The sequence below is a fragment of the Alkalicoccobacillus porphyridii genome (assembly GCF_007293315.1).
Lineage (GTDB): Bacteria > Bacillota > Bacilli > Bacillales > Bacillaceae_D > Alkalicoccobacillus > Alkalicoccobacillus porphyridii.
In genome coordinates, this window is record NZ_VLXZ01000020.1 from 1 (window position 1) to 41,946 (window position 41,946).

Sequence of the window (41,946 nt, forward strand, 5' to 3'; positions counted from 1 at the left end):
GCTCTGGCTCTTGGTATTGCTCTGGTTCCTCTTGGTATGCGGGGCTTCTTTCTGGGTATCGGGCTCTGGCTCTTGGTCGGGGGCTCGGGCTTCTTGGTGTGCAGGGCTTCTTTCTGAGTATCGTGCTCTGGGTCTTGGTATTGCTCTGGTTCCTCTTGATATGCAGGGCTTCTTTCTGGGTATCGTGCTCCGGGTCTTGGTATTGCTCTGGTTCCTCTTGGTATGCCGGGCTTCTTTCTGGGTATCGGGCTTTGGGTCTTGGTATTGCTCTGGTTCCTCTTGGAGGCGGGGATTCTTTCTGAGTATTGTGCTCTGGGTCTTGGTATTGCTCTGGTTCCTCTTGGTATGCCGGGCTTCTTTCTGGGTATCGGGATCTGGCTCATGGTAGGATGCTCGTTCCTCTTGCTATGTCGATCTTCTTTCTGGGTATCGTGATCTGGCTCATGGTAGGATGCTCGTTCCTCTTGCTATGTCGATCTTCTTTCTGGGTATCGTGCTCTGGCTCATGGTAGGATGCTCGTTCCTCTTGCTATGCCGAGTTTCTTTCTGGGTATCGTGCTCCGGTTCTTGGTATTGCGCTCATTCTTCTTGATATGCCGGGCTTCTTTCTGGGTATCGTGCTCCGGCTCTTGGTGAGAGGCTCGTTCTTCTTGCTATGCGGGGCTTCTTTCTGAGTAAGGATCTAACGGAAAAATATGAGGCAGTTCTTCTGAGTAAATTTATTTTCTTCTTAGTGTTGATGCCGTCCTTCTTGCTAAGCAGACTTTCTTCTTGGTTATTCAACTAGAGTTCTGAGTGATTCAATCAAACCTCTTGGTAAAGAGGTTTCCTTCTTAGTAAGTAATCAATTGCTCTTGTTAAATACCGCCTCTTCCTTGCTAAATTTCTCCATATTTATTTTTTTACGAGCAGGAATTTACGTGCTGTGAAACGAATAATACCTAGACAAAGGAGTGAGAAATCATGACGATTGTTAAACGTAGGACAGAGCCACTGCGAATGGCTCAGCTGGAGGCGTTAATAAGACGACTACCTTATGCACATGAACAAATTCCACAGATTCAAGAGGAATTAGCAAAACAGCGAGTCGGATATCAAGGTGAGAAGTCACTGCACTACTACTTTAGCTTCCTCTCCACCGAGCAAATGTATCTACTTCATGACGTCCGCCTGCTTGGCACAAATGGGTACCACTTTCAAATGGATACACTTCTTCTGACCCCGGGTTTCATAGCCATTATTGAGATCAAAAATTACACAGGCACCATCTATTTTGACCCAGACACCCATCAAGTTACCCGCTCTACCTCCCATTCAAATGATGAACTTCTCCCTAACCCGCTCCTTCAGCTTAACATTCAGAAAGCGCAGCTAAAAGGTTGGTTAGCCCAACAAGAGTGGCCACTAGTTCCAATCCTTCAACTTGTTGTCTTTAGTGACCCTTCCACGAAAATTATCTCGACCCCAAAAAACGCACACCTATTAAAAAAAGTCTCCACTGCACCAGCCTTCCTATCAAAAATTAGAGAGCTGCAGACCCTCTATTCTAAAACTTATGTATTGAACTCTGAGTTAAAACAATTGGCTGATGCACTAGCAGAACATCACACACCGTTACAATCAAATATTCTCAAGGAATTTAATATTAAAAGGAACTCTATTATTTCCGGAGTATTTTGCCCTTCTTGTCATAAACCTACATTGGTCCGCGGAGTAATTATCGGCAAATGGTTCTGCCCGGAGTGTCAGGTCTCCTCAAAGCACGCTCACATAAACGCGCTTGAAGACTATTTTCTATTACTCAACAAGAATGTTTCTAGTCTGGAAATTCATCAGTTTCTCCACACCGCCACAAGGCAGCAAGCCTATGATCTCTTGAAGCCCTTTTCTCTTAGTCCCCTAGGCGGCGCATTCCGTTCAAGGCGCTATGAACTGCGCTATCCCTTGCCGTTAGGAATTACTGGGGATTAGTTTATCGCATTGTATAGGTATTGGTAATGGCTCTGTCCTTCTTTGTAATCACCTCATACTTCTTGGTATCGACCCTCGCTTCTTGGTAAATCCGACATCCTTCTTTGTAATTACTTCATGCTTCTTGGTATCGCTCCTTGCTTCTTGGTAAACCCGCCGTACTTCTTGATTATCGAACTATTTCTCTTGGTACCGCTCCTTACTTCTTGGTAAGTCCACCTTTCTTCTTTGTAATCACCACATACTACTTGGTATCATCCTCACTTCTTGGTAAACCCACCGTCCTTCTTGATTATCACCCCATTTCTCTTGGTACCGCTTCTTGCTTCTTGGTAAATCCTCCGTCCTTCTTTGTGTCACTTCATACTTCTTGGTATCTCCCCTCGCTTCTTGATAAACCCACCACCCTTCTGGATTATCACCCCATTTCTCTTGATACCGCTCCTTGCTTCTTGGTAAGTCCTCCGTCCTTCTTTGTCTTCATCTCATTCTTCTTGGTACCGCTCCTCGCTTCTTGATAGACCCGCCATCCTTCTTAATAATGACCACGTCTTTCTTAGTATCGCACCTCGCACCCACTCCACAAAAAAACCACTAGCATCATATGGATGCTAGTGGTTCAGATAGGCTACTTATTACGTGTTAGAAGATTCACTTGGGACGAGGCCTGATTTTTCGCCATCAGCTGGAGCTTTTTCTTGTTCTCCGTCCTCTTTATCTTCTTCTTTTTCTTCATCGGCACCTTGTTCTGGTGCTTCTTTTTCAGCATTTTCTGATTCTTTGACTGCTTGTTCTAGTGATTGTCCAAATACTTCTTCTGGGTTCAGTGCGACGCCTTCGTTGTCACGGATTTCAAAGTGAACGTGTACGCCTGCTGCTTCGTTGTACAGGTTACGGCCAGCTTCACCTAGTTTGTCACCTTGTGATACAGTGTCACCTTCTTCTACAGCAAGTGATGCTAAGCTGCTATAGTGTGTTTTTACACCATCGTCGTGTGTGATTTCAACAACATTTCCAAGGGTAGAATCCTGTTGGGCTTTTGTTACTTTTCCACTTAGAGCGGCAACGACGTCAAAGCCTTCTTCTGTTTGTGCACCGAAATCCACACCTTTGTTCATACGATACGTATTGCTGAAATACACAAGGGATGCTTGTTGCTCTTCAGCGGTTGCGGATTCGTCGTAGAAATGTCCGATAATCTCTGCTTCTGCTTCATCTAATGTTGGTTTGACAATAACTTCACTTGATGATTGAACGGGTACCGCTTCTTCATCTCTCGGGTCATAGCCTGTTTCGAATTGATCACCTGGTTGTTCTTGGGTGCCTTGATCTTGGAGATCAGATCCTAGGTCTTGACCTTGAAAATAGAATACGGAGCTTAGAATGGCTGCTGCGGCTGCTAGATAGACAGCTGGTAATACCCAGCGTTTGCGTAATAAACGTTGTGCTTGAGTCCATTTTGTTTCATTTTTAGAAGATCGATTGTTATCTTCTTTCATTTCTCATCACCTCAGCAACCATTCTGAACAGATTACTAGAAATATATACATTCCCTTTGAAAAAATTTTTTATGATTCTTTTCACAACAACGGTTAAGCGATTCTAGTAATCAACAGAGTTATTCACAGATCCACAGACTTTTCCACATAAAGTGGTTTTTATCCACAAAAAAAGAGACCGTCTACTCATTTTTCTTGAGCATACTGGCCTCAACCTGTGGATTACTTTATTTTTGCTGTGACGATTTCTGCAAAGTGATCGATTGCATCTAATTCAATTCCCTGATAATAGTGCTGCACAATGGCATCATACGTTTTTCCTTCCTTCGCCATACCGTTTGCACCATATTGACTCATGCCTACTCCATGGCCCCAGCCTTTTGTTTTGACAGTGACCCTTCCATTTTGTCGGCTCCATTCAAAGTCTGACGAGTCTAAGCCAAGAAATTCTCTAATGTCTCGTCCTGAAAACGTTTCTCCGCCAACGGTAACTGAAGCAACACGTTCACCATTTGTCCGTTCTACATTCGTTTCCATGGAACCGTCTTCTGGCAGTGTAATTCCTAGCTTCTGCTCTATTTCCGCTTCACTAAACTCTTTTTCCGCTGTGAATCTTGGAGAACTTTCATCCCATGGGCTTTCTACACTGCGCAGATATGGGATCGCATTTTTATAGTAATCCTCGGAATTTTCCGTGAAGCCATTACTTGTGGAAAAGTAAGATACCGAAATAGGTGCGTCGTTATAGGTCATGACTTGTCCGGAGGTTTCTGCGACAGCTTCCTGCACTCGTTTATAATTGGCATCAAAGTCTTGTCCCCATTTTTGGCGTAACTCTTCTACATCTTGATAAACCTGATGAGTGACAGTATCAGAAACTAAAGCACCATTTTCAAGACTGACTTTTTCTGCATGAATCATCTGATTAATGATATATGTTCTTGCAGCTAATGCTTGTGCTTTTAACGCTTCCATCTCAAATGACGGAGACATCTCGGATGAGACTACACCTGTTACGTACTCTTCAAGCGGAACGTTTTCTATTACACTTTGTTGACTTCTGTACACACTTACTTCTAAGTCAGACAATTCATCACTCCCGTCCTCTTTTGCCAAGTCTTCTTTTGATGGCTGTTTTTCTGCCGAGACAGGAAAAGTTGACTCTCCATCTGAAAAAAATGCGACCATAACTGATGGAATAATTAGTACAGCTACAAACAGTAAGACAATCACCCAGACAATTCGTTTCATAGCAGTCCTCCAATACCAATCTAACACTACTCTTAACTGTATGCTTATCATAGGCCAAGTAGAACGTATAAGAAAAAGCCATTCACGCTAATGAATGACTTTTTTTGACCAAAAACTGCTGTCACCTTTTATCATTTCCTAGGCAATAAACTAGTTTGTGGACGTATTTAGACTTAATGATGCTGCTGTTTCGAGTGAAGCTGCTGCTTCCTCGACATTTTCTTCTACTTGTTGGATGCGTTCAACGTCCGCACCTAGTGCAAAGAGCTTGCCAGCTAGATCAACATAACCGCGGTCGATGTGCTTCAGCTCTGTTACACGAGTAATTCCTTCTGAGACAAGACCAGCAATGACTAGAGCGGCTCCAGCACGAAGATCAGTAGACGCTACTTCTGCACCCTGCAAATTATTAGGACCTGTAATAATGGCAGAACGACCTTCAATCTTAATATTACTGTTCATACGACGGAATTCCTCTACATGCATAAAGCGGTTTTCAAAAACCGTCTCGGTAATAACACTTGTACCTTCAGCTTGTAAAAGAAGAGCCATCATTTGCGCCTGCATATCCGTAGGGAAACCTGGATGAGGCATTGTTTTTAAGTCAACAGCTTTAAGCTTTTCAGGCCCAACAATACGTAGGCCATTCGATACTTCTGTAATACCTACGCCCATTTCTTCCATTTTGGCGATAAGTGGACGAAGATGCTCAGCCACTGCTCCTTCAACAATCACGTCTCCTTGCGTAATCGCAGCTGCTACCATAAAGGTACCTGCTTCAATACGATCAGGGATCACGGTATGATCTGCAGCAGTAATTTTGTCCACACCTTCAATACGAATGACACCTGTGCCAGCACCACGTACTTTAGCACCCATCGCATTTAAGTAGTTAGCTAAGCAGACAATCTCTGGTTCTTCTGCTACATTCTCAAGAATCGTTGTTCCTTCAGCTAGTACAGCCGCCATCATGATGTTCTCTGTTGCGCCAACACTCGGGAAGTCGAGGTAAATCTTAGCACCTTGAAGACGCCCATCGATGCTTGCTTCGATAAAGCCATTACCAATTTCTACTGATGCACCCATGGCTTCAAAGCCTTTGAGATGCTGATCGATCGGACGTGAGCCAATTGCACATCCACCTGGAAGGGCAATACGAGCCTTACCTATACGAGCCAAAAGTGGGCCCATTACAAGGAAGGATGCTCTCATTTTTCGAACATATTCAAATGGTGCTTCTGTTTTTAATTCTTTAGTCGCATCGACCACAAACTGTCCGTTCTCATAACTTACTTCAGCATTTAAATTCTTTAGTACTTCTTTCATTGTATATACATCAGCGAGTGCCGGTACCTCATGAATTGTGCTAGTACCTTCTTCAGCTAAAATAGATGCAGCAATAACAGGTAATACAGCGTTCTTTGCGCCTTCTACCTTGACGGATCCGCGCAACTTGTTACCGCCGCGGACGATAATTTTCTCCAACATAGTCCCCTCCGCGTCAAGTTTATTCTCTTCTATATCATCAATATTCAGTCGTAATAATAGGCGTTCCTATTGTCACAGTTGTCCCTGTGCCCAAAGCTGAATCAGCTCTTAATGCAATCTGGACATTCATCGGTTTGCCAGCGGTTATCATTTGGTCCTTCCACACAGTAGTATATGCGGAAACCGAGACAAACGTTTCTTCTGTTATAAACTCTACCTCTTCGGCATCAAGAGTCTTCATATAGGAATGGGCCTTTTCCAAAAGTGAATCACTTTTAAGTATTGGTGCATCAGATGTGCTTTTCACCTGTGTGTAAAGCGATGCCGTGTCCATAGTAAATAGCAACATTCGATTTTGTAGTTTGTCTGCCAACTCATAACGACGCCAATCAGAGGCCTCATTGCCTGTCAGTTTGTACGTGTACGTGAGCGTATGGGAGTCATTTTCAGGATATGCCATAATGCGCAACGACTCCTGTACTCCATTAGCAGGTTGTAATTGATATTCAGCTGTCCATTCAGTTGCACTAGTGTCCAGATACGTTTGGTTCCAGCCCTCAAGCTGAAGACCCAAATTATGTACATGCTGGTGGAACGATTTAGATGATTCTATTGTTCCTTGTACGTCTCTTGCAAGCACCTGCCACTCCTCCACATCAAGCTCTTCGGAGTGTACTAGTCCAAGGATCGTCTCAATTGGTTGAATGACCCGTTCAGCCTGCATACCGTCCTGTTTTGTATAAACAAACACAATCAAAGACATAATAAGTAAGCTCAACAGAACCTTCATCCATCCCATTTATACCCGCTCCTTTTACAAACTGTTCTTACTTACAGTTTGACCACAGGAGAGCTCGGCATACATGGAAGTTAGAGTCACTAATCGACAGCTTTCTACCACAAATATTGAAGAAGTCTTGAGGCTTGAAGATACTCCAGAAAGAAGCGGCTGACCAAATACGCTAACGCAAGAGCTGTCAGCAATCTAAGCATTATTGCCTGAGGACCTTTAGGTTCTCTGACAAATAAGTCAAACCGAAAGCTCGCAAGCGCCCACCAGCATAATCCTAAACTAAATAGATTTACTAGTATTTGAATCAGTGCGTCTTGCCCGAATCCATCTGTCACCCATAAAACTCCCTTTCTTACAATTCATAACCATTGTAAGATTATTTGCCGTATTTCAATTTACAAACTTGTTATAGTTCAATTGGACGATGAAGCAATCCACACTCAACTATAACGGATCTTAATTAAAAAAGCTATAACAAATCGATGTAGAAAATAAAAAAAAGTTCGTAAAAGTTGACAATTAAAGACACAATTCGATTAACCCACATAAATGAGTCTTTTTGCCCTGTATTTTCTTTACCCCCCTGATCTCATAAATAATCCTCTATTTTTTAATTTAGAGAAAAAGACCTGAGACATCTGTCATCAAGCCTTTTTCACCGCTTTACTTTATATAGCCTTGGTCACGTGCAAGAATTCTAGCAATTTTAGGGGCATGCCAGAGAAGTGGTAGCATTAAAATAGACACTGGAACTGCAGCTACAACCACAAATGATTGCAATGCACCGATCCCCCCGCCACCAATGTTAATTAAGATCGTAGCAATGGCGGCCATAATTACAGCCCAAAAAACACGAACTAATTTAGGTGGATTGCCGACTCCGGTTACACTCATTGATAAGGAATAAGACATGGAATCGACGGTGGTCACTACAAATAAAATGGTTAGTAGCAGAAATATAAATGGCATGATGGTCCCAAGCGGCATTTGATGCGCGATCGCAATGATTGCTGCTGGCAGCCCATTTTCAAATAATGGTTCACTAATGGATCCTGGATTGTTCAGCTCGTAGTGGATGCCACTCCCTCCAAGTACGGTAAACCAGAGATTTGTAATAATTGGTGTGAGGATTGCAACGACTAGAAAAATTTCTCTGATTGTGCGCCCTTGTGATACTCTTGCTACAAGCAGCGCTACAAGTGGACCGAATCCTATAAACCATCCAAAGAAAAATAATGTCCACGAACCGAGCCACTCGTTATCTCCTCTAAACGTGCTCATGCGGATGAACTCAGTCAGGTAGACCCCAGATGATGAAATAAACGCATCCACAATAAAAAGACCTGGTCCAAAGATTAACAAGAATATAGCAATGATCAGTGCGGTATTAATGTTTAGGCGGCTGAGCCACTGGATTCCTTTATCAATACCGGTGACCGTGGAAATTAAAACAACCGAGGTCAAGGCAACAATAATTAGAATCTGTGTCGTAAATGTATTCGGCCATCCAAAAAGCGCATTTACCCCGTAGCTTACTTGAAGCCCAAGAAAACCAATCGGGCCGATCGTTCCCGCTGCTGCTCCAATCACACAAACGACATCAGCCACTGTTCCCCACGCACTATGCCTTATTTTTTCACCGAAAATTGGGTACAGCAGCGTTCTTGGTTTCAGTGGCATTCCTTTATGGTGGTGAGCATACATAATCACAATGACACTAATTGCCCCATATACCGACCACGCCGTAAAGCCCCAAGACAAAAAGCTTTGTGCTAGGGCAGAGCTGACCGCTGCCTCACTTCCACCTTCAATGCCTTGGAACACAGGAGGCGTGTCAATAAAATAATACATCGGCTCCGCGGCAGCCCAGAATACTCCCCCAGCCCCAAGTCCAGTGGTAACGATAATCGCTAAATATCTAAAAAAGCTCATTTCGGGTTTTTTCAGCTTCCCCAACACGGCATTCCCACTTGATGAAAAAGCAATGTAGGCCCCCACTAGAAAAGTGGCAATCAGCAGAACCTGCCAATACGGGCCAAAATATCGAATGGCATAATCAAAGCCAAGATCAACATATGTAGACGTCCATTTTACATTTACTAATGAAAGCAGGACAAACAAGACCAGAATTCCTCCACTTATTAAAAAAACCGGCCAATTCAGTATTTCTTTTAACTTACTCCAATCCTTGCGACTCATTTATTTCCTCCAGTTAAATCAGTTATAAGCAACAATCGTACCACATAAGTAGGGAGTGAATATTGTGAATTCTTTTTTACTTTTTTAAAGGTATAGATTTTTATTTATTGAATTGATGTAGAAGAGGTGATGTTAGTTTGACCATAATGAATCGAAGTATGCCCATTCGACTGCACCAATTAAAGGCGTTAAAGAACAGATTACCTAGTGGGTGGTCGAGTAAAATGAAGGAGGATCTCACCTTATATGAAGCCGGATATCGCGGAGAGCGTAATCTTGAGTATCACTTGAATTTTTTAGAAGACCGAGACTTTGTTTTTGTGCATGATTTGCGACTCAGAGCAAGCAATGGCCATTATTTTCAGGTAGACACGCTAGTGGTGACTTCTCGCTTTTTTGTTATTGTAGAGGTGAAAAATTTAGTAGGAAGGATTGAGTTTCATGACGAGCTTAAGCAAATGGTACGTCGCTCAAATGGAGAGGATATTCTAATGCCCAACCCCTTGCATCAGGTTCGACGTCAACAAGCTCAATTGTCGGACTGGCTACTTGAACGAGATCTTCCCCTTATGCCATGTGAACAGCTTATCGTTTTTGCAAATCCCTCCACCATTATTCACTCCACAGAAGCCGGCAAAAAATCATTATCAAAAGTCGTTTATGCCGAGGGAGTCGTGCCCCGGCTTGAGAAGCTGAAATCTCACTTTAGTAAAGGCAGGTCCTATTTTGACAAATCGTCACTCGCCAAACTAGTGGATACGTTAAAGGCAAATCATGCCCCCTCTCTCTTCCCCATCCTCAGTACCTACCAACTCAACTACTCTAATTTACAAAAAGGTGTTTTTTGTCCAGACTGTCGCGCTCCAAGAATGAATCGTCAAGGCCGAAGCGGAAGCTGGCATTGCAAAAGCTGCGGCTGTAAATCTAAAGATGCACATATTAGAGCCTTAGAGGATTATTATCTATTAGTGAAGCCTACGATTACGAATGCGGAGGTGAGGGAGTTTTTGGGGGTTGAGTCGAAAGATGTTGCGAAGCGATTTTTGAGCAAACTAGATATTAAAAGTACCCATAAAAACCGCTATTGCTATTACCATTTAACCTTTCCTCTTCGATTAAAAAAAATTTGATTAATGGAGGAGTTGGCGTATAGTATTCATTACTTTGCTATGACGATCTAGCTCTAACAATAGGGAATGTGGTTTTATTAAGCGACTTACTTTTCCATCGGGCGATCTCTCGCCCCATCAGGCGACTTTCTCCTTCCATTGGGCGTTCTCCGGCTCCATCGGGCGACTTTCTCCTTCCATCGGGCGACCTCCGGCTCCATCAGGCGACTTTCTCCTTCCATTGGGCGACCTCCGGCTCCATCAGGCGACTTTCTCCTTTCATTGGGCGACCTCCGGCTCCATCGGGCGACTTTCTCCTTCCATTGGGCGACCTCCGGCTCCATCGGGCGACTTTCTCCTTCCATTGGGCGTTCTCCGGCTCCATCGGGCGATCTCCTTCCAATACCATTGTTCCACCCCTCCAATCCCCCACCCCCCACACCAAAAAAACCACCCTCACAAGGAGGGTGGTTTTAAATCATTTATTTCCCGGCGACGTTCAAGCGGTTGATGGCGCGATCGAGGGCGGCGCGGGCACGGGCGGTGTTGATGCCGTCGTGGTTTTTCGCGTTTACTCGTTGTTCGGCGCGATCTTTTGCTTGTTGGGCGCGGTCGACGTCGATGTCAGACGGTCGTTCTGCTGCTTCTGCTAAAATGGTAACCTTATCCGGTCGTACTTCTACGAATCCGCCGCTGACCGCGATGCTGTCTTCGGATGAGCCTTTTTTCATTCGGGCTGCGCCGATGGCAAGTGGCGAAACGAGCGGGATATGGTTTGGTAAGATACCGAGCTCACCTTCAACAGTTCGAACAACGACCATGTCGACATCACCTTCGTAGACAGTGCCATCAGGTGTAACGACGCTGGCTTGAACAGTTGGCATAAGATCCCCTCCTTTTCAGCGAGACATGGCTTAAGCCATTTGCTCTGCTTTTTCAACCACTTCTTCAATGCGGCCAACGAGACGGAATGCGTCTTCTGGCAGGTCATCGTATTTTCCGTCAAGGATTTCGCTGAATCCTTTGATGGTTTCTTTAAGTGGAACGTATGAGCCTTTTTGTCCTGTGAACTGCTCAGCTACGTGGAAGTTCTGGCTTAGGAAGAACTGGATACGACGCGCACGTGACACGACAAGCTTGTCGTCCTCAGATAATTCCTCCATCCCAAGAATCGCGATGATATCTTGAAGCTCACGATACTTTTGTAGCGTTTGCTGTACGCGACGAGCTACTGAGTAGTGCTCTTCTCCAACAACTTCAGGAGATAGGGCACGTGATGTTGATGCTAATGGATCAACCGCTGGGTAGATACCCATTTCAGTTAGCTTACGCTCAAGGTTTGTTGTAGCATCCAAGTGAGCGAACGCTGTAGCTGGTGCTGGATCCGTATAGTCATCGGCAGGTACGAAGATCGCTTGGATCGATGTAACTGAACCTTTTTTCGTTGAAGTAATACGCTCTTGAAGTTGCCCCATCTCTGTTGCAAGTGTTGGCTGGTACCCAACGGCAGATGGTAAACGTCCAAGTAGGGCAGAAACCTCTGAACCAGCTTGAGTAAAGCGGAAAATGTTATCGATGAAAAGTAGCACGTCCGCGCCTTGCTCATCACGGAAGTATTCCGCCATTGTTAGGCCAGTTAGAGCTACACGCATACGTGCACCTGGTGGCTCGTTCATTTGACCAAATACCATCGCTGTTTTCTTGATAACACCAGCTTCAGTCATCTCATGGTATAAGTCATTTCCTTCACGTGTACGCTCTCCAACTCCGGCGAATACCGAGATACCGCCATGCTCTTGAGCAACGTTATTGATAAGCTCTTGAATTAGAACGGTTTTACCTACACCCGCTCCTCCAAATAGTCCAACCTTACCACCCTTGGTATAAGGGGCTAGTAAGTCAACAACCTTGATTCCTGTTTCAAGAATTTCCGTTGCTGTGGTCAGTTCATCAAAGTCAGGTGCTTCGCGGTGAATGGGATCACGACGTACACTTGTGTCTACTGGGTCTTTGAACTTTAAGTCAATTTCGTCACCTAACACGTTAAATACACGTCCAAGTGTTTCGTCACCAACAGGTACAGAGATTGGAGACCCTGTATCTACTGCAGCTGTTCCACGAACAAGTCCATCTGTTGAACTCATTGCAATGGTACGAACAGTATTGTTTCCAAGGTGTAAAGCGACTTCAAGTGTGACAGATACGTCAACGGCTTTTGTTTCGCCACCTTGCTGATTTACGGTTAAGGCATTGTTAATTAGAGGAAGGTTTCCGTCGATAAACTGTACATCTACAACGGGTCCTGTAATTTGAATAATTCGCCCTGTGCTCATCTTTTTCCCTCCTATTTAGATCGGCTGTATGTCTACTCGAGAGCGGCTGCTCCACCGACGATTTCTGTGATTTCCTGTGTAATAGCCGCCTGACGTGCACGGTTATAGGAAAGCGTTAAGTCATCAATCATTGAATTTGCGTTATCTGTCGCAGCACTCATGGCTGTCATTCTTGCACCAAATTCACTGGCCTTACCATCAAGCAGCGCACCAAAGATCAGGCTCTCTGCGTATTGAGGCAGCAATTGGTCTAGAATGGCTTGCTCATTTGGCTCGTAGATATAGCTCGCATTTGATTTTTCATTGTCGACCTCTTCTTCAAGACCTGCTAAAGGCAATACCTTATTCTCAGTAGGAACCTGAGTCAGAGGATTCACAAAGTGGTTATGCCAGATGTATAACTCATCAAAGACTTGATCAGCAAACATATCCACAGTGGTGCTAGCTAAACTCTTAATATCACTAAACTCAGGCTGATCTTGCACTTGAATCATTTCCTGAATAATTGGAAGTCCTCGACCTTTTAACAAGTCACGACCAATTCTTCCGATTACAATTAACGCATACTCATCCTTTGAGTTGTGACGCTCATTAAGTGTGTTCGTTAGCCTACGAATAAGCGTACTGTTATATCCACCAGCGAGTCCTGTATCAGACGTAATCACAATATATCCTGTTTTCTTAACCGGACGTTCCTCAAGCAGTGGGTGCGTCGCATCGGTTCCGCTTGCAGCCATGCTTGCGACCACTTCTTTGATTTTTTCTGCGTACGGGTTAAAAGCCTGTGCTTTTTCCTGAGCGCGGTTAAGCTTAGATGCCGCAACCATTTGCATGGCACGCGTAATCTGCTTTGTTTTTTTCGTAGAAGTAATCCGGTTTTTTATATCACGTAAAGAAGCCATTCATTTCACCACCTTTATTCAAAACTTGGGTCTATCTGCTTAGCTGTCAGATACGTTAAAGCCTTTTTTGAACTCTTGAATTGCCGCTCTAAATTCGCCATCATCAGGTAGGTTACCCGTTGTACGAATATGATCAAGCAAGTCTTTTTTGTTGTGGTCAAAAAATGCGAATAGCTCAGCTTCAAAACGAAGAACATCTTTAACCGGAATATCATCTAAGTATCCATTAACGAGTGAGAAGATAATAGCAACCTGCTTCTCAACTGGAACTGGTTTATTAAGATCCTGCTTAAGAATTTCAACGGTACGTACTCCACGATTTAGTTTCGCCTGAGTGGCTGCATCCAGATCAGATCCGAATTGAGAGAATGCTTCTAGCTCACGATATGAAGCAAGGTCAAGACGCAGTGTACCTGCTACCTTTTTCATTGCCTTGATTTGAGCAGATCCTCCAACACGAGATACAGAGATACCTGGGTTTACGGCTGGACGAACACCAGAGTAGAACAAGTCAGACTGTAAGAATACCTGTCCATCTGTAATGGAAATAACGTTTGTTGGAATGTATGCTGATACGTCACCAGCTTGTGTTTCGATAAATGGTAGAGCTGTAATTGAACCAGCACCTTTATCGTCACTTAGCTTCGCTGCACGCTCAAGTAGGCGCGAGTGAAGATAGAATACATCCCCTGGGAATGCCTCACGACCTGGAGGACGACGAAGCAATAGGGACATTTCACGATAAGCAGCTGCTTGTTTAGATAAGTCATCATAGATAACTAATACATGCTTGCCGTTATACATGAACTCCTCTGCCATTGATACTCCAGTGTAAGGAGAAAGGAAAAGCATTGGTGCAGGGTCAGATGCCCCAGCTGTTACAACAATTGTGTAATCTAGCGCGCCGCGTTGACGAAGTGTTTCTACTACGTTTGAAACCGTAGATTCTTTTTGTCCAATCGCAACGTATACACAAATCATATCTTGGTCTTTTTGGTTAAGAATCGTATCAATTGCAATCGATGTCTTACCGATTTGACGGTCACCGATGATAAGCTCACGCTGTCCACGACCAATTGGAATCATTGAGTCAATGGATTTAATTCCTGTCTGTAATGGTTCATGTACGGATTTACGATCCATAACACCAGGTGCAGCCCCTTCAATCGGACGGCTTTTTGTTGTGTTAATTGGACCAAGTCCATCAACAGGCTGTCCAAGAGCGTTTACAACTCGACCTAAAAGCTCCTCACCAACTGGAACCTCCATGATACGACCTGTACGCTTAACCTCATCACCCTCACGAATACCAAGGTAAGGGCCAAGAATGATAATACCAATGGTGTTCTCTTCCAGGTTCTGAGCCATACCCATGATACCGTTTGCGAATTCAAGTAATTCACCAGCCATTACATTCTCAAGACCATGAGCAAACGCAATTCCATCCCCAACGCGGATTACTGTACCAACGTCTTGGACTTCAACATTTGCTTCAAAGTTCTCAATTTGCTGCTTAATCAGCGAGCTAATTTCTTCAGCTTTAATGCTGCTCATTTTGATTCACCCCTTTAGTGATTGCTACCGATATTTGCTATCGATATGTGCTACCGATTTCCTGCTAACAGGTTTCGTTCTAAACGGTTCAGCTGACCTTTAATGCTGCCGTCATATATACGATCGCCGATGCGGATTTTGATCCCGCCTACCAGCTCTTCATCTACCTTATTTGTTGCAATGAGTCGGCTTTTGCCTGCTTTAGGTGCAAACACAAGCTCAACCTGCTTAATTTCTTCATCTGTTAAAGGCTTTGCAGAAAAGACTGTTGCTTCTGCAATATTTAATAGATCATGATGTAATTTTGTATAGGCCTTATGCAACTCAGGCACAATGTCAAAACGCTGACGATCAAGCAAAAAACGTAATGTGTTAAAAACATCTTTGCTTATATGATCAGAAAAGCTATTGCGAATCAATTCTTGCTTCTTTGCCAATGTAACCTTAGGATGGCTCACTGCCTTCAAAAGCTCAGGTGTGCTTGTTAAAACGGAATGGATTAATGCCAACTCTTCGCCCGTTTGTTCCAAAGTCCCTTTTGACTGGGCCAATTGAAAAAGAGCAACCGCGTAACGATTTGCTACCGCTTGGTTGCTCATAGCTCTTCGCCCGCTTGTTTAAGATAGTCTTGAATCAACTGCTCTTGAGCCTTTTCATCCAATTCCTTCTCAATAACCTTCTGGGCAATTAAGACAGATAAAGACGCTACCTGTTCGCGAAGAGCTACAACAGCTTGGTCTTTTTCATTTTGGATTTCTGCAATGGCTGTATCCTTCATACGCTGAGCTTCTTCTTTAGAGGTCTTCACGATATCCTGACCCTGTTGCTCGCCCAATTTCTTTGCGTTCTCAATAATGCTTTGTGCTTCTTTTTTGGCATTCTCTAATTCTGCACGTTGCTGATTAAGAAGTTCTTCCGCATCTTTACGATTACGTTCTGCAGAGTCAATTTGGTCATTTACAAGCTTTTCGCGTTGCTCCATTACTCCAAGCAGTGGTCTAAGAGCAAATTTGCTCAATAGCACTAGGAGAATGATAAAACCGGCTAATTGAAATGCAATCGAACCCCATGGTATTTCAAATCCCATGATTGTGTACTCCTTTCGTCGCTATACATAAGGAATGGCGAAGGTTCAAGCTCAAGCATGAACACAGTCGCCATTTTTATTCGGTCGCCTTAGTTACCAAACAACATTAAGATTGAAATAACAATGGCAATGATTGGAACGGCCTCAGCTAGTGGAACACCAATGAACATTAGAGTTTGGAGTGTGCCTTTTAGTTCTGGCTGACGAGTTACCCCTTCAAGAGTAGCTTTAACAATGATAGCAACCGCAATTGCTCCACCAACAGCGGCAAGACCAGCTGCAAGTGCAATACCTAGATATAACATAGTGATTATCCTCCCAGTAAAATTAGTTTTTTATATAGTTTGTCCAATGTTTGGACGGTGTTAACTAGATTAGTGTGCTTCTACTTTATGTGCCATATATACCATGGCAAGCATAGCAAAGATGTAAGCCTGCAAGCTTCCTATGAAAATACTGAAGGCCTGCCAGATAACTAATGGAACAATGGCTGTAACAGCAGATAGGAGATACGTAAACCAGTTTGCTCCTTCAATTCCAAAACCTGATACCCCAAAGGTTACAATTAGAATCATAAGAATTTCTTTGGCGTAAATATTACCAAACAACCGCATACCAAGAGTTAGCATATTAGCAATTTCTTCAATTATCTTAAAAGGTAGTAGGACCCAAACTGGGGTTACATATCCTTTTAAATAACCTTTCATTCCGTTCATTTTCACTCCATAGATATGAGTAAGAATGATTACAAAAATGGACAATGAAAGTGCTAAAGCAGGATCGGAAGTTGGAGATTTCCACCAAACCTCATGAGTTTCCTTGTTGTAGATCTCAAATGGTATCCCGAGCATGTTGCTGACAAACACGTAAAAAAGAAGTGTTACAGCAAGGGCAATAAAGCGTCCGCCAACGTCCCAGCTCATGTTGGCTTTAATAATATTCCGGCAAAAATCCACTGACCATTCCAGGAAATTCTGAAGCTTACCAGGTCGGATAGATAAATTACGAGTGCCGATAAAGAAAAGCAAGAAGATAATAATACTTGCAACAAACGACATTAAAATCGTTGAGGCATGGAAAGTAAGTCCGTATATTTCCCATTTGGCCATTACATGGTCCACACACCATCACCTCTCTTTAAAAATAAATTTTCTTACACTATCAATAAATAGCATAGCATATACCGATGAAAAGCCGACTAACACTAAGATAACCTGCAGCCATTCTGGGTTCTTTATCGCGGTATAAATAATGAGTCCGGGGAACAAAAAACGAGTAATAAAGCTAACTCCAACAAGCATAGACAGCTTACGATTCTGCGTTAATGCAACCTTGCCAACAATTTTTGCATCCGCATAATTCAGTAAAAGATTCACCCAGCCTGCAAGCAATCCTGCCAGAAAACTCAGAAATGGAATACGAAACGGGCTCAAAAAAAAGCCGATCATGCAAATAGCGGCGCATACTCCAAGTATCGTCGCGTACCGTTTCATATTTGTTTCAACTTCACCTATCATCTTGATCGTCTCCTAAAAACGGCCGAATGATATGAAACATTCCATAACAGCCTGAAAAAAGTCCGACCAACAGAAAGGTAATCATGAACGCAGGTTCTGTTTCAAAACGGCGATCAAGCCATAGTCCCAAGAACAGACCACCTACCGTTCCACCTACAATACATGATGTGATGATTGACACAAGTCCTGCCGTCTTCCAAAGGTTTCCTTGTCCTTTTGGCATGAATGCCTCCTAACACAATCTATTCATGCGTCAGATATGCCTTGTATGTAACCCTTACCATTTGTCCTTAGTTATCGTACAATAGCGCAATCCTTGTGTCAACGGTGTCTTTAAGGGAAATAAAAGGGTTTAAAAATCTTCTTTAATAATGTTCACACATCTGTCATAATGCATGTATTTTCTTCCAAGACCCACCAGCTAATCATACTTAATTATCCAGAAAAACTCAAGAGAAAACGCTTTCCCTTGAGTTACATAACTGGCTCCTCACCAATATAGATCATCGATTCAATGATATCTTCCTTACCTTCCTGTTTCGCATAAACTAACGCTTTATATAATCCAGGCGGAAGAGCAACCTCTGAAATTTCAGCCGTTACCATCCCACGATCTGTATGATCTCTCGTCTCCAGATACGTGATAAATTGAAAGGTATCTGGATCGTAAAGAGCAATACCAGACTCCTCTGCGCCACCTGGCAAGTAATACTCATAGCGATAGGTGTTGGGCAAATCACCATGTACAAATTGAAACGCCATCACTCGTGGATAGTCTGGCTCCTCCATAAACAAAATATAAGGAAGCAAAATATCCTCTTTCCCTCCGGTGATCTTAATGTGGTCATAATGAATACCTTCTCCAAGAATAGAGGGCATTAAGTCTAGAGAAAGCTCTACTTTCTGCTTCTCTCCAGGCTTGAGCGACACAGCAGGAGGAGCCTGCCACTCCATCCCATCCAGTAGAACAAAGGGTGGATCAATATGATACGTCCGTGTGGAGGAGCTTTGATTTTCAAGAGTGACGGTTACAGTTCGTTTTTCTCTAATATCATTTTTAGACCATTTTCCAAATGTAATTGCGGCAGGATAAACGAGGGTATCCTGCTCAATCGCCTTATCCACCTGCAACCTCCCCGCCCCTTGTTCATGAGGCGCATATTGCTCTCCCTCTTTGTTCACAAGTTGTTTAGCTGAGTTCATTAAAGCCGCCTTCACCTGTTCTGGATTCCATTCCGGATGGGCTTGAACTAAAAGGGCTGCAGCTCCGGCAACATGCGGGGCAGACATACTCGTCCCATCAAGCCCCGTGTAGCCACCTGGCACCGTGCTGTCGATACTCATGCCCGGTGCAACCAGATCCGGCTTCACCTCCCACGAAAATGTGACCGGCCCACGGGAGCTAAACGGAGCGAGAAAATCCTGTTCCTTGCGATACATCGTTCGAATAACGGCGGTGGAATTGGCACTTAGCTGTTTAAGCAGCCACTCTCCATCCTCCTGACTCAATGTGCCAGCCGGTAGAGCGTAGCGATTTTCAACGCCACCAACAAACGGTCCACTCGTATTATTATAGATAAGAATACCAACCGCTCCCGCAGACTGGGCTGCTTTCACCTTTTCTTCAAAGGATATCCGACCACGCTTCATTAGGACAATCTTGCCTTTTACATCCAGCTCCTCAAAATCAGCAGTTAGTCCATAGCCTGCTGATTGGAAAGGAAAATCTCGCTTTAGAGACCAACGATCAGTCCCTTTTAATGAATTGAGCTCTAGTTGCTTCTGCTCTGAAGGAATGGTAATGTACGGCGTTTGCATCGGCGGGGCCGACGCACCCACTGAAATCGCCTTTTGCGCCGTCCCCGGAGACCCGACCGTCCACATGGCCGGTCCGCTGTTACCGCTAGAGGTGACTGCTACAACTCCTTTATCAACCGCCATATCAAGCGCTAGGCTTGTTGGCCAATCCGGACCGTTCACAGTATTTCCAAGTGAGAGGTTTAACACATCCACCTGATCTTCTACCGCTTTTTCAATTGCTTCAATCACCTGCTCTGTGGTTCCCTGCCCTCCTGGCCCAAGCGCTCGATACGCATAAATCTCTGCCTCAGGAGCCACCCCCTGAATACGCCCATTCGCTGCAATGATTCCTGCAACATGTGTGCCATGTAAGGTAGGCGGTCCTTGTGAAGCCTGTGTTTCCATAGGATCCGCGTCATCATCTATAATATCGTACCCTCCCTTATAATTACGCACTAAATCGGGATGGGTATAATCAACCCCCGTATCAATCACCGCAACCTTGACGCCTTCCCCAGTCAGTCGATGCCCCTCTTTATCCAACTTACCTCGGACCGCACCACCACCGATAAAAGGTACACTTTCTTCTAAAGCTGCCTGATACGTCACAATCTCATCTACTCGACTAATATGCTTCATATTCTTAACCGCTTTAAGTTCTTTTTTGGGAATACTGACAGAAAAGCCATTGTACAGGGTGGCGAACGTTTTTCTAATTTTACTTGTTGGGATGCGGTGCGTGATCTCTTCCATTGCCTTGTTCAGCTGCCCATCCTTCGCCCCCACAATCACAACGGTTTCCTTATTATCTTCCACTGCCTCCGCCTTAGATAAGACAGGCAAATCAGGATAAAGCACCTCAGCCTGCGCACCAAGCGGACAACAACATAGAATGAGAAGAATCACGATCCCTATCTGTATCTGTTTCAATCCTCTCACCTCCCCATTTTAATCGTTATCCTATGTAGTATGAGGGAGTACGCATCGCATTATGCACCTAGATAATGGATTTTTGAGTGGTGGAGTGGATGGGGTGGGGCGGTGCTTCGGGAGTGATGGGCTTTTTCCGGGAATGAGATGGGGGTTTCTGGAATGCGAGGTTTTTTGGCATTGAGATTGCGGTTTCGGGAATGAGCAGCTCCTACTTTAATCACAGGTATATCGGAGATTCACGTTATCGCACAGTTCTCCTTCATTTCCGCTCATTTTAAAATTTATCGAGCAGTTTATCTAACACAACGCGCATTCCGTCTCTGTTTTCGCGCATATTTAAAAATTCCGCGCATCCTCCATCCATTTTCGCGCATGTTTGGCTTCTTATCGCGCAAATTGTTGGGATCCACCGCTTTCATTACACGCCTCCGCTCTCCCCCAAAAAAATCCCCCAGAAATCAATTCTGGGGGGATTCACACATATTTTTTTATCCATTACTTTGTGCCGAATAGGCGGTCTCCTGCGTCACCTAGGCCTGGGACAATGTAGCCGTGATCGTTTAGCTTTTCGTCCATTGCGGCTAAGTAGACGTCAACATCTGGATGAGCTTCGTTGAAGGCTTTTACGCCTTCTGGTGCTGCGACTAAGCACATTAGCTTAATATTGGTGGCACCGCGTTTTTTGATGCTTGAGATGGCATCGATAGCCGAACCACCCGTTGCAAGCATAGGGTCAATGACAATGAAATCGCGCTCTTCAACGTCTTTTGGAAGCTTTACGTAGTATTCCACCGGCTTTAATGTTTCTGGGTCACGATACAATCCGACGTGTCCAACCTTGGCTGCGGGGATCATACGCAAAATTCCATCTGTCATGCCTAGGCCTGCTCGTAAAATAGGAACAACGCCTAGTTTTTTGCCTGCAATTCGATTTGCTTTTGCAGGTCCTACTGGTGTTTCGACGACTGTTTCTTCAAGGGATAAGTCACGGGTGATTTCAAAGGCCATTAATGCGGCGACCTCTTCTACTAGTTCGCGAAATTCTTTTGTTCCTGTTTCTTTATCACGTATGTATGACAATTTATGCTGAATGAGGGGATGATCAAAAACGTATACTTTACCCATGGCGATTCACTCCTTTTTATGGACATTCCTTAAAGCATTCTAGCGGAAACCAGGTTCTTGTTCAAGTCTGAAAACTTTACAATGCTAACAAAAACCTCCTGCTACGCGCTAAGCGAAACAAGAGGTCGACATATTTTAAAGATTTGGATACATTGGATATTTTGCAGTGAGGTCGGCTACGCGGGTGCGAACCTGCTCAACCACGTCTTCATTATCCACATTTTTTAATGTTAAGGCAATTAGCTTACCTACTTCTTCCATCGCTTCTCCATCAAAGCCACGTGTGGTTACTGCAGCCGTACCAAGACGAATACCGCTTGTAACAAATGGGCTTTGTGGATCAAATGGAATTGTGTTTTTGTTTGTTGTAATCCCTACATGGTCAAGAGCTTTCTCTGCCACTTTACCTGTTAGTTCAAGCGACTGAAGATCCATTAATACGATGTGATTATCTGAACCACCAGACACGATGTTCACGCCTTCAGATTGTAAAACTTCACCTAAGCGCTTGGCGTTGTCGATGACGTTTTGTGCATACGTTTTAAATTCTGGTTGTAGCGCTTCACCAAAGGCAACAGCTTTTGCAGAGATAACGTGCATTAGCGGTCCACCTTGGATCCCAGGGAAAATTGATTTATTTAGTGCTTTTCCGTACTTCTCACCAATTTCTTCGTTTGCTAGGATGACACCGCCACGTGGTCCACGAAGAGTTTTGTGAGTTGTTGATGTCACAAAATGAGCGTGTGGAACTGGGTTTTGATGTAAGCCCGCTGCTACAAGTCCAGCAATATGAGCCATATCAACCATTAGGTACGCGCCTACTTCATCGGCAATCTCACGGAACTTCGCAAAATCAATGGCACGCGGGTACGCACTGGCGCCTGCTACGATCATTTTTGGCTTGTGTTCTTTGGCAAGCTCTCGAACCACATCATAATCAATGCGGTGCGTTTCTTTATCTACACCGTACTCAATAAAGTTATATTGAACACCACTAAAGTTTGCCGGACTACCATGAGTTAAATGACCACCATGGGAAAGATTCATTCCGAGAACAGTATCTCCGTGCTCAAGCACCGTATAGTATACAGCCATATTCGCCTGGGCTCCTGAGTGGGGCTGGACGTTTGCATACGAAGAACCAAAGATTTGGTTAACTCGCTCCTGTGCCACTTCCTCTACGATATCTACATATTCACAGCCACCGTAATAGCGTCTGCCAGGGTAACCTTCTGCGTACTTATTCGTTAGAACAGATCCTTGAGCTTCCATTACTGCTTCACTAACAAAGTTTTCTGAGGCGATCAGTTCAATTTTATCTCGCTGACGACCTAGCTCCAAATTAATCGCTTCTAGAATTTTTGCATCCTGCTTCTTTAGATTCTCCATTACCCATTCCCCTCTCAAAAACCGCTCTCATTCGGTTTTAGACTAATTCTATTAAGATTCCACTATATACTATCATATTGCAACGATCATTTCCGTAATATTTATCGATTCCCACAAAAAATCATTCTGCTTTTTTGCAAGTACCTTTATTCGTATACAGCTCTTATGCCGCCGATTAGCTTCGGCCGTGTAATGGCCATAGAGACATGAGCGTGTCCAATCTCCTTAATACTGCTGCGCACCGGCACAGCTACCTCACGAAGATGCATACCGATAAACGTATCCCCAATATCAATACCTGCGTCCGCTTGAATGCGCTCCACTAAAACCGGCTCACTCATTTGCGAAAAAGCGTACTCCGCCATCGCCCCTCCTGCTTTACGCACAGGGATGGCAGACACTGGGTCGTAGCCTTTGATCTCAGCCGCTTCTGCTTCGAGCACCAGAGCACGGTTTAGGTGTTCACAGCACTGGAAGGCCAACCGAACGCCGCTTTTTTGCTTATATTCTAACAAAGCAGAATAAATGGCTTCTGCTGCTTGCTTTGATCCATTTGAACCAATGTGCTCGCCCATCACTTCACTTGTACTTGTCCCAATCACAAGTAAATGCTTTGATGTGAGGGGTTTTGCCTGATGTAAATCTTCGAGCAATGTCAAAAGTGACGCCCGGATGGCTTCAGGTGTTTGATTCATATGCCTTACCTCCTAGCACTCGTAGCTTGTTACTTTGCCAATACGTGTTGCGTGCCGACCGCCTTCGAATTCGGTTTGTAGCCAGGTGCGCGCAATCTCGATTGCGATGCCTGGGCCAACAACTCTTTCGCCCATGGCCAGCATGTTGCTGTCATTATGCTCCCGTGTCATTTTAGCGGAAAATAAATCATGAACCAGTGCACAGCGTATGCCTTTTACTTTATTCGCAGCAATCGACATACCGATGCCCGTTCCACAAATGAGGATCCCGCGATCAAAGGTTCCATCCGCCACTTTCTCTGCTGCTGGAAATGCATAATCAGCATAGTCAACGGAAGCTTTAGTTTTCGGCCCAAAGTCCTCGCATTCATGTCCAAGCTCATCAATCACTTCTTTAATACTTTCTTTTAAATCTACACCCGCATGGTCTGAAGCAATGGCAATTTTCATCTGTGGTACCACCTTTTTTATAAAATTGGTCCAGAAAAAAACGCCCGATCCAGCGCGGCGTTTTTTCTCTTGTTCTTATATTGTAAACCTTTCAATGGTTGCCTTCAATCTCTTCGCTTGTTCAGCTAATTCTTGAGCGGCATTCAATGTGTGATTAATGACATTTGTCTGTTCGTTAGCCAGTTCTGTAACGCTTGATGAGTCACGAGAGGTCTCCTCAGCAATCGCCGCCACCTCCTGCGAGGCTTTTGCGGTGACTTGGATGGCTTCCAATTGTTGATCAATCATTTTATTGATGTCGGAAATAACGGACGCTACCTCGTCTACGGAGCGTGTCATTTCTTTCATCGCACGGCTTGTCTCTTCACCCTTTTTAGATTGCTGATTTGCTTCAGTTACTTGGTTGCCAATTTGCGAAACCACATTTTTTACTTCTACTTGAATCGTATGTACGAGTGTCGTAATATCCGCTACCGCTTGAGCGCTTTCATCAGCAAGCTTACGAACCTCTTCTGCAACGACCGCAAATCCCTTACCCTGCTCTCCAGCTCTTGCCGCCTCGATAGAAGCATTCAGGGCAAGTAAATTTGTTTGACCGGCAATTTCACCGACAAGCGAAATGATATTTTCCACTTCGTCTGCCTGCTTCTCTAGCTTTTGAACCGCTCCTAGGGAGGCTTGATTGTTATCAGCGAGTAAGCGAATCCCTTCAACCAGCCCTTTAATTACCGTACGACTTTCGTTTAAATTATCGACCAGTTGTTTAGAAGAATTTCTTGATTGGTCCGCGCTCGTTTTGACCTGTTTTGCAATGTCCTTCGCTCGTTCCATTGATTCGGCATTTTCTCGACTAACATGCGCTGAGCCTTCAGCACCTTTAGAAATTGCCTCAAGGGTTTCACCCATTTTTGTTGCACGAGAGGATGCAACTTCTGAGGAAGAGGTCATGGCCGTAACACGCTGCTCTGTTGCAACAAAGCTGTGGTCAATATCCTGAACCATTTGACGCAGATTTCTTAGCATTTCATTGTAGGCTTCCCCGAGTGCCCGTACTTCATCATCTGATGCGGCCACCTCTACGTCATCCTGAATGTCCCCAGCTGCCGCTCTGCGTGCAGATGACTCCAAGCGATTAAGTGGCTTTGTAATATAGCCAGCTCCCCAAAAGCATAGAATCCCGGTCCATAAAACCCCCGCGACCAGCGTTAATATCGTGAGAAATTCCTGATTGACCCCCAACCACTCTGCAAGGTAATCCGAGAGTACAAATATAAACAAGGCACTGATTCCATAGGTTACCAGTGCAAGTCCACTGACACCCAGTACAAGCTTCTTACGCAGGCTAAAGCGATATTTTTGTTTTTCGTTCTCCAATTCAACCTCTCCTCACACACTCACGCTATTCTATTTTTTTCAGCAGATCATTGACACACTTTTCAAGCTCTGCTGCCACTTGATCATATTCTTGTTGCGGTCCACCAACTGGGTCGGCAATGTCGCCACCCGCAGCTGTAAATTCTTTTAGAGTAAAGACCTTATCCGTCACAGAAGCGTGATGAATCGTCAGCATCTCCTTATGACTTCTGGTCATTGTAAGCACTATGTCTGCCCACTCCAATAATTCAGGAGTCACAGACTGGGAAACGTGTCGATGATGAATGCCCTTTCGATTAAGAACATCAGCCGAGCCCTCAGACATTGGCACCCCTGGCCAAGCTGTCACACCCGCTGATTGAACAGCGACAACATCTCCCGCTTTTTCTTTTAAAAGGTATTCTGCTAATGGGCTGCGGCAAGTGTTTCCTGTACAGACAAAAAGGATATTTTTCAATTCGGACCTCTCCTTTGATTTGCTTATTATTCATTGTCCTTATTTTATCACTTCTTATCCATCAAAGCGGCAGCATAATTTTAATGCCAAAGCCAATCAATATACTCCCGCCCAGCAGTTCACCGTAAATACCGATGTACTGGTGAAAACGCGAACCGATCAACAATCCCGCCCAAGAAAGCAGCATACTCACAAGACCAATCAAAAATACCGTCACCATCGTTTTTGCCCCTAGAATGCCAAAGCTTAAACCCGCTGAAAAGCTATCCAGACTCACACTAATGGCAAACGCCGCAAGACCCCAACCCACCGGCTTCAAAAAGGAATGCTCCTCCGTTGAAAACGCCGAAAGAATCATCTGTAAACCAATGAGGAGCAAAAGCCCACCACCAATATAAATGGCTACCATATCAAAATAGAGAGACAGCCACTTCCCACACGCCATACCCAAAAGCGGCATCGCAACGTGGAACAGACCAATCGTTAAACCAATCCGAAAAATTTGCTGTCCGCGAAGCCCCAGCATACCCATGCCTAACGTCACAGAAAACGCATCCATGCCTAAAGCTCCCGCCATTATTAATATCGTCACAAGTTCACTCACTGTTTACCCACTCCCCGAACGTGCTATTTGAATGTATGCACGTCCAAGAGAAAATAGACAACCTATGTTGGAGGAGACGGGTAAAGAGATCTTTAAAAAAGCGCAGTACAGAGTATTGGCAGGATGCCCGACACGTTTAGAAATGCGACCAGAAAAAAGTCCAAGCATGAATTACTTACTATCGGAACCTTTTGTAAAGTTAGTGCCTTTTATTTATGATATTGGTTGCTATTTCCCGATATCACCTTCTGATTCCCGATATTCGCTTCTCTTTCCCGATATCCGTTCCTCTTTCCCGATATCTGCTCCTCTTTCTCGATATCCGTTCCTCTTTCCCGATATCTGCTTCTCTTTCCCGATATCGCCGGCTCTTCCCCGATATCTGCTCCTCTTCCCCGATATCCGTTCCTCTTTCCCGATATCTGCTCCTCCCGCCGCTTTCAAGAGCTTCACGCCGATTCCTCCTCTCCTCTACCTCAACTCCCTTACATTTACATAAAAAAACAAGCCAGCTTTAGCTGACTTGTTTCCTTACACAATCCGTCCTCCAGCGGCTTTGCGGAGGCGGTTCATGATGGCGATGCCTACTCCGTGCTCTGGAAATACCTCTGAGTAGATGACATCGATTTGCTCTGTGTCAAATTGTCGCAGGCCGGTATATAGTTGGGCTGCGGTTGATAAGAGGTCATCATCTGAGCCGCACGCAAATGCGAAGTCGCAGTCATAGCTTTGCTTGCGCTGTTCCGTGGTTAATACTCCTACCCGATGTCCTTCGTTGCGAGCTTGTGCGACTAATTCCGGAATGTCGTTATTATCGCGCACGAGCGTTAAGCTTCCTTTTGGAGCGTAGTGCGTATACTTCATGCCTGGGGATTTAGGTGTTTCGGATTCCGAGAGTAAGGCTGGATCCACCTCTACGTGCCCCACAATTTCAGCGATTTGCTCAAAGGTTAAACCGCCTGGGCGATAAATCACTGGGCTCTCACCGCTCACATCAAGCACGGTCGATTCTAAGCCTACTCCGGTTGTGCCTCCATCCAACACACCCGCTATTCTCCCCTCTAAATCGTCCCAAACATGGTCGGCCGTCGTTGGACTTGGTCTGCCAGATAGATTAGCGCTTGGTGCGGCAACAGGTACGTCTGCTTCAAGGAGCAAATCGTACGCCACCGGGTGGGCGGGCATCCGAACGGCCACTGTTTCTAATCCTGCTGTTACAGCGGCAGACACATTTTTACTAGCCTTAAAAATGAGGGTCAGAGGGCCTGGCCAATAGGCGTCCATTAATTCCTTAGCTGCAGGCGGAATTTCGGAAACCAATGCATTTAGCTGTTCTCGTCTAGCAATATGTACAATAAGCGGATTGTCGTTGGGTCTACCTTTTGCTTGAAAAATAGCCTTCACCGCATCATCATCCATAATATTTCCACCTAGACCATAAACCGTCTCTGTTGGAAACGCTACAACTTTCCCCGCTTTCAACCACAGAGCAGCCTCAGCAATATTTTCTCGGTAATTTTTTTGATTATTTGACTTATTCACGTTCCATCGCTTTGTCTGTATATAACTCATATCACAGCTCCTATCCTCCTTATTTTGAGATTCATCTTTGCATTTGTCAACATTGTCGGAAAAATCGGCATATTGACTGATATGACAGGGTTTTCACGCTACTAATTTCGTAGCATCATTCATATAAGTACACCCGTTCGCATACTAAAAAGCAGGTTACCCACACCTGTGGATAACCTGTAGATAAGCCTGTCACTTCGATGATTTATTCACATGGTTGCTCAAGTAATGCACAGGCAAAAATCGAAACATCCTGACCCTCAAATTGCTGGAAATGTGATAATCGTTTTATTTCAATTGGCACTTCTTCTGGCTCCACTTGTTTAAAATCTAACTGAGTAAAAAATGCCCCAGCCTGCTTGGTCAGTAAAAAGACTTCCTTTAGCTCCAGCTTTCGTCCATAGGCTAAGGCTGCTTCTAAAAATCCTAATCCTTTTGCCGGGGTAAAAGCCCCAGCCTCTAATACAAGCGACCGCAGCAACCCGTACTCTCCCACTGGTTCTAGCCCAATAATGCCTACAATATCGTTATGAATGGTTTCTGCCACAAGAAAAAAGCGGGTAATATTTCGTACATCTTCCTCTTTCATCCCTGCTTTTGCTAGCATTTTTTGAATATATAAAAGATCGCGATCCTGAGCTTGTCTAAATACCATCGTCAAACGAATCCCCCCCTTTAGCATGGTTTGCTCCATCCTATGCAGGGCTTGTCTTACGTATGACTAATTTTTACTCTAAGCTGGTTGAATCTGCCCTAAACAAGAAATCAAATACGCCTTGGAAGAATTCAACAAAGAAAAAGGAAACCTCGACCTCTGGCTCTTCTTCCAGTTCTGCTGCTTCAGCTTCTGTTGATACGGCTTCGCTTTGCTCCATATCAATAAAACAAAGAGGGGGAAATAGAACGCACCACCAGTTCTCTCCTAAGCCTTCACCCAGTGTAATCAAAACGGCTTGATAATCACCGGCTGGATACACTAGATTGCCATAAAGCTTTGTTGGAAAATCAACCTGGTCAAAGCCAACCTCGTAGGATTGTTGAATCCCACGTTTTTGTAGCTCAGTGGCCACAATCTGTTCAATTTCTTCTAATCGGGATTCGATCACCGTCATAGCCTCTTGCTTAGAATCTATATCCTGCACCCATTCGGTAATGGATGTATTCACTTGATCTCGAATCTCGCGTTTTAGCTTTTGATCGCTAATTGAATCACTGTTTGCTAGAATACGCAGGCGAATGGCGTCCTCCTGACTGACCTCTTGATGGAACGCCGCAACCGCTTGATTCCCCTGATCTTCCCAGCTCATAATTAATACAAAAAAAGAGAATAATAGATATATAATAGCTTGTGGTTTCATCCCCAGCACCATCCCTTCCCTACCTATTGTGGGCGGGAAGGGTCCAAGCTAAACCTATAACTCTTCGACAAATTCTCCGTAGGCCAATACTATTCGATCCTTCTGATTGATGTCGTATCGAACCTCGGTTTGTGTAGAAGGGAATGCCTGTTGAAGCATGTGTCTGACCGTCTCTCCTTGACCTGCTCCTACCTCAAAGGCAACAATCGCAACAGGTTTTACCACATCTTTAAGCTGGGCGATTAGCTGACGGTAGCACGCAAGTCCATCCTCTCCCGCAAAAAGCGCTAGCTCCGGTTCATGCTCACGTACGTGAACAGCAAGCGTTTCTCTTTCCCCTTCTGGAATGTAGGGTGGGTTAGAGACGATGATGTCGAATGTTTCCTGGTTATCGATCAACGGTTTTAGTAAATCCCCTTGGTAAAAGGTAATGCTGGCTTGGTGTGTATTCGCATTCTGTTTGGCCATCTTTAATGCATCGGGAGATAGATCTGTGGCTGATACGGAGAGGGCCTCATCCTCTAAGCTGAGCGTAGTAGCAATGATTCCACTGCCTGTGCCAACATCAACAACCTTTACGTGGCGATCACTAAATATGGCTTTGCGCCGTTCCAAGACAGCGATAATAAGCTCCTCTGTCTCCGGCCTAGGGATCAGCACATGCCCAGACACATTGAAACGACGACCAAAAAACTCCTCATAGCCAATTAGATGCTGGACAGGAACTCCATCTGCAAGCTTGTGGACGTCCTCTTGATAAGCTGTCCATATAGCTGGTTCAATTGGATCGTGGAATCTTGCAAACAACCCCGCTCTTTCTACGTTTAAATGGTGGCGCAATAGCCACTCTCCTGCCATTGTCTCCCCTTGACGTTCTTCTAAAAAAGAAGAAGCCCAGCGGAGGGCTTCATGTATGGTTCGAACTTGACTCATCTTAATCTTCAGCCCTTTGCATAAGCTCAGACTGCTCTTCCATAATAAGTGTATCTATAATTTCATCCAGCTTGCCTTGAAGGATTTGCTCAAGCTTTTGCAGAGTTAATCCAATCCGGTGATCCGTAACACGGCTTTGCGGGAAATTATACGTACGAATACGTTCCGAACGGTCCCCTGTTCCTACAGCCGTCTTCCGCGTTTCATCGTATTCAGCTTGAATTTCACGATTGATTTTATCAAACACACGTGCACGTAAAATCTTCATCGCTTTTTCTTTATTTTTTATCTGTGACTTCTCATCCTGCATTGATACCACGGTACTTGTCGGCATATGTGTTAAACGAACAGCAGACATGGTCGTGTTAACACTTTGTCCGCCTGGTCCGCTGGAAGCAAAGGTATCCACACGAATATCCTTCTCATGGATTTCAACCTCAACCTCTTCAGCCTCAGGCAGCACTGCCACAGTAGCTGTAGATGTATGAATACGCCCGCCAGATTCCGTTGAAGGAACGCGTTGCACACGATGAGCACCATTTTCGTATTTTAGTTTGGAATACGCACCAGCACCATTAACCATAAAAATAATTTCTTTATAGCCACCAAGTTCTGTCGTTGTCGCTTCCATCACTTCAATCTTCCAGCCTTGAGCCTCAGCAAAACGGTGGTACATTTTGTAGAGATCCCCAGCAAAAAGCTGAGCCTCGTCTCCTCCAGCTGCTCCACGAATCTCAACAATAACGTTCTTGTCATCATTCGGATCCTTTGGAAGGAGGAGAATGCGTAAGCGATCTTCAAGCTCGGTGATTTGAGACGTTAGTTCAGAAATCTCTTCCTTCACCATTGCATACATCTCATCATCCAGCTTATCCTCAAGCATCACTTTAGCGTCCTTCAGCTGAGCATCCACTTCTTTATACTCACGATACGCCTGAACCGTCTCTTCAATACCAGACTGCTCTTTGGAATACTCGCGAAGTCGTTTTGTATCACTTATAATATCCGGATCACTTAATAGTTCATTTAACCGATCATATCTGTCCTCGATGGACTGTAAACGATCAAACATGTCTTCACCTCATAACATAATAGCCGTTCTTTGCATAACGTTCTAAGTATAGTATATAGGCGCATCACGGTCAACGTGACACTGCAGGGTCAAGCGTTTGCCGTCTCTTTTTTGTACCAAAGATAGGAGTCGACAAGTTCAAACACCGTAAGCACCAGAAATAACCCACCGACAACAACCATTCTCCATACAGAAATCGTCGTAAACATGCCAAGCACAAGGAGCAGAACCACAGAAAACACAGGCAACCACTTTGACTGCTTGTAGCGTTTCTCAGCTGAGTGACGCTCGCCCTCCGTTCTATATTTTTGCCCAAATAACCGACTAAGCATAATAACCACACTCAAGAAAGCTGCTAAAAATAAATGTGCAGTAATCACATAAACGACAATAAACATCCAAGCAAACATCAATATCTGACTGACTCTATCGCTAACCATAATATATGTACCTCCCCCTCTTATCTGACGCTTGGTCTTTTTGAGTCCGTACGAATTTATATATCCTCCTATTACGATGGAACATGTGTTTAACCATGGAATTAATCTGATGTGATCTCTTTATATCTACCTTACCCGATTTTTTATCGTTGGACAAATGAACTTGGGGCAGGAAGGGCTTGGTGTCGAGCATTACTCGGGGCTAACTGTTTACTTTTGGGGTCTATCGTTTCACTTTGTGTTCCATCGTTTCAATTCCGCTATCCATCGTTTCACTTTGGACTCTATCGTTTCAATCCGGCTGTCCATCGTTTCACTTTGAGGTCTATCGTTTCAATCCGGCTGTCCATCGTTTCACTTTGAGGTCTATCGTTTCAATCCGGCTATCTATCGTTTCACTTTCCACTCCATCGCTCCTATTCAGCTGGCTATCGCTCCACTTTCAATCCATCAACACTATTAGATGGCTTAACTTATGTCCGGCTTCATTCCCGTCAGTAATCCCAAACAAAAAACCGCGAGCATCCTCAGACACTCGCGGCTAGCCTCACCTTATTCTGCTTTTTTTATCATCATCACATGCTCTGTTCCGATGTCTGTTTCACCAGTTTGCAAAAGCTGAATGAATTCTCCCTCAGCCAAATTGGTAAAGACGATTGGTGTAATGATAGATGCTGCTTTTTCTCCAATTACATCCAAATCGAAGCGAAGCAGTTCTTGCCCTTGTTCGACTTGATCTCCTTGTTCAACCAACGCTTCAAAGCCTTCTCCGTTTAGGTGAACCGTGTCGATGCCGACATGGAGCAAGATTTCTCTTCCTGTTTCATCAACGATTCCTAAGGCATGCTTTGTCGGGAAAAAGTTGACGATGGTTCCGGTGACTGGCGAGTGCACGATGCCCTCTGTTGGTTTTATAGCAAAGCCGTCTCCCATCATTTTTCCGGCAAATACCTTGTCTGGGACGTCGGTAATTGGAAGGATCTCGCCTTTAATTGGTAGAGTGAAATTCAAATCTCCGTCACCTGAAACAGCGACCGACTCCACATCCACCTCTGCTATTGGGGAAGGTGTTTTTCCACTGATAATATCCTGAATTTGCCCTTTAAGCTGATCTGATTTCGGGCCGAATATGGCTTGGATGTTTTGACCAACCTGCATAACGCCAGAGGCTCCCAGCTTTTTCAGGCGAGCTTTGTTTACTTGGTCTACATCTTTCACGGATACACGTAGACGTGTGATGCAAGCATCCAAATTGCTAATGTTTTCTTTATTACCTAGAGCTGTCAGAACTTCATATGGAAGGTCGCCCACGGCACTGGACCCTCCCGCGCCTTCCTCAGACTCTTCTTCTTCCTCGCGTCCTGGTGTCATCAGATTAAACTTCAGAATGGCAAAGCGGAAGAGCACGTAGTAAATGACAGAGAAGCCAAGACCTACGATGATGACCCACCACCACTCTGTGCGGTTAGGTAGTACGCCATATAAAAGGAAATCGATGACTCCTCCTGAGAAGCTCATTCCGATTTTTACATCAAGTAGGAACATGAGTAAAAAGGAAAGACCCGCAATTAAGGTGTGAATTACAAATAAAATTGGTGCTACAAATAAGAAGCTAAATTCAAGTGGTTCAGTGATTCCTGTTAAAAACGCGGTAAGCGCTGCAGAACCCATTAGACCAGCTACTACTTTTTTGTGCTGTGGTTTCGCACAGTGATAGATCGCAAGTGCTGCGGCCGGAAGACCAAACATCATAAATGGAAACTTCCCAACCATAAATGCTCCGGCTGTTGGTTCTACGCCGTCACGTATCTGGGCGAAGAACATAGCTTGGTCACCTCGTACCATCTCACCGGCAGCCGTGGTGTACGTCCCGAATTCAAACCAGAATGGCGAATAAAAAATATGATGCAAGCCAAATGGAATCAATGCGCGTTCAATGACACCAAAGATGTAGACGCTAAGTGCAGGGCTTGCTTCTGTCATAAAATATGAGAAGGAGTTAAGACCTGTTTGAATAAACGGCCAAACAAAATGCAATGCAACTCCGACAAAAATCGCAAAAAATGCTGTAGCAATTGGCACAAAACGTTTACCAGCAAAAAAGCCCAAGTATTGCGGTAGATTAATATTATAGTATTTGTTAAAGGTGAATGAGGCCAACAGCCCTGCAATAACCCCGCCAAATACACCGGTTGATAGGGTTGAGATTCCTAAGACGTTTGCATAAGCAGGATCCTCCGCAACCATATCCGGCGTAATGCCACCCATGGTCCCCATCGTTACATTAATGATGAGAAACCCAATGATCGCAGCAAGTCCTGCGACTCCATCACCATTTGATAATCCGATGGCCACCCCAACCGCAAAGAGTAAGGGTAGGTTTGCAAAGACAATATCCCCTGTCTCTAGCATTAATGTTGAAATCATCGCAAAGACATCGTTTGCTAAAAACGGCATCGCATTTAGGATGTCCGGATTTTGCATGGCATCTCCAAATGCGAGTAGGATTCCGGCCGCTGGTAAGAGCGCAACCGGTAGCATGAGAGCTCGTCCCATCCGTTGTAATACTCCAAAAGCTTCTTTAAACATAGCTAAAACCTCCTATAATCATGATAAATCCACACAAAAAAGGCATGAGGGAAAGAACGCTCGCGGCCAAAAAGGATAGACTCCTCCAATGGGACATACGAACGTTTTCTTTCTCTCATGCCTGCATCACCAGTAACACGTTCAAGAAAACGATAGATTTATGATTGTGTGAGGCGTTGCAAATGAAGCGTCAAATAGACGGCTTCTCCCTCAGGAATTTGCTTCTTAAGAGATTGCTGCATCACCTTTATTAGATTCCATGACAAAGTATAGCACACGGGATACTCCTTTTGCAATACATCCTTAAGCGCTTCCATCGGATCGAGAAATTGTTCCGTCTCCACCCGTTCGATCGCAAAATGAAGGTGGCGGACTAGTCTCAGGTAATTGATTTCTGAACGATCCACGGTAATTTGCAGGCGCTCTTCAATAATTTCTACCAATTGAGCAATTAATCGTGTGTGCGCATTCACATCTTGAAGGCTACGATTGGATATTCCGCTATGAATATGAAGTGTAATAAAGCCAATTTCACTATCCGGTAAGCGCACATTCAGCTTCTCAAACAAGTACTCTCGAATATCCGACGCTACTTTGAATTCCTTTGGATAGGCAAGCTCGGTTTCCTTTAAAAAGGGATTAGTAATTCCCTGCCCCTGCTTTATTCGTTTGATGGCGTAAAATAAGTGATCTGTTAACGCCACATGAATATGCTCATATAAACGTGTGTGAAGCTTATCTTCAATCATTTCCATCACATCATTCATGACACTAAGAAATGTTTCATCTATATATTGCATCAAGTGGCGATACTGCTTTTGTTCTGACTCCTCTTTTAGAACAAAGAACTTCTCCGCTTGTTCACGCCCAACCTCATCACCCGGCATTTTGCCAAAGCCTAAGCCCTTGCCAATCAACACAACCTCATCATAATCGGGATGTGCGGCGACCAATACATTATTATTTAATACTTTCCTCACAACGAGCATGAATTCAAGCCCTCCCGAATCCTTAAAAAGACTGATATAATCATACGAAAGCTACTACCGTTCGTCAATCAAAGTCAATTTTTTACCGTTTCAAAAAGAAGCAGCTGGGGAAACCTTAGATGAATATGAATTAAGTTAAACGAGGTGTTATTTATGGATTATGTTATCATTGGTGGCGATGCAGCCGGTATGAGCGCTGCGATGCAAATTGTTCGGAACGACAAAGGAGCGAATGTCACGGTCCTCGAAAGCGGGAATTACTATTCTTATGCCCAATGTGGTCTGCCCTATTTATTAAGTGGGGTTGTTGAAGATGAGGAACAGCTGGTGGCCCGAGACGTACAAACATTTCGAGAGAAGCATGGCATTGATGCGCGGGTGGAGCACACCGTTACAAGTATAGATACGAAGAAAAAAACAGTAAGCGGCGATCACTTTACCGTCCCTTACGATAAGCTTTTAATTGCTACAGGTGCTCGCCCGATTGTTCCATCTGATTGGGGTGGGGGCAGCCTTGGACGAATACATACATTAAAAACGATTCCGGATGCACAGCAAATTATGGAGAACTTAACGGATGAAGTAAAGCACGTAACCATTGTCGGTGGCGGCTACATCGGTTTAGAAGTGGCCGAAAACCTGGTACTACTCAATAAAAAGGTGACGATCATTAATCGCTCGGAACTCCTCGGAGCCGGTTTTGAGAAACAAATGTCTACATTGATAGAAGATGAAGCAAAAAAGCATGGGGTCGAACTATTGCTCGGTGAAGAAGTGACAAGCTTTGAAGGCGATCAAGATGGGAATGTAGCCAAAGTAAAAACCAATCGACAAAGCCTTGATACAGATCTGGTTCTTGTTGCCGTAGGAGTTACACCAAATACAAATTTCCTTCAAGGTAGTGGCCTTCATCTGTCTGATAGGAAAGCGATAAAGGTTAATGCGTACTTAGAGACAAATATACCCGACATTTATGCAGCTGGAGATTGCGCCACACAGTATCACAGATTAAAACAGAAGGATGACTTTCTTCCTCTTGGCACCCATGCGAACAAGCAAGGTCGATTGGCAGGCTTAAATATGATTGGCTTGGCCCGACCTTTTCAGGGTGTGGTAGGCACAGCTATTATGCAGTTTTTTGATTTAACCCTTGCCAGAACCGGCTTAAATACAGCAGAAGCTACGGACCTCGGCTTCCCTTGTGCCGTGTCTGAAACCGAAACCTCTACAAGTGCGGCCTACCATCCCAATGCCGAACGCTTACACTGCCTTTTGGTTTATCATGGAGATAACGAGCAAGTGCTTGGTGGACAATTTATTGGCAAAACAGGTGTCGATAAACGTGTTGATGTTCTGGCAACGGCTTTATATTTTTACGTGACCATGGAAGAAATCGAGAATCTCGACTTATCCTACGCCCCTCCCTACAACAGCGTCTGGGATCCATTACAGCAGACGGCGAGAAGGAGATAAACGTAAAGTTACCCAGCACACCTACTTTTAGGTGTGCTGGGTATACTTACTTCTCAGGTGTTTTTTTCTTCTTCCATAATTCTTGATAAGATTTGCTCTTCAATGTCAATAATCTGAGGATCCGTAGTCGTACGAGGTCTTTCCGCATGGTTCTCAATATCCAATGTAATGGTGCCATCTTCTAATAAAATAATACGGTCCGCTAATTTAACGGCCTCTCGTACATCATGTGTAACAAGCAAGGCAGTGAACTCATTCTCCATCCAAATTTGTTCAATGAGATCTTGCATTTCATTTCTTGTTAAAGCATCTAATGCACTAAGTGGTTCGTCAAGCATCATAAGATCAGGATGACGAATAAGTGCTCTCGCTAGGGCCACTCGCTGCTTTTGACCACCGGATAAAGTGGCTGGCCAAACATTGGCAAATTCAGTTAGTCCCACTGCATCAAGCGCCTTATTCGCGTCCTGCTTTTTATTACTTTTTAGTCCGAGAACTACATTATCCATTACTTTTTTCCATGGTAACAAACGTGAATCCTGATACATCATGGTCACATTGGCTTGTGACTGTTTTATCTCTTGTTCATTAAACAGTAATGTTCCGGATTCTGCTTTTTCCAACCCGGCAGTTAAGCGTAACAGCGTGCTTTTCCCACTTCCGCTTTTTCCGACAATTGCTACAAATTGACCTCTTTTTACGGTCAGATTAATATTCTTAAGAACTTCTTTATGATCAAATGATTTATAGAGCTCTTTTATTTCAATTTCTACTCCGACTTTGACAGCCTCACTCATTTTGCAACTCTCCTATTTACGATAATTAGGATGCCAGCGCAAAGCTTTTTGTTCACCAGCCTGAGCTATGACATCAGCTAATTTCCCTAAAAATGCATAGATAATCACCGTGACGATGATAACCTCTGTCTGCATAAATTGTCTTGCATTCATCGCAAGGTACCCTAATCCATCACTTGTAGCAATTGTTTCTGCTACAATTAATGTCAGCCACATCACACCTAGTGCGTAGCGAAACCCAACAAAAATAGATGGCAAGGCTCCAGGTAAATAGATATGTCTAAAAAGCTGCCAGCCTCTAAGACCATACATCTTCCCCATTTCCACGTATCCAGGATCAATTCCACGAATTCCATGTAATGTATTAATATAAATCGGGAACATGACCCCTAACGCCACCAAAAAAATCTTAGAGGTTTCTCCAATACCTAACCATACAATCGCAAGCGGTAGTAATGCTAAGTGGGGAATATTCCTGACCATTTGTATACTTGTATCAAAGGTAAAAAAGGAAACTTTCGACCATCCATTTAAAATACCTAACACGAGTCCGATCATGCCACCAATTAAAAGTCCTAAAAATGCACGATAAAGGCTAATTTGCATATGTGTAAAAAGAACACCCGTGGTAACCAGGGACCAAAATGAGGATAGTACTGTTGTAGGTGGCGGGAACAGGCTAGAAGATACCAGCTCAACAGAAGCGATAACCTGCCACGTCACTAGCAATAGCAACGGTAGCACCCACGGCAGTATTTGTGTTTGTAATGTTTTATTCATTGTCTTCACCTACTAAACTATTCAATATTATCTGTTGCCCACGGCGCATCTACTGGCATGATTTCGGATACGTCTAACTCGTTTTCGATTAAACCAACACGTAAATAGTCATCCGCTTGTTTTTGCTGAGCAGCTATAATGTCCTCATTAATATTCTCTACACCATATATTCTGCGGTTCACGACCGTATCAAGGACCTCTTTATCAATTCCGATAATGGTTGATAATAACTCGGCGACTTCATCAGGATTTTCATTTGCCCATTGATCAGAACGGTTCGTTTCTTCTAACAAAAGTTGAACCAATTCGGGGGATTCCTCAGTAAAACGAGGTGTTGAAAAGTAGAATGTACGATTAGGATAATCCTCTACATTGTGATTAAGTGTTCTTACATCTAATGAATGTTCAACCCCAGCAAAAAACGGGTCCCACGAAGCCAAAGCGTCTACTTCGTCTGTTTCTAAGGCAGCTCGTCCTTGTGAGGCGTCCCCCATATAGCGGAAGTCTACATCGTCCACGTCTAATCCCTCTGCTTCTAATGCTAGAATAGCAAGATAGTGATGGTTCCCACCCTCTAAGGCTGCAATGCTTTTTCCTTCTAAATCAGCGGGAGTTTCAATATCAGAACCTTCTTTAACCATAATTCCGACACCTTCTTCATGGGGAAGACTAGCCCCTACATACACGATGTCTCGATCTTGGGCTTGAGCAAAAATCCCTGGCCCATCTGCGGCATTCCCATAGTCAATATTATTTGTAGCGAGAGCTTCCATAACAGCTCCGCCTTGATCAAATTCAATCCATTCTATGTTGACATCGAGTTCATCCTCCTCGATACGCTCCTCCAGAAATCCACTCTCCTTCAGAACATTTAAAGTGTTCCCTGTCTGAAAGCCAATACGAATGGTATCCTCAGCTTCTGATCCTGAATTACATGCAGTTAATCCTACTGCAGAAACGGCAACCAATGAGGCAAGTATATATCTTTTTTTCATCTCTCCACTCCCTAATCTCTTTATATAAATTTGTAGTACCCATCATGTAATAACCATTGATCTTCTTGGTCTGACCCTTTTAGATGTAATTGAAATGGCCGTTCCCCGCGATCACTAAGCACCTGCTTGGCCTTACCATCTTGAACCGGTTCAGCAAAACGAACGTGAACACCTGGCAAATGAAGCGTTTGAACATTGGCATGGAGGTCCTCATCGTACTCTACATCCGAGAGATCTAGTTCAAACCATTCGCTCCAATTACGGGCGGTTTCTTTTACGTCCCTTACCGCCATATCTATTTGCTGTATTTGTAGATGCTGATTGGCGTTGTTTGCAATAACTCCACTATTTCGTAAGCTTTGTTCTCGTTGTTCATCACTTTGATGCCAATCAATAAAAAATGGTAGCGGAAGATCTGAATTCTCATCTCCAACAAATAACAATGACCATTCTAATAGCTTTCCATCAGGTTGCCTGCGACTAAGTGGAACAGGACCATTTACGTTTAAGCCTTTTGCTTTAAATGTTTCAGCCAACTCTTCCAGATGCGTAGTACGAATGCAGATTTTTGCAAAGCCTTCTTTAAAGGAATCTGATGCGATCGTGGAAAATGGACTGTATGTGACATCCTGTGCTCCTGCTTCTTTAAATTTTTCAAAATCGTCAATACCAAGGTACTCAATATAACTTAAACCAAAATGAAGCAACGTGTTATATGAGCCACGTTGTTCGTGTCGCCCCCCGTATACACAATGAAATCCCTGTTGATTTAAGTCATTTTGCACTTCTTTTGGTGCGTCTACATAATGAATAACATGATCAAATTGAAGATTCATCTCTTCCTCCTCTTATGTACTATTATCTACTCTTCTTTTATAACATACTAAACCAATATAATTAATGCAATAAATAGGTTTTTCCAATAATGTCATAATAGAATTTTTCTTAATTCTTTCCACAACAAAAAAATCCAGGTCACTTGGACTCTGGATTTGCATGATACATATCAAGTAGAATGTGTTTCTTCAGGCTCGGGATGAAAAGTAGACGGAACATCTGGCACACTGTGGCAGCTTCGACATCTTGGTTCATATGATTCAGACGCCCCTACTAATATGACTGGATCATGATAAGAGGCGGGTTCTCCATTAATTAATCGCTGAGTTCGACTGGCTGAACCAGAACAACACGCGCATACTGCTTGAAGCTTTGTGACCTGCTCCGCAATCGCCATCAGTCTCATAGTGGGACCAAACGGCTCTCCACGAAAATCAAGATCCAACCCGGCACAAATGACACGTTTCCCTGCATCAGCAAGCTGGCTGGCGACTGAGATAATGTCCTCATCAAAGAACTGTACTTCGTCAATCGCTACAACCGAGGTGTCTTCATCCACAGCCTCAAGCAATTCGGAAGCTTTTGAAACGGGTTCTGCCCAGACCTTGTTTCCATTGTGGGACACAACCTCTTCTACACTATAACGGTTATCCAGTAGAGGCTTAAACACCTGAGCCTTCAATTTACCGAATCCCACACGACGCACACGACGAATGAGCTCCTCACTTTTACCCGAGAACATTCCTCCGCATATCACTTCTAGTTGACCTTCATGATTATGATTCGACATGTGTTCCCACCTAACTCTTCCTTTTATGATACGATACCGCACTTTTTTAGACATGTATAGACTTTGTTTTTATTGTCACTCATATGTATAGACAGAAAAAAAGCAGGCAAGAAACCTGCCCGCTATATTTCTTATAGGTTGTATTTCTTTTTGAAACGGTCAACACGTCCGCCCACATCGTTAAGCTTCTGCTTACCAGTGTAGAACGGGTGAGAATCAGAGCTGATCTCAACTTTAAGAAGTGGGTAAGTGTTACCATCTTCCCATTCAATTGTTTCAGCAGATCCTTTTGTAGAACCACTCAAAAATTTGAAGCCTGTGCTTGTGTCTAAAAAGACAACCTTTTGGTAATTAGGATGGATATCCTGTTTCATAATCTTTCATCTCCCTTTTGCCCTGAATCTCTTCGAAACAGAGTTTCTTCACGCACGGTAGAATTATATCAAGTCGACGCCTGAAAATCAAGATGAATTATTCATTCGACTGAGGATCTCGCTCCGTCTGAAATTCCCCGTGGTTAGCTGATGCGCGATTTTGCATAGCCTGCGCTCGGAAAAATTGAGAATGCGCGGAACTTCACTTTAAATGCGCGATCTTGATTAAAATGTGCGCGCAGATGGGTTACACTGGGCGCCGCCTCTCGCATCATCTCCGCTACCGCTAATGCGCGATTTTACATAGCCTGTGCTCGAAAAAATCGAGAATGCGCGGAACGGTAGTGACCCCTAAAAGTTAGAGTTTTTGTTATGCAGTTGTTTGGCTGGTTTGAGTTCGGTATTGTACCGGACTTA

43 protein-coding genes are annotated in these 41,946 nt (G+C 44.1%); 3 read left to right on the top strand and 40 right to left on the bottom strand.

The window, feature by feature from the left end:
* Positions 1-383, bottom strand: a 383-nt coding sequence (locus FN960_RS23045; protein WP_221936819.1) for a hypothetical protein, incomplete at its 3' end; no start/stop codon positions are given.
* Positions 384-963: 580 nt separating this feature from the next.
* On the opposite strand from FN960_RS23045, the gene FN960_RS19685 reads away from it, so the two are divergent.
* Complete coding sequence (locus FN960_RS19685; protein ID WP_143850584.1) at positions 964-1,971, top strand: nuclease-related domain-containing protein; 1,008 nt, start codon at positions 964-966, stop codon at positions 1,969-1,971.
* 635 nt (positions 1,972-2,606) lie between these two features.
* Here FN960_RS19685 and spoIIQ read toward each other — a convergent pair.
* The 6 genes from spoIIQ to FN960_RS19715 all read right to left on the bottom strand — a co-directional run bounded on the left by spoIIQ (position 2,607) and on the right by FN960_RS19715 (position 9,201).
* Positions 2,607-3,470: a stage II sporulation protein SpoIIQ gene (gene spoIIQ / locus FN960_RS19690; protein WP_143850585.1), complete on the bottom strand. Its 864-nt coding sequence runs from the start codon at positions 3,468-3,470 to the stop codon at positions 2,607-2,609.
* A 222-nt stretch (positions 3,471-3,692) separates the two neighbouring features.
* Positions 3,693-4,721, bottom strand: coding sequence for a stage II sporulation protein D (spoIID, locus tag FN960_RS19695; protein ID WP_143850586.1), 1,029 nt, complete (start codon positions 4,719-4,721; stop codon positions 3,693-3,695).
* Between the two features lie 150 nt (positions 4,722-4,871).
* Positions 4,872-6,206 (bottom strand): UDP-N-acetylglucosamine 1-carboxyvinyltransferase, encoded by a 1,335-nt coding sequence (gene murA, locus FN960_RS19700; RefSeq protein WP_143850621.1) that lies wholly within the window; start codon positions 6,204-6,206, stop codon positions 4,872-4,874.
* Positions 6,207-6,246: 40 nt separating this feature from the next.
* On the bottom strand, positions 6,247-7,008 hold the full coding sequence (locus tag FN960_RS19705; protein ID WP_143850587.1) for a YwmB family TATA-box binding protein: 762 nt from the start codon (positions 7,006-7,008) through the stop codon (positions 6,247-6,249).
* 95 nt (positions 7,009-7,103) lie between these two features.
* Positions 7,104-7,337, bottom strand: coding sequence for a DUF1146 family protein (locus FN960_RS19710; protein WP_143850588.1), 234 nt, complete (start codon positions 7,335-7,337; stop codon positions 7,104-7,106).
* Positions 7,338-7,665: 328 nt separating this feature from the next.
* A complete protein-coding gene (locus tag FN960_RS19715) occupies positions 7,666-9,201 on the bottom strand; it encodes a BCCT family transporter (protein ID WP_143850589.1) in 1,536 nt (511 codons plus the stop codon).
* Positions 9,202-9,347: 146 nt separating this feature from the next.
* Here FN960_RS19715 and FN960_RS19720 point away from each other — a divergent pair, with 146 nt between their 5' ends.
* The gene (locus FN960_RS19720; RefSeq protein ID WP_260682081.1) at positions 9,348-10,331 is read left to right on the top strand and encodes an NERD domain-containing protein; all 984 of its coding nucleotides are present in this window, start codon (positions 9,348-9,350) and stop codon (positions 10,329-10,331) included.
* Positions 10,332-10,792: 461 nt separating this feature from the next.
* Here FN960_RS19720 and FN960_RS19725 read toward each other — a convergent pair whose 3' ends face one another.
* The 27 genes from FN960_RS19725 to glcT form a co-directional block, all read right to left on the bottom strand.
* On the bottom strand, positions 10,793-11,194 hold the full coding sequence (locus FN960_RS19725) for a F0F1 ATP synthase subunit epsilon (protein ID WP_143850591.1): 402 nt from the start codon (positions 11,192-11,194) through the stop codon (positions 10,793-10,795).
* Between the two features lie 30 nt (positions 11,195-11,224).
* Positions 11,225-12,643: a F0F1 ATP synthase subunit beta gene (atpD, locus tag FN960_RS19730; RefSeq protein ID WP_143850592.1), complete on the bottom strand. Its 1,419-nt coding sequence runs from the start codon at positions 12,641-12,643 to the stop codon at positions 11,225-11,227.
* A gap of 32 nt (positions 12,644-12,675) precedes the next feature.
* Positions 12,676-13,545 carry an ATP synthase F1 subunit gamma gene (gene atpG / locus FN960_RS19735; protein ID WP_143850593.1) on the bottom strand — a complete coding sequence of 290 codons (870 nt, stop codon included), beginning with the start codon at positions 13,543-13,545 and terminating at the stop codon, positions 12,676-12,678.
* A gap of 39 nt (positions 13,546-13,584) precedes the next feature.
* On the bottom strand, positions 13,585-15,099 hold the full coding sequence (atpA, locus tag FN960_RS19740) for a F0F1 ATP synthase subunit alpha (protein WP_143850594.1): 1,515 nt from the start codon (positions 15,097-15,099) through the stop codon (positions 13,585-13,587).
* A gap of 50 nt (positions 15,100-15,149) precedes the next feature.
* Complete coding sequence (locus FN960_RS19745) at positions 15,150-15,698, bottom strand: F0F1 ATP synthase subunit delta (protein WP_143850595.1); 549 nt, start codon at positions 15,696-15,698, stop codon at positions 15,150-15,152.
* Positions 15,695-16,186 carry a F0F1 ATP synthase subunit B gene (gene atpF / locus FN960_RS19750; RefSeq protein WP_143850596.1) on the bottom strand — a complete coding sequence of 164 codons (492 nt, stop codon included), beginning with the start codon at positions 16,184-16,186 and terminating at the stop codon, positions 15,695-15,697. The genes FN960_RS19745 and atpF overlap by 4 nt, the downstream gene beginning before the upstream one ends.
* A gap of 89 nt (positions 16,187-16,275) precedes the next feature.
* Positions 16,276-16,491, bottom strand: coding sequence for a F0F1 ATP synthase subunit C (gene atpE, locus FN960_RS19755; RefSeq protein ID WP_143850597.1), 216 nt, complete (start codon positions 16,489-16,491; stop codon positions 16,276-16,278).
* 69 nt (positions 16,492-16,560) lie between these two features.
* Positions 16,561-17,307, bottom strand: coding sequence for a F0F1 ATP synthase subunit A (atpB, locus tag FN960_RS19760; protein WP_438799906.1), 747 nt, complete (start codon positions 17,305-17,307; stop codon positions 16,561-16,563).
* A gap of 6 nt (positions 17,308-17,313) precedes the next feature.
* A complete protein-coding gene (locus FN960_RS19765) occupies positions 17,314-17,703 on the bottom strand; it encodes an ATP synthase subunit I (protein ID WP_143850598.1) in 390 nt (129 codons plus the stop codon).
* On the bottom strand, positions 17,693-17,926 hold the full coding sequence (locus FN960_RS19770) for an AtpZ/AtpI family protein (protein ID WP_143850599.1): 234 nt from the start codon (positions 17,924-17,926) through the stop codon (positions 17,693-17,695). The genes FN960_RS19765 and FN960_RS19770 overlap by 11 nt, the downstream gene beginning before the upstream one ends.
* A 251-nt stretch (positions 17,927-18,177) precedes the next feature.
* Entirely contained in the window at positions 18,178-20,433 is a 2,256-nt protein-coding gene (locus FN960_RS19775; protein WP_306461632.1) for a S8 family serine peptidase, read from the bottom strand.
* Positions 20,434-20,931: 498 nt separating this feature from the next.
* Complete coding sequence (upp, locus tag FN960_RS19780) at positions 20,932-21,561, bottom strand: uracil phosphoribosyltransferase (protein WP_143850600.1); 630 nt, start codon at positions 21,559-21,561, stop codon at positions 20,932-20,934.
* Positions 21,562-21,696: 135 nt separating this feature from the next.
* Positions 21,697-22,950 carry a serine hydroxymethyltransferase gene (gene glyA, locus FN960_RS19785; protein WP_143850601.1) on the bottom strand — a complete coding sequence of 418 codons (1,254 nt, stop codon included), beginning with the start codon at positions 22,948-22,950 and terminating at the stop codon, positions 21,697-21,699.
* 146 nt (positions 22,951-23,096) lie between these two features.
* The gene (locus tag FN960_RS19790; protein ID WP_143850602.1) at positions 23,097-23,645 is read right to left on the bottom strand and encodes a TIGR01440 family protein; all 549 of its coding nucleotides are present in this window, start codon (positions 23,643-23,645) and stop codon (positions 23,097-23,099) included.
* 12 nt (positions 23,646-23,657) lie between these two features.
* A complete protein-coding gene (gene rpiB / locus FN960_RS19795; protein ID WP_143850603.1) occupies positions 23,658-24,095 on the bottom strand; it encodes a ribose 5-phosphate isomerase B in 438 nt (145 codons plus the stop codon).
* Between the two features lie 75 nt (positions 24,096-24,170).
* Complete coding sequence (locus FN960_RS19800) at positions 24,171-25,469, bottom strand: methyl-accepting chemotaxis protein (protein ID WP_143850604.1); 1,299 nt, start codon at positions 25,467-25,469, stop codon at positions 24,171-24,173.
* A 25-nt stretch (positions 25,470-25,494) separates the two neighbouring features.
* Positions 25,495-25,926 carry a low molecular weight protein arginine phosphatase gene (locus FN960_RS19805; protein ID WP_143850605.1) on the bottom strand — a complete coding sequence of 144 codons (432 nt, stop codon included), beginning with the start codon at positions 25,924-25,926 and terminating at the stop codon, positions 25,495-25,497.
* A gap of 61 nt (positions 25,927-25,987) precedes the next feature.
* Positions 25,988-26,530, bottom strand: a complete 543-nt coding sequence (locus tag FN960_RS19810; protein WP_260682080.1) for a manganese efflux pump MntP — start codon at positions 26,528-26,530, stop codon at positions 25,988-25,990.
* A gap of 228 nt (positions 26,531-26,758) precedes the next feature.
* On the bottom strand, positions 26,759-26,983 hold the full coding sequence (locus FN960_RS19815) for a hypothetical protein (protein ID WP_143850606.1): 225 nt from the start codon (positions 26,981-26,983) through the stop codon (positions 26,759-26,761).
* A 78-nt stretch (positions 26,984-27,061) separates the two neighbouring features.
* Positions 27,062-28,102: an L-threonylcarbamoyladenylate synthase gene (locus FN960_RS19820; protein ID WP_185971121.1), complete on the bottom strand. Its 1,041-nt coding sequence runs from the start codon at positions 28,100-28,102 to the stop codon at positions 27,062-27,064.
* 205 nt (positions 28,103-28,307) lie between these two features.
* Positions 28,308-28,763, bottom strand: a complete 456-nt coding sequence (locus FN960_RS19825) for a GNAT family N-acetyltransferase (RefSeq protein ID WP_143850607.1) — start codon at positions 28,761-28,763, stop codon at positions 28,308-28,310.
* A 67-nt stretch (positions 28,764-28,830) separates the two neighbouring features.
* Positions 28,831-29,460 carry a stage II sporulation protein R gene (spoIIR, locus tag FN960_RS19830; RefSeq protein WP_143850608.1) on the bottom strand — a complete coding sequence of 210 codons (630 nt, stop codon included), beginning with the start codon at positions 29,458-29,460 and terminating at the stop codon, positions 28,831-28,833.
* Positions 29,461-29,514: 54 nt separating this feature from the next.
* Positions 29,515-30,393, bottom strand: a complete 879-nt coding sequence (prmC, locus tag FN960_RS19835) for a peptide chain release factor N(5)-glutamine methyltransferase (protein WP_143850609.1) — start codon at positions 30,391-30,393, stop codon at positions 29,515-29,517.
* A gap of 1 nt (position 30,394) precedes the next feature.
* Positions 30,395-31,465 (bottom strand): peptide chain release factor 1, encoded by a 1,071-nt coding sequence (prfA, locus tag FN960_RS19840; protein WP_143850610.1) that lies wholly within the window; start codon positions 31,463-31,465, stop codon positions 30,395-30,397.
* Positions 31,466-31,554: 89 nt separating this feature from the next.
* Positions 31,555-31,905: a hypothetical protein gene (locus tag FN960_RS19845; RefSeq protein ID WP_143850611.1), complete on the bottom strand. Its 351-nt coding sequence runs from the start codon at positions 31,903-31,905 to the stop codon at positions 31,555-31,557.
* 552 nt (positions 31,906-32,457) lie between these two features.
* Entirely contained in the window at positions 32,458-34,494 is a 2,037-nt protein-coding gene (gene ptsG / locus FN960_RS19850; protein ID WP_143850612.1) for a glucose-specific PTS transporter subunit IIBC, read from the bottom strand.
* A 158-nt stretch (positions 34,495-34,652) separates the two neighbouring features.
* The gene (glcT, locus tag FN960_RS19855; protein WP_143850613.1) at positions 34,653-35,483 is read right to left on the bottom strand and encodes a glucose PTS transporter transcription antiterminator GlcT; all 831 of its coding nucleotides are present in this window, start codon (positions 35,481-35,483) and stop codon (positions 34,653-34,655) included.
* 153 nt (positions 35,484-35,636) lie between these two features.
* Between glcT and FN960_RS19860 the strand changes: the two genes are divergently transcribed.
* Positions 35,637-36,956, top strand: coding sequence for an FAD-dependent oxidoreductase (locus FN960_RS19860; RefSeq protein ID WP_143850614.1), 1,320 nt, complete (start codon positions 35,637-35,639; stop codon positions 36,954-36,956).
* 53 nt (positions 36,957-37,009) lie between these two features.
* On the opposite strand, the gene FN960_RS19865 is transcribed toward FN960_RS19860, so the two are convergent.
* From FN960_RS19865 to FN960_RS19890, 6 genes are all read right to left on the bottom strand, one after another.
* The gene (locus FN960_RS19865; protein ID WP_143850615.1) at positions 37,010-37,753 is read right to left on the bottom strand and encodes an ATP-binding cassette domain-containing protein; all 744 of its coding nucleotides are present in this window, start codon (positions 37,751-37,753) and stop codon (positions 37,010-37,012) included.
* A gap of 12 nt (positions 37,754-37,765) precedes the next feature.
* Positions 37,766-38,533 (bottom strand): ABC transporter permease subunit, encoded by a 768-nt coding sequence (locus FN960_RS19870; RefSeq protein WP_143850616.1) that lies wholly within the window; start codon positions 38,531-38,533, stop codon positions 37,766-37,768.
* Between the two features lie 17 nt (positions 38,534-38,550).
* Positions 38,551-39,528 (bottom strand): aliphatic sulfonate ABC transporter substrate-binding protein, encoded by a 978-nt coding sequence (locus tag FN960_RS19875; RefSeq protein ID WP_143850617.1) that lies wholly within the window; start codon positions 39,526-39,528, stop codon positions 38,551-38,553.
* A gap of 20 nt (positions 39,529-39,548) precedes the next feature.
* Positions 39,549-40,364: a VOC family protein gene (locus FN960_RS19880; protein ID WP_143850618.1), complete on the bottom strand. Its 816-nt coding sequence runs from the start codon at positions 40,362-40,364 to the stop codon at positions 39,549-39,551.
* A gap of 170 nt (positions 40,365-40,534) precedes the next feature.
* A complete protein-coding gene (locus tag FN960_RS19885; RefSeq protein WP_143850619.1) occupies positions 40,535-41,155 on the bottom strand; it encodes a thymidine kinase in 621 nt (206 codons plus the stop codon).
* A 131-nt stretch (positions 41,156-41,286) separates the two neighbouring features.
* Positions 41,287-41,529: a type B 50S ribosomal protein L31 gene (locus FN960_RS19890; protein WP_143850620.1), complete on the bottom strand. Its 243-nt coding sequence runs from the start codon at positions 41,527-41,529 to the stop codon at positions 41,287-41,289.
* Positions 41,530-41,946: the final 417 nt, after the last annotated feature.

Coding starts and splice junctions, on each gene's coding strand:
- FN960_RS19880 (WP_143850618.1), bottom strand. CDS start 40,364: ATGAATCTTCAATTTGATCATGTTATTCATTATGTAGACGCACCAAAA.
- FN960_RS19705 (WP_143850587.1), bottom strand. CDS start 7,008: ATGGGATGGATGAAGGTTCTGTTGAGCTTACTTATTATGTCTTTGATT.
- FN960_RS19845 (WP_143850611.1), bottom strand. CDS start 31,905: ATGGTTAGCGATAGAGTCAGTCAGATATTGATGTTTGCTTGGATGTTT.
- atpF (WP_143850596.1), bottom strand. CDS start 16,186: ATGGGATTTGAAATACCATGGGGTTCGATTGCATTTCAATTAGCCGGT.
- upp (WP_143850600.1), bottom strand. CDS start 21,561: ATGGGTAAAGTATACGTTTTTGATCATCCCCTCATTCAGCATAAATTG.
- FN960_RS19885 (WP_143850619.1), bottom strand. CDS start 41,155: ATGTCGAATCATAATCATGAAGGTCAACTAGAAGTGATATGCGGAGGA.
- spoIIR (WP_143850608.1), bottom strand. CDS start 29,460: ATGAAACCACAAGCTATTATATATCTATTATTCTCTTTTTTTGTATTA.
- glcT (WP_143850613.1), bottom strand. CDS start 35,483: ATGCTCGTTGTGAGGAAAGTATTAAATAATAATGTATTGGTCGCCGCA.
- FN960_RS19860 (WP_143850614.1), top strand. CDS start 35,637: ATGGATTATGTTATCATTGGTGGCGATGCAGCCGGTATGAGCGCTGCG.
- atpD (WP_143850592.1), bottom strand. CDS start 12,643: ATGAGCACAGGGCGAATTATTCAAATTACAGGACCCGTTGTAGATGTA.
- rpiB (WP_143850603.1), bottom strand. CDS start 24,095: ATGAAAATTGCCATTGCTTCAGACCATGCGGGTGTAGATTTAAAAGAA.
- FN960_RS19870 (WP_143850616.1), bottom strand. CDS start 38,533: ATGAATAAAACATTACAAACACAAATACTGCCGTGGGTGCTACCGTTG.
- FN960_RS19890 (WP_143850620.1), bottom strand. CDS start 41,529: ATGAAACAGGATATCCATCCTAATTACCAAAAGGTTGTCTTTTTAGAC.
- FN960_RS19720 (WP_260682081.1), top strand. CDS start 9,348: ATGAATCGAAGTATGCCCATTCGACTGCACCAATTAAAGGCGTTAAAG.
- FN960_RS19770 (WP_143850599.1), bottom strand. CDS start 17,926: ATGCCAAAAGGACAAGGAAACCTTTGGAAGACGGCAGGACTTGTGTCA.
- spoIIQ (WP_143850585.1), bottom strand. CDS start 3,470: ATGAAAGAAGATAACAATCGATCTTCTAAAAATGAAACAAAATGGACT.
- prfA (WP_143850610.1), bottom strand. CDS start 31,465: ATGTTTGATCGTTTACAGTCCATCGAGGACAGATATGATCGGTTAAAT.
- FN960_RS19790 (WP_143850602.1), bottom strand. CDS start 23,645: ATGAATCAAACACCTGAAGCCATCCGGGCGTCACTTTTGACATTGCTC.
- FN960_RS19820 (WP_185971121.1), bottom strand. CDS start 28,102: ATGAGTTATATACAGACAAAGCGATGGAACGTGAATAAGTCAAATAAT.
- FN960_RS19865 (WP_143850615.1), bottom strand. CDS start 37,753: ATGAGTGAGGCTGTCAAAGTCGGAGTAGAAATTGAAATAAAAGAGCTC.
- glyA (WP_143850601.1), bottom strand. CDS start 22,950: ATGGAGAATCTAAAGAAGCAGGATGCAAAAATTCTAGAAGCGATTAAT.
- atpE (WP_143850597.1), bottom strand. CDS start 16,491: ATGTTATATCTAGGTATTGCACTTGCAGCTGGTCTTGCCGCTGTTGGT.
- FN960_RS19745 (WP_143850595.1), bottom strand. CDS start 15,698: ATGAGCAACCAAGCGGTAGCAAATCGTTACGCGGTTGCTCTTTTTCAA.
- prmC (WP_143850609.1), bottom strand. CDS start 30,393: ATGAGTCAAGTTCGAACCATACATGAAGCCCTCCGCTGGGCTTCTTCT.
- atpA (WP_143850594.1), bottom strand. CDS start 15,099: ATGAGCAGCATTAAAGCTGAAGAAATTAGCTCGCTGATTAAGCAGCAA.
- spoIID (WP_143850586.1), bottom strand. CDS start 4,721: ATGAAACGAATTGTCTGGGTGATTGTCTTACTGTTTGTAGCTGTACTA.
- FN960_RS19765 (WP_143850598.1), bottom strand. CDS start 17,703: ATGATAGGTGAAGTTGAAACAAATATGAAACGGTACGCGACGATACTT.
- FN960_RS19715 (WP_143850589.1), bottom strand. CDS start 9,201: ATGAGTCGCAAGGATTGGAGTAAGTTAAAAGAAATACTGAATTGGCCG.
- ptsG (WP_143850612.1), bottom strand. CDS start 34,494: ATGTTTAAAGAAGCTTTTGGAGTATTACAACGGATGGGACGAGCTCTC.
- FN960_RS19875 (WP_143850617.1), bottom strand. CDS start 39,528: ATGAAAAAAAGATATATACTTGCCTCATTGGTTGCCGTTTCTGCAGTA.
- FN960_RS19685 (WP_143850584.1), top strand. CDS start 964: ATGACGATTGTTAAACGTAGGACAGAGCCACTGCGAATGGCTCAGCTG.
- atpG (WP_143850593.1), bottom strand. CDS start 13,545: ATGGCTTCTTTACGTGATATAAAAAACCGGATTACTTCTACGAAAAAA.
- FN960_RS19725 (WP_143850591.1), bottom strand. CDS start 11,194: ATGCCAACTGTTCAAGCCAGCGTCGTTACACCTGATGGCACTGTCTAC.